Here is a 57,671-nt window from a genome sequence, read left to right as displayed (position 1 = left end):
GTGGACTTCACCCTGATCCGCAACCCGCTGGCCAACCCTGAGGTGATCGATGCCCTCACCCAGTCGATTGTCGGCCGGACCATTAACAGGCAAACCTAACTCTCTTCGGGCCCGATTTCCAGCATTTAGGGGAGATAGGGGGCCCGTGTCCATTGATAGGGGAACTGGCTTAACCTATGCTGGTTTTCCAAGGTCAAGCAGCAGGCCAGTTCACCGAAACAAGCGCGTATCCGCATGCCGGAAAAGCGCTGGGGACAGGCAGCCAATGACGACAGCCAGGAACATCCATCTCGATTCTGCGCACGCACGCCAGCACTCCACTGCACGGCCGACCACGCGCCAGAACACCCTCGGAACCGGACGCGCCTCCGTAGACTCCGGATACGTGGGAAAGCCCACCTGCGACAAATGCCGAACAGACGAGTTCGTCTATCTTGAGTCGTATATTCCGCCTACGTACCGACGTGACGGAAGTGTGGCCACGCTCGGCGAAGTGGCCTACACCTGCACCCGCTGCGAGGATTTCTCAGCCCACAACGTCCCGGTCACCTGGACGCCGCCCGGCTGGTATCTGGGCTAGCGGACACGCAAAAGGTCCGGTGGTTGAGCTTGTGGAAACAAGCCAACCACCGGACCTTTTTGTGTCTGCCGGTGCTAGATCAGCGCGTCCGAAAGATGGTTCGGGGTGCCGAAGCGGTGGGCGGTGATGCTGACCGCCTGCTCGTGCAGGAACGGCAGCAGTTCCACGCGGCCGGCCTCGGTGACGGGGTGGGCGTAGATGGCCACATCGGGGCGCCCGCCGGTCGCCTCAGCCAGCGCGGAGGCGTCGCCGCCGATCAGCCGGATCCGGGCGTTGGACAGCTTGCCTGCCGATGCGAGGCGTTCCGCCGAAGCCAGCCAGCCGGCGTCGGACTCCACCGTCACCTCGATGTCCTGCGCGGTGAGCACGGAGCGCAGCTGGGCGGGAAGTTCGACGGCGGTGGACACGGTCAGCGCCGAGCCCGCCAGCACGCCGGCGGCCACAGTCCGGACTAGGTGGGCCAGCGGCGCGCCTTCCGCAAGGCGGACGGTAACCGGCAGGCTGCGGTAGCGGAAGATGTTGCGTTCCGCACTCAGGCCGGAGACGTCCTTGGCGGTGCCGAATTCGTCAGTCCAGGCCTGGGCGTCGGACGCCAAGGCGCGCTGGACCGACTCAAGCTCGGCCGGGGCCAGGGCGGGGCCGGCTGCGTCGAGGATGCGGCGGACACCCCGGTGGCTGACGGCTGCCGTGGCGGTGCTGGTTGCGGGGATCCAGTCGCCCAGGCCGGCCAGGTAGTTGGGGCCACCGGCCTTGGTACCGGCGCCGACCGCTGACTTCTTCCAGCCACCGAACGGCTGGCGCTGCACGATTGCTCCCGTGATGCCGCGGTTGACGTAGAGGTTGCCGGCCTGGATGGAGTCCAGCCAGATACCGAGCTCCTCGGAGTTGAGGGAGTGCAGTCCGGCGGTGAGGCCGTACTCGATCTGGTTCTGGATGGCAATGGCTTCTTCGAGGGTCTCGGCTGTCATGACGCCCAGCACGGGGCCGAAGAACTCGGTCAGGTGGAAGTAGGAACCACGCTTGACGCCGTAGCGCACACCCGGGCTCCAAAGCCGCCCGGTCTCATCAAGCTTCTTCGGTTCCACGGCCCAGTCTTCCCCCTCGCCCAGCGTGGTGAGGGCGTTGAGGAGCTTGCCGTTGGCCGGCTCGATGATGGGACCCATCTGGCTGGTGGGATCCTGCGGGTAGCCCACCTTGAGGGAGGTCACTGCGTCGATCAGCTGGTTGTGGAACCGCTTGGACTTGGCCACGGAGCCCACCAGGATCACCAGTGAGGCAGCGGAGCACTTCTGGCCGGCGTGGCCGAACGCGGAGTAGGCAACGTCCTTGGCCGCGAGGTCCAGGTCGGCGCTGGGGGTGACGATGATGGCGTTCTTGCCGCTGGTCTCGGCCAGCAGCGGCAGGTCCTTCCGGAAGGAGCGGAACAGCTCGGCGGTCTCGTAGCCGCCGGTGAGGATGACGCGGTCCACGGACGGGTGGCTGATGAGCTGCGTTCCCAGCTCGCGCTCCCCCAGCTGGACCATGGTCAGCACGCCCTTGGGCACGCCGGCTTCCCAGAGTGCTTCCACCATGACGGCGCCGCTGCGGGCGGCCTGCTTGGCGGGCTTGATGACGACGGCGGAGCCGGCGGCGAGTGCCGCAAGGGTGGACCCTGCCGGGATGGCGACGGGGAAGTTCCACGGCGGGGTGACGACGGTGAGCTTGGCAGGGACGAACGTGGCGCCGTCGACCGTGTCCAGCCTGCGCGCCGACTCGGCGTAGTAGTGCGCGAAGTCCACGGCCTCACTGACCTCGGGGTCGCCTTGGTCGATGGTCTTGCCGGTCTCGCTGGCCATGACCTCGAGCAGGTCGGCGCGGCGCGCTTCCAGGATCTCGCCGGCGCGGTGCAGGATTTCGGCGCGCTCGTTGCCGGAGAGCCCGCCCCAGGCCTTGCCCTTGTCCAGCGCGTTGCCGATGGCGGCGTTGAGCTTGGTTTCGTCATCGATGAAGGCGGCCTTCACGGCGGCGCTGCCCAGGGTGGAGGACGGCACGCGCTCCAGGATGGCCCGGCCCCAGTCGCGGTTGGCGGGCAGGGACGGGTCGGTGTCCGGCGTGTTGTCGAAGCCCTCGTGCGGCCTCGGAACCGGCGGCAGGCTGCGGTCCTGGCGGCGGTTCGGCAGCGGGACCGTGTTGTCCAGGGCCTCCAGCGAAGCGAGGAAGCGCTGCTTTTCGCGTTCGAACAGGCCCTCGTTTTCGCTCAGCTCAAAGACGGCGGACATGAAGTTGTCCTGGCTGGCGCCCTCTTCGAGGCGGCGGATCAAGTAGGCAATGGCGACGTCGAACTCGGACGGGTGGACCACCGGCGTGTACAGCAGGAGGGAGCCCACGTCCTTCTTGACGGCCTCGGCCTGGCCCTGTGCCATGCCCAGCAGCATTTCGAACTCGATGCCGGACTCCACGCCGCGCTGCTTGGCCAGGAGCCAGGCGAAGGCGATGTCGAACAGGTTGTGGCCGGCGACGCCGATCCGGATGTTCCTGATCCGCTCCGGGTGCAGGGCGTAGTTGATGACGCTCTTGTAGCTGGTGTCGGAGTCCTGCTTGGAGCCCCAGGTGGCCAGCGGCCAGTCGTGCAGGGAGGCTTCCACCTGTTCCATGGGCAGGTTGGCGCCCTTGACCACGCGGACCTTGATGCCCGCGCCCCCGTTGGCGCGGCGGGCAGCGGCCCAGTCCTGCAGGCGGATCATGGCGGACAGGGCGTCCGGGAGGTAGGCCTGGAGGACGATGCCGGCTTCGAGGTTCTTGAACTCGGGCTTGTCCAGGATCCGGGTGAAGACCGCGATGGTCATGTCCAGGTCCTTGTACTCCTCCATGTCCAGGTTGATGAACTTGGCCTTCTTGCCGGGGCCGGCGAAGGAGGCCGCGCGCTGGAACAGCGGGGTGAGCTTGTCGACGACGTGCTCCACGGCCTCGTCGAAGGCCCAGGCCGAGTGCGGGGCCACGGTGGAGGAGACCTTGATGGAGACGTAGTCGACGTCGGGGCGGGCCAGCAGCGTGTGCGTGCCCTCGAGCCGGCGGGAGGCCTCGTGCTCGCCGAGGACAGCCTCGCCCAGGAGGTTGACGTTGAGCTTGATGCCGTCCTTCCTGATCTTGGCGATGGCAGGACCCAGCTTGGCGTCGGTGGCGTCAACGATCAGGTGGCCCACCATCTCGCGCAGGACCTTGCGGGCGACGGGGATGACCACCTGGGGCAGGACGGGGGCCATGGTGCCGCCCAGCGCCACGGCGCTGCGCATGTACCAGGGCAGGAAGGCCGGAACCTTCGGCGCCAGCTTGGCGAGGTTGCGCGCGGCAACATTCAGGTCTTCGGGGCGGACCACGCCGTCCACGAACCCAACGGTGAATTCCAGGCCGTTGGGGTCCTTCAGGACGCCGGCGAGCTGCTGCGCCGAGGCGTCAACGGGAACCTTTGAGGCCTCCGTCAGCCAGCGGCGGACAAGGGCGACCGCTTCATCGGCGAGGGCCTTTGCCTGGGGGACGTCGACGTCGACCGTCTGCGGGGTGGCCGCTTTGGCGACTGCCGGTTCCATTGCAACGTGGGTCATGGTTTTCCCGATCTTTCTTAGTGTGGGAGGGGTCTTTCCACCAGTATGAGCTTCTCCTCACATAAGATAAAGCGATCTTTTCCAACCTATACAGGTTAGAAAAACCAATGCTTTTCGCATCTTGAAACGCCCCACCACCTGATGCCCCCAAACCACCAATGCGCCACCACCTGATACCCCCAAACCACCAACGCCCCACCACCCTTTATGGAAAGCAGCGAACCCTCCCCCACGGAATGTGGGAGAGGGTTCGGCAGGACGCTTCACCTGATAACGCGTTGGGGGAAAACGCGCAGTAGGTGATGGGGCGTTGGAAGAGAACGCGCAGTAGGGGATGGCGCGTCGGGTGTGGGATTAGGTGAGCGGGCCGTGGAGGTCCGCGAGTTCCTGGTGGCGCGGGCTGTTGGGGTTCATCAGGGAGTGCTTCCGGCCATAGCCGAAGTAGATCACCAGGCCGATGATCAGCCACACCACGAACCGCAGCCACGTTTCCCAGTGCAGCTGGAGCATCAGGAAGGCCGAGGCCAGAACGCCGAAGGCAGGGATCACGGGCATCAGGGGCAGGCGGAACGTGCGGGGCGCATCCGGCCGCTTGTAACGGAAGATGATCACGGACAGGCAGACGACGACGAACGCGGCCAGGATGCCGATGTTGGTGAGATCCGCGACCGCCTTGATGGGGAAGACGCCGGCCAGGAAAGCGGAAGCGATGCCGGCGATCCAGGTAACGCGCTGCGGGGTGCCGTGGCGGTCAGTCTTGGCGAACCAGCCGGGGAGCAGGCCGTCGCGGCTCATGGAGAACCACACGCGGGTCACGCCGAGCAGGAAGGTGAGCATCACGGTGAGGATGGACAGCACCGCGAACACCGAAATGATGGTGGCAATGACGGGCAGGCCCACGGAAGTGAACGCGGAAGCGAAGCCGGCCTTGGGATCGATGTCCTTGTAGTTCTGCATGCCCGTGAGGACCAGGGTGGCGGCAACGTAGAGCAGCATGGCGATGATGAGCGAGAGCACGATGGCCTTGGGCATGTGCTTCTTGCCGTCCTTGGCTTCCTCTGCGGCGGTACTCATGGCGTCGTACCCAAAGACCGCGAAGAAGACGGTGGCGGATCCTGCCACGACCGGGCCGAAGCCGCTGGGCATGAACGGGTTGTAGTTGTCGGTGTTGATGTAGAAGACACCCAGCCCGATGATGAAGAGGATCAGCACCACCTTGATGGCCACGGCGACGAGCTCGAACCTGCCGAAGGCCTTGGTGCCGCGGGACAGGATCCAGGTGACCAGGAGGCAGACCAGGATGGCAGGAATATTGACGATGCCGCCCTTGCCTTCGTCAAACGTGGAGGTCATCCAGGCCGGCAGGTGGATGCCAATGCCGGCCAGGAAGGCGTCCAGGTAGCCGGAGATGCCGATGGCCACCACCGCCACAATGGCGATGTATTCCAGCAGCAGGTCCCAGCCAATGAACCAGCCGATCACCTCGCCGAGTGCCACGTAGCCATAGGTGTAGGCAGACCCTGCGCGTGGGATCATGCCCGCGAATTCCGCGTAGGACAGGGCCGCGGCCGCTGAGGCCAGGCCTGCGATCAGGAAGGAGATCAGTACCGCGGGCCCCACTCCCGGGTTGCCTTCGCTGCCGGCGGCCACCAATCCCGCAAGGGAAAAGATGCCGACGCCGATAATGCCGCCAACACCAATGGCGGTGAGCTGCCACAGCCCGAGGGACTTGAACAGCCCGCTGTGCTTGCTCTCTTCTTCGATGTCATCGATCGGCTTGCGCCGCATGATCGACTGGCTCAAATCTTTACTGCTCATCAGGAACTCCTGCTTTGGGGTCTACCCCGCCGCGGCACGCCAAGGAAACTGGCTGTGACGGGGGTAACTCGGTTCCAACAGTATGCGTGCGGGGTTGCGTTAGATAAAGTGACTACTTCTAACCTATATTCATTAGTTTCAGTTAGGAATCCATCATGCTTGACGTCCGCAGGCTCCGGCTGCTCCGCGAGTTAAGCATCCGCGGCACGCTTGCCGAGGTGGCCGAAGCACTGCAGTACAGCCCGTCGTCGGTCTCCCAGCAGCTGGCGCTCCTGGAAAAGGAAGTGGGCGTGGAGCTGCTCCGCAAAACCGGACGGCGGGTGCAGCTGACGCCCCAGGCGGAAGTTCTGGTGGCGCATACGGCGCAGCTGCTGGAAACCATGGAACAGGCCGAAGCGGACCTGGCTGCGTCCCTGACCACGGTGACCGGAACCGTGCGGATCGCCGTTTTCCAGTCCGCCGCCCTGGCGCTGATGCCCGATACCTTGACCAGGATGGCCGCCAGGTATCCGGAGGTGCGGATCGAGATGATCCAGCGTGAGCCGGAAACGGCACTGCATGAGACGTGGGCGCGGGACTTTGACCTGGTGATCGCCGAGCAGTATCCGGGCCACGCGGCCCCGCGCTACCCCGAACTGGACAAGGTGAAGCTGACCACCGATGCCATCCGCCTGGCTGTTCCCCCACCATCCCCGGGCAGGCCGGCCATCCGTTCCCTGGCGGACACGGCGGAGCTGTCCTGGGTCATGGAGCCGCGGGGGGCCGCGTCACGGCATTGGGCCGAACAGGCCTGCCGCAGCGAAGGGTTCGAGCCCGACGTCCGCTTTGAGACGGCCGACCTCCAGGCCCAGGCGCGGCTGATCGAGTCCGGAAACGCGGTGGCCCTGATGCCGGACCTCGTCTGGACCGGCCGCGGGACAACGGCGCAGCTGCTGGAGCTTCCTGGAAAGCCGCACCGCACCATCTTTACCTCGGTCCGCCGCTCCAGCGCCCAGCGGCCGGCGATCCTTGCGGCCCGGGAGACGCTTGCCGCAGCAGCCGCCGCCGTGGCGACGGACGACGCCGGGTGACCGGCCGCCGTCGTACCTGTCCCTGAGTGCGCTGCCAGACAGCACGTCGTTGAGCGCCAGCACCCCTGCGCAACGACGGCACACATCACTGCGCGCGAGCGTCATCCGGAGTCGCCGTGTTTCGTGCGTCACTGCGGTCAGGGGGCCGCAGGTCTAGACTTGAGCCGTTATGAATCGAACAATGTTCAAGTCCAAAATCCACCGGGCCACCGTCACGCACGCCGACCTGCACTACGTAGGATCGGTCACCGTCGACCTGGACCTGCTCGAGGCCGCCGACATCCTCCCCGGCGAACTGGTGTCCATCGTGGACGTCACCAACGGCGCGCGGCTTGAAACGTACACCATCGCCGGTGAACGCGGCTCCGGCGTGATCGGCATCAACGGTGCAGCGGCGCACCTGATGCACGAGAACGACATTGTCATCCTGATTACCTACGCCCAGATGACCACCGAAGAGGCCAAGTCCTTCGAGCCGCGCGTGGTCCACGTGGACGAAAACAACCGGGTCATCCAGCTGGGCAACGACCCCGCCGAGGGCATCACGCCCGGCATGATGCGCCCGCCCTTCGCGCTTAACAACGCCGCCCTGTAACCGGAGCGTGGACTCCGGCAGACACCTGACCCATGCCCGGGGAGGCATCCTTTGCTAGGGGTGCTGGCAGGGTTCTTCGTGGTCTGGTGCATCATCCTGGTGGGATGGTTCGTGGGCCGGCGGCGGATCCTCGGGGATAACGCGCGGCCTGTCCTGAGCGGCCTCACCTTCTTCGTGGCCAGCCCGGCCCTTCTCTTTGAGACGTTAAGCAAGGCCCACCTGCAGGAAGTATTCGCCGAGCCCCTGCTGGTCACCGCCGTCGCGGCCATCACCACGGCCACCATTTTCTTCACCATCGCGCGGTTTTGGCTGCGGCGGGCGCTTCCCGAGGCGCTGATGTCCGCCATGTCCGCTTCCCTTGCCAACTCGGCCAACCTGGGTATTCCGATCGCGGTATATGTCCTGGGCGACGCCAGCTATGTGGCGCCGCTGCTGATCTTCCAGCTGGCATTCTTCACCCCGATGTTCCTCATGATCCTGGACTCGAGCACCAGCACGCACCGCACCACGGTGGTGGGGTTCTTCCTGATGATCCTGCGCAATCCCATGATCGTGGGTTCCGGCCTGGGGTTGCTGGTGGCCGGCACCGGTTTCCAGGTCCCGGCGCTGGTGATGGAGCCGATCCACCTGATCGGCGGGGCGGCGATTCCTGCCATGCTCATCGCGTTCGGGATGAGCCTGAACGGCACCCGGCCGCTGCAGGCCGCTGCAGGCAGACGGGTGGACACCGTGCTGGCGAGCGGTTTCAAGCTCGCCGTCCAGCCGGCCCTTGCCTATGCTTTTGCCCGCTTCGCGCTGGGGATGGACGGCCATGCGCTGTTCGCCGTGGTGGTCACGTCGGCGCTCCCCACCGCGCAGAACGTCTTCGTGGCGGCAAGCCGGTACCAGACGGGACTCACCGTCGCCAAGGACACCGTCCTGATCACCACCGTGGTGGCAGTGCCGGCGATGATTGGCGTGGCACTGCTGCTGGCATAGGCACCGACCAAAGGCATGACCGCAGCTTGGAGGGCTGATGAATACTGTGTTGGACACCGTGGTGATCGGCGGCGGGGCCATGGGCTCTGCGGCTGCCTGGGCCCTGTCTCGACGGGGGCGGCAGGTGACGCTGGTGGAGCAGTTCGGCCCCGCGCACAAGATTGGCGCGTCCCACGGCGCCACCCGGAACCTCAACCCTGGCTACCACCAGCCCGACTACGTGGACATGCTGGCCGAGGGCCTGGCCCTGTGGGAGGAGCTGGAGCAGGAAAGCGGCGAGCAGCTGCTGGCGCGCACGGGCATTGTCACCCATGGCCCGGGCGGGGACCTGCCCAAAGTCTTTGACTCGCTGGCGGCTGCGGGCATCGAGGCCGAGTTCCTGGAGCCGGCGGAGGCCACCGAGCGGTGGCGCGGCATCCGGTTCGACCGGCAGGTCCTGCACATGCCCGACGGCGGCCAGCTGAACCCGGAAGCCGCCCTCCCGGCGTTCCAGCGGCTGGCCATTGCCCGGGGTGCCGAGATCAGGCACCACACCAAGGTAGTGGACTTCAAAGTGTTCGACGACGGCGTGCGGCTCACGCTCGAAGGGGCGGCGGGCACGGAGGTGGTCACCGCAGCCCAGGCCGTCGTGACGGCTGGCGGCTGGACGGAGAAGCTGCTGGCCAAGGTCAGGGGCAACGACGCAGCAGCCTTCCGGATTCCCAGGCTGAGGGTCACCCAGGAGCAGCCGGCGCACTTCCGTGTGGCGGATGCCGGCGCGGTGTGGCCTGGTTTCAACCACTACCCGGGCCCGGATTACCGGGGCTGGTACTCCCCTGTGTACGGGATGCTGACCCCGGGCGAGGGCGTCAAGGCCGGGTGGCACGGCGTGGGGCCCGAGGTGGACCCGGACCACCGCGACTTCCTGCCGGAACCCAGGCAGCTCGTGGCCCTGCAGGACTATGCGCGGCAGTGGCTTCCCGGCGTCGACGCGGATTCCTTCGAGGCCATCAGCTGCACCTACACCACCACCCCGGATGAGGACTTCGTCCTGGACCGCATAGGGCCGGTGGTGATCGGGGCAGGCTTTTCCGGCCACGGCTTCAAGTTCACCCCGGTGATCGGGCGGATCCTGGCAGACCTTGCCACCGGGACCCGGCCCGCACCAGAGATCTTCCGGGCCTCCCGCTAGGGGCACTGCGTCAACCGGCGCTACCCGACCTAGAGAAAGAGAACCAGTGATGACAATCCCAGAAGAAGTCGACACTCCAGAGATCCTGGTCGACCGGGATGTGCTCCAGCGGAATATCGACCGCATGGCCGCTGCCGTCCGCGCGAAAGGCTTGAGCCTCCGACCCCACGTTAAAACCCACAAGGTGCCCGAAATCGCGCAACTGCAGCTGGCGGCCGGTGCAGTCGGCATCACTGTAGCGACCCTCGGGGAGGCTGAAGTCTTTGCAGAACAAGGAGCTACCGACATCTTCATCGCCTACCCCATCTGGGTCGGTCCTCGTCAAGCCGAACGCCTGCGCCGACTTGCTGCCACCACAAAGATCTCAGTAGGACTGGATTCACGGGAGGCCGCCGAAGCTATGGGAGCGTCCTTGGATGACGCAGCCAGCGACTTTGACGTGCTGCTGGAAATCGACAGCGGCCATCACCGAAGCGGAATCGCCCCAGGTGCCGTCGTTGAAGTGGCCCACGCCGCGGCACGCGCCGGTCTGAAGGTCAGAGGCGTCTTCACCTTCCCAGGCCACAGCTACGCCCCCGGGATGCCCCTGAAAGCAACCGAAGAAGAACGGTTGGCCCTCAGACAGGCCTCGGACCTGCTCACACAAGCAGGATTTGAAATCCTGCACCGCAGCGGCGGTTCAACTCCCACCGCCACCCTCACCGGTGAATCCGTAGCCACCGAGGTCCGGCCTGGAGTTTATGTCTTCAATGACGCCCAGCAACTGGAACTGGAACGATGCACCCCTGAAGACATCGCGCTGACCGTCGCAGCAACAGTGGTAAGCCGCCATGAGGGCGACGACGTCATACCGCGAAGGATCGTCCTGGACTCTGGCAGCAAAATCCTGGGCGGCGACCGACCTGCGTGGGCCACCGGCTTTGGACGGCTGCTCGACTATCCCGAAGCACGCATCACCGCGCTCTCGGAACATCACGCGACCGTGGTCTGGCCAGCAGATGCAGAGCTCCCGCCTCTCGGAGAGCGGTTACGGGTCATACCGAACCACGTATGCGTGGCCGTGAATCTCGCTGACGACATCACTGTCGTCAACAGCGGCAAAATCGTGGACCGCTGGCGCGTAGCCGCACGCGGAAAAAACAAATAGCGCTGGGACGAAAACACACATTCGCCCTGAGGGCTTGTCTGTAGGAAACATCTCCGCCGGCGGCAGCCTAGCTGGAGCTGCCTTCCGCCTGGGTGGGAACTGGCTCCGCATCGGGATTGCCGCTGTCTTCGGCCTTGACCGCGGGCATCGCCAGCACGGCCGCGACCGTCAGCAGCCCGGCCACCAGCGCCGCCAGGAACACGGCGCCGGAGGCGCTGATCACCGTGGCGGAAGCGGCATTGCCCCCGTCGCTGCCGCCGTAGATGGCGTTGGCCACGGCGCCGAACACGGCCACGCCCAGGGCGCTGCCGATGGACCGGGCGAACATGTTGGTGCTGGTCACCACGCCGCGTTCATGCCAGGGCACGCTGGACTGGGCGGCGATCAGGGTGGGGGTTGCCAGCAGGCCCAGGCCGAGCCCGACGACGAAGCAGCTGACGGCGATCAGTGCCACGTTGGGCGAGGAGGCGGTCAGGGACAGGATCAGCAGGCCCGCCACCGAGATAGTGATGCCGATCAGGGCGGTGGATTTGAACCCGATCCGGAGGTAGAACTTTCCTGCCTGCGAGGCGCTGAGCGGCCATCCGAGGGTCAGGGCGGCGAGCGCCAGGCCGGCCACCAGCGGCGAGGATGAGAGGGCGCCCTCCAGGAAGGTGGGCACGTAGGAGGTCAGGCCGATCATCACCGTTCCGACGCCGAAGGAGACCAGCGCGGTGGTGGCCAGGAGCCGCCGGGACACTACCCAGGCGGGCAGGATGGGTTCCGCTGCACGCCGTTCCACCAGCAGGAACGCGCCGAGCAGGACTGCTCCCACCACAAACACGCCAATGCTGATGGGGGAGTTCCACGCCCACGCCTGGCCGCCCTGCAGGGCGCCCAGGATGAGCAGGCCGAGCGATCCGGCCAGCAGCACGGCTCCGGCGTAGTCCACCTTGTGGGTGGCGCGTTCCACGTTCTCGTGGAGGGTGCGGATCAGCATCCACCCGGCCAGGAGGCAGAGCGGGACGTTGACCAGGAAGATGCCGCGCCAGATGCCCAGCGCGGAGAAGATGCCGCCCAGGCTGGGGCCGACCACCGAGGAAACAGCCCAGACGCTGGCCAAATAGCCCTGGACCTTGGCCCGCTCCTGCAGGGTGTAGATGTCGCCGGCGATGGTGACGGAGACAGGCAGCACGGCGCCGGCACCCAGTCCCTGCAGGGCGCGGAACGCGATCAGCGAGGGCATGCTCCACGCCATCCCGCACAGCACCGAACCGAGCAGGAACAGGCCAATCCCGGTCAGGATAAGGGGCTTGCGGCCTGCCATGTCGGAGAGTTTGCCGTAGATGGGCACGGACACCGCCTGCGCAAGCAGGTAGGCGGAAAACAGCCAAGGGAAGGACGCGAACCCGCCCACGTCCCGGACGATGGAGGGGACCGCCGTGGCCACGATGGTGGAGTCGATGGCCACGAGGCCCGTGGAGAGCATCAGGGCGATGAGGATGGGCCCGCGTTCGGAGCGGAACCCGACGCCGTCTTTTGCGTTTGCCATGTCAGACCCGTACCAGTCCGGCGGCCTCGGCCAGCAGCTCGACGGAGCGCAGGCGCTCCCTGGTGCCGGGGCTCTGGTGGGCCACGATGAGTTCGTCGGCGTCGGCGTGCTTGCCGAAGCTGTCCAGGTACTCGATGACGGCGTCCGGCGTGCCCACTGCGGAGTAGGTCATCATCTGGGCCATGTGCCGCCCCTGGGGCGAGTCGAGGATCATGTCCGCCTCGTCGTCGGTGAATTCACGGGTACCGCCGCCAAAGAACAGCGAGACGCGGGCGCGCTTGGTGGCCTGCAGCATCTCCTGTGCCTCGGATGCGGAGTCGGCCGCGATCACGTTGACGCCGGCAATGACGTGCGGCGCATCGAGCTGTGCGGAGGGCTTGAATTCGCGGCGGTAGGTGGCCACCGCATCCTGCAGCGCGGCCGGGGCAAAGTGGGAGGCAAAGGCGTAGGGCAGGCCCAGCTGCGCGGCCAGGCGGGCGCCGAACAGGGACGAGCCCAGGATGTACAGCGGGACGTTGGTGCCCTTGCCCGGGGTGGCTTCGACGCCCTGGATCCGGGTGGGCCCGGTCAGGTAGCCCTGCAGCTCCAGCACGTCCTGCGGGAAGCTGTCCGCGGACATGGGGTCGCGGCGTAGGGCGCGCATGGTGTTCTGGTCGCTGCCCGGCGCGCGCCCAAGGCCCAGGTCGATCCGGCCTGGATGCAGGGTTTCCAGGGTGCCGAACTGTTCGGCGATGGTCAGCGGGGAGTGGTTGGGCAGCATGATTCCGCCGGCTCCCAGGCGGATGCTTTCCGTCTGTGCGGCCACGTGCGCGATCAGCACGCTGGTGGCGGAGGACGCGATGGAGGACATGTTGTGGTGCTCGGCGTACCAGATGCGCCGGTAGCCCAGCTTTTCGGCGCTTTGCGCCATGGCCACGCTGCCCGCGAAGCTCTCCGCCGCCGTCTGGCCTTTGCCGATGGTCGCCAGGTCAAGGATGGAAAGGGGAAGAGTCACGTCAGGTGCGGCCTTTCAGGAACGTTTCGTAAGAGTGGCCGGCCGGATCACGGCGGGCACTTGAGGCATAACCACGGCAGGGCCCGGCTTATTTCGTGATTTCCGGAATACTCAGCACACTGATGAGGTTGCCGCCCCTATGAGCCATGATTCAACGAACCAGCTGGAACTGTCCGCAACGATTGACCTCAAGGACCTGGGAACCGTGCACCGGCTCGGTTTCGGTGCCATGCGCATCGTGGGTGACGGCGTCTGGGGCGAGCCCGCAGACCGCCAGGCTGCCGTGGCCGTGGTGCGCCGCGCCGTCGAACTCGGCGTTGACTTCATCGACACCGCCGACTCCTACGGCCCCAACATCAGCGAGGAAATCATCGCCGAGGCCCTGCACCCGTATAAGGAGGGGCTGAAGATCGCCACCAAGGTGGGCTTCACGCGCACCGGGCCCAACAAGTGGATCCCGGTGGGCCGACCGGAATACCTGCGCCAGCAGACGGAGCTGAGCCTGCGCAAGCTGAAGGTGGACACTCTGGACCTGCTGCAGCTGCACCGGATCGATCCGAAAGTGGACGCCGAGGAGCAGTTCGGTGTGCTGCGCGAGCTCCAGGACGAGGGCAAGGTGCGAGCGCTGGGCCTGTCACAGGTGAGCGTGGCGGAGCTCGAAGCGGCCGGAAAGCACTTCACCGTGTCCACCGTGCAGAACCGCTACAACCTGACCGACCGCAGCTCCGAGGACGTGCTGCGCTACTCGGAGGAGAACGGCATCGGTTTCATCCCGTGGGCACCGATTTCCGCCGGTGAGCTCGCGCAGCCGGGTGGCCCGCTGGACGAGGCCGCGAAGCGTCTTGGCGCCACCACCTCCCAGGTGGCACTGGCCTGGCTGCTGCGCCGCTCCCCCGTCATGATGCCCATCCCGGGCACGGGATCCGTGCAGCACCTGGAAGAAAACATGGCCGCCGCCGGCATCACGCTCGACGACGACACGTACGCCGAGCTGGAAGCAGCCGGCAAGTAGCAAGCGGCTTCGGCCACTCACGTCAGCAACGACAGGAGAAACACCATGGCAAACATCCTGATGGTCGTATCGGCCGCAGATTCCCTCACCATGAAGGACGGCAGCGAACACCCCACGGGCTACTGGGCTGAGGAACTGGTGGTGTCGCATCAGTCCCTCACGGAGGCAGGAAACACTGTCCACATCGCCACCCCCGGCGGCAGGAAGCCCACCGTGGACCAGGTGAGCCTTGCCGCAGAGTCGGCCGGCGGCGAGGACCGTGCGCAGGGCTTTAAGGACTACCTGGCCAAGATCGACGCCGAGCTCGCCCACCCGCTGGTCCTGGCCGACGTCGACGTCGCCTCCTACGATGCCGTGGTGATGCCCGGTGGGCATGGCCCCATGGCGGACCTGTACAAGGACGCCGATCTGGGCCGCATCCTGGTGGCAGCCAACAAGGCCGGCAAGATCATTGCCCCGTTCTGCCACGGACCCGCCGGGCTGCTGAGCGCAACGGACGACGACGGCGCGTTCGCCTTCAAGGGCCGGCGCCTCACGGTCTTCACCAACGAGGAAGAGCTGGGCGGCGGCACCGGCGAGAACACGCCATGGCTGGTGGAGGACGCCCTCAAGGAGAAGGGCGCCGTGATCGAAAACGGCGCCGCCTGGTCCTCCAACGTGGTGCGGGACGGCAACCTGATCACCGGCCAGAACCCGCAGTCCAGCGGGGACGTGGCCAAGGAAGTCCTGGCGGCGCTGTCGTAGGCACCCGCGCCGACCCTGACGCGGCAAGAGGGGACCAGTTCAATGCGGACCGGTCCCCTCTTGCCGTCTCCCGGCCTTGTTGCCCTGCCGGGAATATGTCTCCGCCGGTCCTCCGGTGAACCGCCGTTACTCCCTGTATCTCCGGGTTTCGCGGGCCTTTGATTCCTTCGAAGGGGCTGCCGGATAGTTGCTGCAACGCGCACTCCCGCCGCATCTTTCGGCCCTTCCCAGGAGGAACCATGCCCATCACAACCAAGCCGGCCGCCGTCGCAGCCCTTGCCGTCTCAGCACTGCTGGGACTGGCCGCCTGCTCCGATCCCGGCGCCTCGGCGGCGACAGCGCCGTCGTCGTCCGCCACCAACTCGGCCGGCAAAACCTTCAACCTGTCCCCCGAACAGGACCGCTTCAAAGTCTCAACAGACCCTGCCGCGGCGGCCCTGGTGCCTGAGTCCATCAAGGCCGACGGCAAGCTCACTGTGGTGACCACGGGCGGAGCGGCGCCGCTCAGCCTGTTCGCCACGGACAACAAGACCCTGATCGGGAGCGAGGTGGATATCGCCTACGCCGTGGGTGAGTCCCTCGGCCTGCAGGTGGAGGTCCTGCCCGTCGCCTGGGCGGACTGGCCACTGGGCATTGAATCGTCCAAGTACGAGGCGGTGCTGTCCAACGTGACCGTCACCGAGGCGCGCAAGGAAAAGTTCGACTTCGCCACCTACCGCAACGACCTCCTGGGCTTCTACGCCAAGAGCGACTCCAGCATCGGGGAGATCAAGGAAGCCAAGGACGTGGCGGGCAAGAGGATCATCGTGGGCTCCGGCACCAACCAGGAAGCCATCCTGGTGCGCTGGGATGAGGAGAACAGGAAGAACGGCTTGGCGCCGGTCCAGTTCCAGTATTACGACGACGACTCCGCCTCAAGCCTGGCCCTCCAGTCAGGCCGCGCGGACCTGACGTTCGGCCCCAACGCCGCTGCCGCGTACAAGGCGGCGCAGGACGGAAAGACGAAGGAAGTGGGCACGCTGAACGGCGGCTGGCCGCTGACGGCACAGATCGCCTTCACCACCAAGAAGGGCAACGGCCTGGCGGTCGCGGCGCAGGCTGCGCTGAACCACCTGATTGACGACGGCACCTACGCCCGGATCCTGGACCGCTGGGGCCTCTCCTCGGAGGCCATCCAGAAGTCCGAACTGAACCCGGCGGGCCTGCCGAAAACATAGGGGCCACCGACGAAGGAATCCCCGCCGGGCGCATTTCGTTGCCCGGGGGGATTTTTCCTTAGCTTTACCAGGACGGCAGTGCGGGCACCGGGCCTGCCGCTTCAAGCTCCGTGGCGTCGCCACGTGCGAGCCATTTCAGGAGGCCCTCCCGGTCCGACTCAACCCGGAGGGCGCCGTCGCCGATGACCCATTCATCGCGTTCCTCGGTAACCAGCGTCATCCCGGGCGCTCCCTTTGAACGCAGCGCCCGCACCACGGCCTCGATGGCGTTCAACAGCGAATCGGGGTCTGCCTCATCGATGGTCCAGGCGGTTTCCAGGTCGTGGTGGTGCACCACCACCTCGGCGATCCGCAGCGCCACGATGGACGTGGCCGGCAGCTCCCGGCCGGCCACCTTGACTTCCGGCGCCGCAAGCTCCCCGGTCAACCGCTGGGCTTCACCGGCAAAATTGGCGGCAGAGTCCCGAACTTCAGCCAGGAGCTCCTCCCGCGGCAGCGCAGCTATTGCGGCGATGGCCTCCGAGCGTGCTTCAGGGGAAGCGTACAACTGGCGTTCCTCCCCGGAGGTAGCCCAGTCGATCAGACCTACCAGGGCACGTCCGCTGGATGCGACGTGGGCGATGACGTGCGCACGGGTCCATCCTTCGCACAATGAAGGAGCAGCCAGCTCTTCATCGGACAAGGAGGAGACCGTGGCCAGGAACATGTCCGTCTCCCGGCCCAGGCGGGACAGGTCTGAGTGCAGCCGTGCTGGATTGATCATTCCGCCAGCCTAACCGCGGCACCATACCCCCGGCCACGGTTACGGTCCGCCCGGTCCACACCGTCCGCATATGGATGAGCCCCCTCCGTCCCATCGCCGCCGGAATTCCCCTTTAGCCGGGCGCATTAGGCCTGTTCCGGCGGGATCCATCGCAAAGACAGCCCCTTTGATATGCGGAAACGGCACAATGCACCCCCGGCGCGAAACCGGGCATTTCCCTCATATACCGCACGTCACATTGCCTGTCAGGCTGGATTTGCCACGGCACTGGCCAGCACAGCGTGGAACACGCCGGGACCGCGGCCGAGGAGCAGCTAGATTACGTCGGAAAAGTATCTCAGTGGGATCTTTTAGGGCTATTCTATGAATCAATGAGGCCGCATCGCGCCTCACCCGAAAAGTTGGAGAGGTGCGCCTGCAATGGAGATCCGGCAGCTGAACTACTTCATTGCGGTTGCGGAAGAGCGCCACTTTGGCAGGGCGGCCAAGCGCCTGCACATGGCGCAGCCGCCCCTGTCCCAGCAGATCCGCCAGCTGGAGGACCAGCTGGGCGTCCAGCTCCTCAACCGCACCACCCGTCGGGTGGACCTGACGGCGGCGGGCCAGCTCCTGCTGGACCGAGGCCGCCAGATCGTCAACGACGTTGAGACGCTCCGGGCGGATGTCTACCAAGTGGGCAAGGGCGCCACCGGCGTCCTCCGGGTGGGGTTCTCCGGGTCGGCCACCTACGGCGTGATGCCCCGGATCGCGCGGCTCACCAAACAGGTCATTCCCGGCCTGTCGCTGGCGCTGAACGGAGAGATGCTGACGCCGTCCATGGAAGCGGGACTGCGAAACGGGACCCTGGACGCGGCACTGCTGCGTCCCCCCGTTGCGTCCGAGGAGATCGACTACCGCGTCGTCACCCAGGAGCCACTCGTCGTCGCGCTTCCCTCCTTCAGCGCCCTGGCGGTGGACCGGCCCGTGGCCATGCACGAACTGCAGGACCAGGACTTCATCGCCTACGCCCCGGAGTCCGTGCTGAACCGTATTACCTCGGACCTCTGCCGCCAGGCAGGCTTCCAGCCGCGGATCACGCAGGTGGTTGGTGAGACCTCGACAATGCTGGCATTCGTGGCCGCGGGCGGCGGCATTGCCGTCATGCCGTCCGGCGTGCGCGCCTTCCAGCTCGATGGCGTCGCGTACCGGGAAATCGACAACGTTCCCCCGGTGGAACTCGCCGTCGCCTGGTTGCGCGGCCACCGCTCGGCCCTCCTGCAGAACTTCCTGGACGTCGTGGTCACCGCCACGGCCGGCGCGCCGGCGCCTGCCACACCCCCTGCTCCTGTTGATGAAAGGCACCTCCCATCATGAAGATCGCAGCCATCGAGGCGATCCCTTATTCGATCCCGTACCGCCACCCGCTCCATTTCGCGTCCGGCTCCGTGCACGAGGCCGACCACGTCCTGGTCCGCGTCCACACCGACGATGGCGTGGTGGGAACAGCAGATACTCCACCCCGCCCGTACACCTATGGCGAGACGCAGAAGTCCATCGTCGCGGTGGTGCAGGATGTCTTCGCCCCGCAGCTGGTGGGCACCGACGTCTTTGACCGGGAAAAGATCCAGGCCGTCCTGGCCCGGACCATCCATAACCAGACGGCCAAGGGCGCAGTGGACATTGCCGTATGGGACGTCATTGGCAAATCCCTGGGGCAGCCCGTGACCAAACTGCTGGGCGGCTACACCGACTCTCTGCGGGTGTCCCACATGCTCGGGTTCAAACCCGCCCAGGAACTCCTGGCGCTGGCCCTGGAGTTCCGGGAAACGTACGGCATCAACACGTTCAAGCTGAAGACCGGCCGCCGCCCGCTGAAGCTGGACATCGAAGCCGCCAGAGTGCTGCGGGAGGGCCTGGGTGAGGACGCCGAGCTGTACATGGACGCCAACCGCGGCTGGACAGCGAACGAGGCCGCCGAGGTGCTGCGCCGCACCTCCGGCCTCGGCCTGCAGTTCCTTGAGGAGCCGGACGACGCCCGCGAAGTCCTGGGCCGCCGCCGCCTGGTCACCAACTCCCCCATCCCCATTGCCGCCGACGAATCCGCTGCCAACCTGGGCGAAGCCGCCCGCGAAATCCTCACCGGCGGCGCCAACCTCCTGTCCGTCAAGACCGCCCGGTCCGGCTTCACCGAAGCTGCCAAGATCGTTGGCATGGCCGAGGGCATGGGCATTGACGTCTACATCGGCAACCAGATCGACACCCAGGTGGGCACGGTGGCCTCGGTGGTGTTCGGCGCAGCGTTCGCCCACACGGCCAGGCGCGCCGCGGAACTGTCCAACTACCTGGACATGTCCGATGACCTGCTGGCCCAGCCGCTGGCCATCGCGGACGGTCGGATTCGCGTTCCTGAAGGCCCTGGCGTGGGCACTGACGTGGACGACGACAAGCTCGCGCACTACCGCACCGACTGAAAAGCATCCCTTCCATCGAGAGGTCATCCATGAAGTACATGGTCCATATGGACGTCAAACTGCCCGCCGGCATGCCTGCCGCCGAAGCTGCCGAAATCAAGGCACGGGAGAAGGCTTATTCCCAGGAACTGCAGCGCTCCGGCAAGTGGCCCGAGATCTGGCGCGTGGTGGGCGAATACGCCAACTACTCCATTTTCGACGTCGAATCCAACGACGAACTGCACGGGATCCTGCAGGACCTTCCACTGTTCCCTTACATGGACATCACTGTTGTTCCGCTCGCCAAGCACCCCTCGGACGTGAAGTAGCAGCCGGTCGCCGGGTCAGTCCTTGGCCCGGAACGCGGCCGCGAGTTCACTGCGGGACCGGATTCCCATTTTCCGGTACAGCCGCGTCAGGTGGTACTGCACCGTCTTTTCGGCCAGGAACAGGGCCCGGGCCGCCTCCTTGTTGGTTGCCCCGGCAGCCACCAGCTCGGCCACGGCCTGTTCCTGGGCCGTGAGCTGTTGATGGTGGCCGCCCACCGAAGAAAGCACCGGGTCCGCCGGGTCCGGCAGGTACCCCACATCCAGGCCTGTTGCCTTCAGCTCGCGGTCGCACCGTTCCACATACGTGGCCGCGCCGAGGGTGTCATACAGGTCCCGCGCAGCACGCAGCACTGACGACGCCAGGCGTCGCTTTCCCGCCCGGCGCATGCTTTGCCCGAACGCGAAACTGATCCGTGCCCGCAGATAGGGGCGGTTGAGCCCGCCCAGGTGCCCCAGCGCCGCCTCGAAGTACTCCCTTGCCGTGTCCGGGTCCCCCTGCGCGGCCAGCAGCCGCCCCCGTGCCCACGCCATGCGGGCCAGGTCCGAAGGGACTTCCCGCTCGCGGTGCACTCCTTCGAACGCGGTAAGGAACGTCTCTGCGGCATCGAGCTTGTCGGTCATCACCAGCGCGTTGACGTAGGTGTCCTGCCACGGCCAGAAGGACACCCGTTGATCAGTCCAGGGGTCCAGTTCCGCCAGCGGCTGCAGGGCAGCAAGGGCACTTTCGTAGTCCGCCCGTGCCTCGTGGAAACGGGCGCGCGCCAGGCCGGCAGGGACCTGCATGGCGCGGTAGGTTCCCGGCTGCACCGCGGCCTGTGACACGTAGTAGCGTGCCCGGTCCCAGTCGCCCCGCATGGACCACAGCTCGGCGGCCGTCCAGTACAGCAGCGGCCGGATCAGCGGCATCCGCGAGGTCTCCAGCCGGACGCTTGCCCGGGAGATGGTGGCGGCGGCGGCATCCCAGTTGCCCAGCACAAGGTGGGTGCGGGCCAGCCAGGCCTCGGCCCACAGGGAGATCCGCAGCGATCCCCCGCGGTAATCGGTCGGAGCGGCCGACTCAAAATTCACCAGCGCGGACTCGGCGTTGTCCAGGCGCAGAGCCAGCCAGCCGGCGCCCATCTGCACCCGCTGCTTCTGGGCATTCTCGGCCGCCTGCTCGGAGGCCCGCTGGTAGGAGGCCTCGGCGTCCGATATGCGGCCCTGGGCATAGAGGCCCAGGCCGTAGATGGCTTCCGACTCGATGTGCGCCGGTGTTCCGGGCTCCGTGAGTGACATGGCGCGCTCAGCCCACCGCGTAATCATTGGACCGTCCCAGGAGGCCACCCCGTGGAGGACGAACCGCTGGGCCACCTGTGCTGCTGCGGCGGGGTCATGCTGCGGATTGCTGGTGCGCCAGGCCATCTCCAGCTGGCTTTGGGCGCTGTCATTCTGGCCAGACACGGTGGACAAATACCCCAGCACCGAGGAGCGCAGGGGCGACGGCTGCAGGGCATCCACGGCCCCGGCCCAAGCCTGCGCCTGGGCCACGTTGCCGGAGCCCACCAGGGCGTCGACGGCTTTCAGGAGCCGGAGGTTGCGGGCGCGGATATCCGGGGACAGCCGCGAAGCGGAGAACAGCGCGGTGGAGGCATCCTGCCACGCCCCAACCCTGGCCTGCCGCCGCGCGAACTCTTCCAGTTCCGCGGCCAGGGTTTCGTCTGCGGCCGGGGTGGCTGCAACGCGGTGGCCCAGCTGTTCACCCTCGGACTGAACAACCTCGGCGGCCTTCCGGTGCAGGGCAATGCGCCGGCTGGGGACGATCTGTTCGTAAACGGCTTCCGCGGAGCCGGGTTCTAGAAAGGCGACGGCGGAGCGTGACTGGTCCACGGACAGTCCCAGCAGCCCGGCGCGGTGTCCCTCATCGAGCGCCGGCATGACGGATTCCAGGCCGCCCACCCTGGCCACCTCAGCCAGGCCCGCGCCGGGACCGAGCACCGCTGCGGCTTCCGCTGCGGCGACTAGGGTGGGGGACGCGGCTGCCAGGACGCTGCGGACCCTAGCGCGCACCCGGGAGGTGGGCGGCAGGGAAGGGAACCACGACTGCCAGGTCTCCGGGGGCAGTTCACGGAGCAGCTCCACGATGGACTGGGCTATCCCGCCGGTGTGCGCCACCAGGCCGTGGGCCGCCGTCGCGCTGAGGTCCAGGCCGAACAGGCTCCGGGCCACATCCTGGACCTGCTGCGGCGAGAGGGGTTCCAGCGGAATCCGGGCCACCTGGTGGCCGGTGAGGAAGTCGAGCACGCCGGCGGGGACGCGGGGCGCGTCACCAGGGTCAAGGGTCAGCAGGAACAGGACCCGCTTGTCGTGCAGCCGGCGCATGACAAAGGTGAGGATGCGCAGGCTCTCCTCATCGAGCTTGTGGACGTCGTCGACGGCGACCACCACGCTGCCGTGCGTCTGCAGCCCTTCGAGATGGGTGCTGAGGGTGGCGGCGTAGTTGACCACCTGGCCGGGCGTCAGGGAGGCGACGGGCCCGGGCGCCAGGGCCTGGCCGCCGTCGTAATCCTTTGGCGTACGGAGCGGGAGGGTACGCATGAGCTGGGAGTAGCCCGCAAGGGCGAACTGTGCCTCCCAGTCGTCCCCCATGGCGGACAGCACGCGGACGCCGCGGGCCGCGGTCCGGCAGTGGTCCAGGAAGAGTTCCAGAAGCGCGGTTTTGCCGGACCCGGGCGGACCGGACAGGACAACGGTTCCCACCTTGCCCTTGCGCACCGTGCGGAGGATTTCCAGCAGCTGCTCGAACGCCGCGGCCCGGCCCGCCAGCGGGAAGTCCTCCGCCTTCTCGCCCTGGGTGGAGCCCGCTGTCATGGCCGCAATCCTACCGGAGCGGCCCGCACGCCCCTGGTGCCGCGCGTCCAGCACTGGCCCCTACCCCAGGTCACCGCCGGCCACCGGGAGGATGCTGCCGGTCAGGTAGGACGCCTCGTCCGAGGCAAGGAACACGATGGGCGCCGCCTGCTCGTCCAGGGTGCCGTATCGCTTCATGAACGAGGACTCCACCGTCTGGTCAACGATGACCTGGTACCAGTCCTTCTCGGTGGCGGACACGGCTTCCGGCCCGCGCTTGACCTTCCGCGGCGGGGCTTCAGTGCCGCCCGGGGCGGTGGCCACCACGCGGATGCCGTGCCCGGCTGCCTCCATGGCCAGCGACTGCGTGAGGGCGTTGACGCCGCCTTTCGCCGCGGCATAGGGCACCCGGTGCATTCCCCTGGTGGCTACCGAGGAGACGTTCACGATCGTGCCGGAGCCCTGTTCCATCATGGCCGGCAGGACTGCACGGCAGGTCCAAAGTGTGGGAAAGAGCGAGCGGCGGATTTCCTTCTCGATCTTGTCCTCGTCGTACTCCTGGTAGGGACGGGCCCAGATGGTGCCGCCGACGTTGTTGACCAGGACGTCCACGCGCCCGTGGGCCGCGAGCGCGGCCTTGACGGCCTGGGTGGCGCCGGCGAATGTCTCCAGGTCTGCGGTGACGGAGGTGGCCGAGCCGCCCGAGCCCGAGGCCTTGGCGGCCTCGTCGATGCCGCGGGCAACGTCGTGGACCAGGTCCGCGCGGTCCACCAGGACCACGGCGCCGCCTTCGGCGCCGATGCGCTCGGCCACCTTCCGGCCTATCCCCTGGGCGGCGCCGGTGACGACGGCGACCTTGCCGCCGAACCTGCCCGGGGTCACGTATTGCCCGGCGTACGGCGCAGCCATCAGAGCGCGGCCTTGGCGTCGATGGCACCGGCCATGGTGTCCTTCGCGTCCTGGGCATGGGCGGTGATGACGGCCCGGAGGTGGTCCTTGTCCCCGCGTTCGAAGGCGTTCACGATCTCAAGGTGGTCCTGGGTGACGCGCTCGAAGATCGGCGTGCCGGCTTGAAAGGCCGCGGCCATCTGGGCATGGACGTCTAGGCGCCGGTAGGACTCCAGGAGCATGGGGTTGTCGCAGACCGTGAAGAGGTACTCGTGGAATTCCTCGTTGGTGCGCGCGAACTCCTCGGGATCGGTGATGTTCCCTGCCTGCACCGAGCCGGTAGTAGCTTCGGCAAGCCGGCGGAACTGGCGCAGCTGTTTGTCGCTGAGCCTTCCCAGCAGCAGTTCGCTGACGGCAAGCTCCAGGCCCATGCGGGCATCGAGCTGGGCGAAGCTGTCCTCCTTGCGGAAGTCCAGCCGGCCGGTCTGCAGCGAGGACACGGCCTCACCGCGGCTCATGGTGTCGCCTTCGGCCTGGATCTTCGCGGCCGGTGCCGGGGCGCCCGTTTCCGCGTCGCCTCCGGTGGTCTCCTTCGGCGCGAAACGTTCGAAGTAGAAGTTGGCGGGCTTGATGCCTTCGGTGTCCAGCCACTTGGAGACGGCGTTAACCATAGGCGGCGGGCCGCAGAGGTAGATGTCCACGTCGCCGTCGTTCAGGTGCTTCGGTTCGATGATCTGCGTGACGTAGCCGGTGTGCGGGGCGGAGGTGCCGGGTTCGGAGGCGATGTAGTCCCAGGTGAAGCCCGGCAGCTTCGCCTCATAGGCGCGCAGCCAGTCCAGGCCAACGATGTCGGCCTCGCGGGTGAGCCCGTAAACCAGGTGGACCGGGCTGGACGGCGGGTTGTCGGAGAGCTTTTCCAGGATGGACAGCAGCGGGGCGAGTCCGGTGCCGCCGGCCAGGAGCAGCAGGGGCCGTTTGGGCTCGCGCAGGAAGAAGGATCCGTAGGGGCCGGTGAATTCGATGGTGTCGCCTACGGCGGCGCGGTCGCGCAGGTATTCGGACATGGCGCCCTGGGGAGTCACGCGCACCATGAAGGACGCGTCCTGGACCTCGGGACCGCTGCTGAAGGAGTAGGAGCGCTCGGCGTCGGTGCCCGGAACCTTGAGGTTGACGTACTGTCCGGGGAGGAAGGCCAGCGCATCCCGGTTGTCCACCTCCAGGGTGAAGGACACCGTGGTGTCCGTGTGCCGGTTGAGCTCTTTGATGGTGGAGCTGAAGGTAGCCGCCGCCGTCTTGGCCGACTCTGACGTGGCCGGGATCTGGATGGCCAGGTCGGATTCCGGAACGGCCTGGCATGTGAGCAGGTAGCCCTTTTCGAGTTCCTCCTCCGTCATGGCGTCGTCGATGTAATCACCCGGGTCGAAGGATCCGGAATCGCAGAACGCCTTGCACGTACCGCAGGCGCCGTCGCGGCAGTCCGACGGGATGTTGATGCGTGCCTTGTAGGCGGCATCCATGACGGTCTCATAGTCGCCGACCTTGATGACTTTGGTGACGCCGTCCTCGAAGCTGAGGGCTACTTTGTGGCCCATGGGGTCCTCCTGACTGGGCGGGCGCGCCATCGCGGCCCGGAAAAGTTGTGGCGTGCCCGGCGGGCACAGCGGTGGAAGCTGCCCTGCGGCGCCAGTACGTCCCGGGCGCCGGCTGCGGGCAGGTCAGATCATGTAGACATCCACCACGTGGTGGATGTAGTCGTTCTTCAGGACCACTTTCTTCTTCAGGACCACCGGCTGCGGACCGGAAAGGTCCAGCGTGTAGTAGCTGGTACCGAAGTAGGTGTCCGTCGTGTTGTAGCGGAAGTAGAGGGTGAACCAGTTGAAGCGCACCTCCACCTTGCCGCCGTCGTTCGCCAAAACCTCGACGTCCGTGATGTTGTGGCCCGTGCGCGGCTCCGGAAGGGAAGTGGCCGAAGACCTGTCGGTCTTGATCCGGAACACCCGGTCCTCGATGCCGCCGCGGTTGTCGTAGTAGATCAGGGAGATCTCGTTCTGGGGATCCTGGGTCAACTGGTCGTCCACGTCCCAGGCCGGCATCCAGAATTCGGAGTCCGGGTGGTAGCACTCCAGCCATTCATCGAACTGGCGGTCATCCAGCAGGCGGGCCTCCCGGTAGAGGAACGCCCGGACGGTTTCGAGGGTCGCAATGTCCTCTGCGGTCTTCAGGACCGGGGCGGTGTGGGTCAGGTTGGTCATGAGTTCTGCGCTCTCTGTGGTTCCGGTGGGCTCTGTCAGGCGGTGAGGGGGACGGATTCCAGCGCGGAACGCTCCTCTTCCTCCGCCAGGGCCCGGTCCATGACTTCTTTCCAGTACCCGTGCTGGATGGGGTAGAGCCCCTCGTCTTCGGTGCGCATGCCGGAGGCGATCACCCTGGTCATGCCCAGGGCCTGCGCCTGCCCGTCCGGGCCCGCGATCTCGTGCGCCGAGCCACGGGTCATGTCATTCCACGGGGCACTGGTGGCCCAGTAGGTCTTGTTGCAGGAGCGGAATTCCTCCAAGTCGTCCGGGGTGGCCATGCCCGTGGCGTTGAAGAAGTCCTCGTACTGGCGGATCCGCTTGGAACGGTTCTCCTGGGACTCCCCCTTGGGGGCGATGCAGTAGATCGTCACCTCGGTCTGGTCAGCGGAAATGGGCCGGAAGTGGCGGATCTGGGAGGAGAACTGGTCCATGATGTAGACGTTCGGATAGAGGCACAGGTTGCGCGAGATATTGATCATGAAGTTCGCCATCTCTTCGCCGTACTTAGCCACGAGTTCGTCGCGGCGGTCCCAGAGCGGGCGGTCCTGGGGATTGGTCCATTCCTGCCACAGCAGCAGGTGCCCGTGGTCGTACGAGTAGAAGCCACCCTTGACCTTGCCCCATTTGCCGGCATCCATGGCCTTGGTGGTGTTGGCGGAGTCACCGGCGCTGCGGCGGGCCGTGGTGGCGGCGTAGTTCCAGTGCACTGCCGTGACGTGGTAGCCGTCGGCCCCGTTCTCGGCCTGAACCTTCCAGTTGCCGTCATAGGTGTAGGTGGAGGACCCGCGCAGCACTTCCAGGCCTTCGGGCGACTGGTCAACGATCGAGTCGATGACCTTGGTGGCGTCGCCCAGGTGCTCCTCGAGCGGAAGCACGTCGGCCTTCAGCGAGCCGAACAGGAAGCCGCGGTAGGACTCGAAGCGGGCCACCTTGGTGAGGTCGTGTGAGCCTTCCTTGTTGAAGGTCTCGGGGTAGCCGGCGTTCCGGGAGTCCTTGACCTTCAGCAGCTCGCCGGAGTTCTTGAAGGTCCAGCCGTGGAACGGGCAGGTGAAGGTGGTGCGGTTGTCCGTCTTGCGCCGGCACAGCATGGCGCCGCGGTGCGAACAGGCATTGACGAGGCAGTTCAGCTGCCCGTCCTTGTCCCGGCTGATCATCACGGGGGTGCGGCCGATGTAGGTGGTGAAGTAGTCGCCCACGTTGGGGATCTGCGACTCGTGGGCGAGGTAGACCCAGTTGCCCTCGAAGATGTGCTTCATCTCGAGTTCAAAAATCTCCTGGTCGGTGAAGATCTCGCGCTTGGCCCGGATGACCCCGTTCTCACGGTCGTCGATCACGGCGTCGGCAAGGACCTCGCGGACATGGATCAGGTTCTCGGTCATGGCGTGCTCCTTCATTGGAGATTGCTGGACGAATGGGCGGGAGGTCCAGCCGGGAGGAAAACTCCGTCAGCGGACGTTGTCCTGCAATTCTTCCCGCTGGTGACTCTCCTCACATCAGGTAAATACCTAGCGTCAACCAAGGGTGTTTTTATGTACGCATAATGACAAAAAAGACGCCCAGTTGATATTTGTAGCGTCCTTATCAGCGTGCCTAGGATGAGACCGACATCACGCGGTGGTGTGCAGGGCAGGTCAAGCTGACCGCGTCGGGCGCAGGAGCCCTTCCTGTCCCATTCAACGAAGAGGTGGACATCGTCATGACCCAAACCCCAACCGACATCCGCACGGAGAACGAGGGCACCGCCGTCGAAGCGGGCTCCAAGGCAACCGAACGGTTCGCCGCGTCAGGCAAGCTCTCCCGGGTGGATGTATCCAAGGAACGAGTGAGCCTGCTGGCCGGCGCACTGATCAAGGCCGCCAACGACATCGTCGTCGAGCACCAGGTCACCTACGAGGAGTACAACGCCCTCAAAGCCTGGCTGATCAAGGTGGGCACGGACGGTGAATGGCCGCTGTTCCTCGACGTCTGGCTTGAACACACCGTTGAGGACGTGAACTCCCAGGACCGTCCCGGCACCGTCGGCACCATCGAGGGTCCCTACTACGTTCCCGGCTCCCCGGAACTCCAGACGCCCGCCACCGTGGAAATGCGCGACGGCGAAGAGGGCACCCCGCTGCGGTTCACCGGCCAGTTCACCGACACCGATGGCAACCCCATCCAGGGTGCCCAGGTGGAGATCTGGCACGCGGACGCCGCCGGTTTCTACTCCCAGTACGCGCCCGGCATGCCCGAGTGGCTCTTCCGGGCCACCGTCAAGGCCTCGGACGACGGCCGGTTCGAGATCAACACGATGCGTCCGGCGCCCTACCAAATCCCCACGGACGGCGCCTGCGGGCAGCTGATCAGCGCCGCCGGCTGGCACGCCTGGCGTCCGGCGCACATCCACATCAAGGTGTCCGCACCGGGCTACGAGCCGGTAACCCAGCAGCTGTACTTCCCGGGCGACCCCCACAACGCTGATGACATCGCCTCGGCAGTCAAGCCTGAACTGATGCTGGACCCCCGTCCGCGTACCGATGGAGCCGGCGAGGAAGTAGTTTATGACTACGTCCTGGCAAAGCAGGGCCAGAAGAAGTAGCACGCAAACCGGGAGACACCCCCGAACGGAGGCGCTCCGGAGCTATGCTTCGGAGCGCCTCCGGCTTTCCGCGCCAGCCAGGAGTTCCAATGAGCCACCCCCGCCCCGACCCGCCAGCCACATCCGTCGGGTCGGCCCCGCCCGCGCCCGCGCGGGAACCCCTGCTGGAACGCCCGGGGGTCAGGCCCGCGGGCCCGCGCACGATTCTTCGCGACCTGGGCCTCTCCTATGTTTCCAACGGGACAATCGGACTCATTTTCGCGGCCTCCGGACCCATAGCCGTCACCCTGGCCGTAGGGACGGCGGGCGGCCTGACCCAGGGCCAGCTGTCGTCCTGGGTTTTTGGCATTCTCTTTTCCGGCGGGGCGGCCACGCTCCTGATGTCGCTCCTTTACCGGCAGCCCCTGGGCTTCGCCTGGTCCATCCCCGGAACGGTTCTCCTGGGACCGTCCCTGCAGCACCTGTCCTTCCCCGAAGTCGTCGGGGCCTTCTTCACCTCCGGCGTGCTGATCCTCGCCCTGGGCGCCACCGGGGTGGTGCGCCGGGCTATGGCGTTAGTGCCCATGCCACTCGTGATGGCCATGGTGGCCGCGGTGTTCCTGAAGTTCGGCACAGACATCGTTGCCTCCACCCAGGACAACCCGGCCGTGGCTGCTCCGATGGTGGCCGCATTCCTGGTGCTCACCGCAGTCCCCAGGCTGGGCAGGTTCCTGCCGCCGGTCCTGGGCACCCTGGTGGCAGGCTGCATTGCCGTGGCGGCCAGCGGCCAGTTCAACCTCCCGGCAGGCGGCCCACTCCTGGCCACCCCGGTTTTCACCGCCCCTGAGTTCACTTGGGCCGCCCAGCTTGAGCTGGTGGTTCCCCTGGCCCTGACAGTGTTGTTCGTGCAAAACGGCCAGGGCATCGCCGTCCTCCGCGCCGCCGGCCATCGCCCGCCCGTGAATGCCTTCGCCATCGCCTCCGGGGCGTTTTCTGTGCTGAACGCCGGCTTCGGCGCCGTCTCGGCGTGCGTGACCGGTCCCACCAACGCCCTCTTGACGTCGTCGGGAAGCCGGCAGCGCCAATACACGGCTGCCGTGGCTTACGGCCTGCTGGCCCTGGTGTTCGCGCTGTTTGCCCCCACGCTGACCCGGCTGATGCTGGCCGCGCCCAAGGAGTTTGTGCTGGCACTGGGCGGCATAGCGATGTTGCGGGCCCTCCAGCAAGCCTTCGTCACTGCCTTCGCAACCAGCTTCACCCTTGGATCGCTGGTGACGTTCGTGGTGACCATTTCCGGCATGAACCTCTTCAATATCCATGCGGCCTTCTGGGGCCTGGTCATTGGGTACGCGGTGTCCCGCCTGCTTGAACGTGCGGACCACGCCCAGTCCTGACGGACCGGGCCCCCAACAGGGCCGTCGGAGCCCGGCAAAGTGCGCTCCGGGCTGGTTAGGCAATAGTGTGGCGGCATGGGGACCAGTGCCGTGAACTCCGGCGAACAATCCGACAGGCAATCCCGCATCCTCGAGGCGGCGATGGACCTGCTCTCCCGTCATGGCATTTCAGGGGTGAGCATGCGCTCCGTGGCGCGCGAGGCCGGCGTGGCTCTGGGCCTGGTCAACTACTACTACGACGACAAGGCCACGCTGATCAGGGCCGCCCTGGGCCGGGTTGATGAGCACGACCTCCGGCTCGTTGCCCCGGACCCGTCGCTGGCCCCGGATGAACAGCTGCGCAGGGCCCTCCGCCGGGTGGCGGCCGCTGACCTGCTGACCACCCGCTACCTGTCCCTGCGCCTGCACCTGTGGGCCCTCGCCCAGGCCGACGAGGACTACGCCCAGATCAACGCCGCCGCGTTCGACCGGTACATCGACGGTGTCGCAGCGCTGGTGTCCAGCGCCAAGCCGGAGCTGCCGTGGGAGGTGTGCAGGGAGCGGGCGTCGGACATTGTGGTGATCCAGAACGGCGTGTGGCTCACCGCGTTGCTCGGCGTCGACAAGGCGTCAATCGAGCGAAGCATCGAGCGGACGGAGCAGATCGCGTTCGCGCCGCTGGATGGCACAGCCGGCCAGGACCAGGAACCCGGCCAGCCCTAATCCTGCAGCAAGGAAACAACAGTCACCCTTGCGTAGCATTGAACAACTGTTCAAGAAAAGTATTGAACAGTTGTTCAATCTCCATTACTGTGCTCGGTATGACTTACGCCACACCCGACGGGGACGCCGCCGCACGCGCCCTCCCCGAGACGCCCCGCACCCTGTTCATCAACGGCCGCTGGGAACCGGCAGCCTCCGGCGCCGCCCGGGAGATCCGCAATCCCGCCGACGGCGAAGTAGTCGCCATGGTGTCCGAAGGCGGCCGTGAGGACGCCGAACGCGCCATTGCCGCGGCCCGGGCAGCCTTCGACTCCGGAGTCTGGTCTTCCGTCCCGGCCCCCGAGCGCGGCACGTTCCTGCTCAAGGTCGCCGCCGGCCTGCGGGAGCACCGGGAAAAGTTTGCCCGCGCCGAATCGCTGGACACTGGTAAGCGCATCGTGGAAAGCCGCATCGACATCGATGACATCGCCGCCTGCTTCGAGTACTTCGGCAGGCTCGCGGGCCAACAGCCGGGCCGTGTGGTGGACGCCGGGAATCCGGACGTCGTCAGCCGGATTGTCTATGAACCGGTCGGCGTCTGCGGCCTCATCACACCGTGGAACTACCCCCTCCTCCAGGCCGCCTGGAAGATCGCACCCGCCCTGGCAGCCGGCTGCACCTTCGTCCTCAAGCCGGCCGAATTAACCCCGTCCACCAGCATCCTGTGCATGCAGCTCATGCAGGACCTGGGCCTGCCCGACGGCGTCGCGAACCTTCTCACCGGGCCTGGCACCAAGGTTGGGGCACCGCTGTCCGAACACCCCGACGTCGACCTCATCTCGTTCACCGGCGGGCTGGAAACCGGCAAGCGCATCGCGGCCACCGCTGCCGCCACCGTCAAGAAAATTGCGCTTGAACTGGGCGGCAAGAATCCGAACGTCATCTTCGCGGACGCCGACTTCGATGCCGCAGTGGACAACGCGCTCAACGGTGCCTTCGTCCACTCCGGCCAGGTCTGCTCCGCGGGCGCCCGACTGGTGGTCGAGGAATCCATCGCCGAACGCTTCGTGGATGAACTGGTGCGCCGCGCTGAAGGCATCCGCCTGGGCGGCCCCTTCGACGACGACGCCGAGACCGGCCCGCTGATCTCGGCAGGACACCGCGACAGTGTCCACGAGTACGTCCAGCGCGGCATCGCCGAAGGCGCCCGGCTGAGGACTGGCGGCTCGGCGCCTTCCGGGGAGAAGTACGACGCCGGGTTCTACTACCTGCCCACCATCCTGGACCAGGTGCAGCGCGGCATGTCCGTGGTCACCGACGAGGCGTTCGGCCCGGTGGTCACGGTGGAAACTTTCCGCACCGAGGACGAGGCCGTGGCGATCGCCAACGACACCATCTACGGGCTGGCCGGGGCCGTCTGGACGCAGGACGCCGGGAAGGCCCAGCGGGTGGCGGGCAGGCTTCGGCACGGCACCATCTGGATCAACGACTACCACCCCTACCTCCCGCAGGCCGAGTGGGGCGGCTTTGGCCAGTCCGGCGTCGGCCGCGAGCTGGGCCCCACCGGCCTGGCCGAATACCAGGAAGCCAAGCACATCTACCAGAACACCAGGCCGCAGGTCACCGGCTGGTTCGCTGACCACAGCAAGGAGAACTAGATGCACTACGACAACATTGAGGACGTGAGCGACCGCGGGTTCGACTACGTCGTGATCGGCGGCGGGTCCGCCGGCGCCGCCGTGGCCGCACGGCTCAGCGAGGACCCGGAGGTCACCGTCGCCCTCGTCGAAGCGGGCCCGGACGACCGCAACATCCCTGAAATCCTGCAGCTGGACCGCTGGATGGAACTGCTGGAATCCGGCTACGACTGGGACTACCCCATCGAGCCGCAGGAGAACGGCAACTCCTTCATGCGGCACGCCCGCGCCAAGGTGATGGGCGGCTGCTCCAGCCACAATTCCTGCATCGCCTTCTGGGCTCCGCGCGAGGACCTGGACGAGTGGGAGTCCAAGTACGGCGCCACCGGCTGGAACGCGGACGCCGCGTGGCCGCTGTACAAGCGCCTGGAAACCAACGAGGACGCCGGACCTGACGCACCCCACCACGGGGGCTCAGGCCCCGTGCACCTGATGAACGTGCCCCCGGCGGACCCTGCCGGCGTCGCCCTCCTCGATGCCTGCGAGCAGGCAGGCATCCCACGCGCCAGGTTCAACACCGGCACCACCGTGGTCAACGGCGCCAACTTCTTCCAGATCAACCGGCAGGCGGACGGCACCCGCGCCTCCAGCTCGGTCTCCTACATCCACCCCATCGTGGACCGCCCCAACTTCACCCTGCTGACCGGGCTGCGTGCCCGCCAGCTGGTGTTCGACGCGGACAAGCGCTGCACCGGCGTGGACGTGGTGGACGGAGCCTTCGGCCGCACCCACCGGCTCACCGCCCACCGGGAAGTCATCGTGTCCACCGGCGCCATCGACTCCCCCAAGCTGCTCATGCTCTCCGGCATCGGCCCGGCTGAACACCTCGCCGCGCACGGCATCGAGGTGCTGGTGGACTCCCCCGGCGTGGGCGAGCATCTGCAGGACCACCCCGAAGGCGTGGTGCAGTTCGAGGCGAAGCAGCCCATGGTGCAGACCTCCACGCAGTGGTGGGAAATCGGCATCTTCACCCCCACCGAGGACGGCCTGGACCGCCCCGACCTGATGATGCACTACGGGTCCGTCCCGTTCGACATGAACACGCTGCGGCACGGCTACCCCACCACCGAGAACGGCTTCAGCCTGACCCCGAACGTCACCCACGCCCGCTCCCGCGGCACCGTCCGGCTGCGCAGCCGCGACTTCCGCGACAAGCCCATGGTGGACCCGCGCTACTTCACCGATCCGGAGGGCCATGACATGCGCGTCATGGTGGCCGGCATCCGCAAGGCCCGCGAGATCGCCACCCAGCCCGCCATGGCGGAATGGACCGGCCGCGAACTCTCGCCCGGCATCGAGGCGCAGACGGATGAGGAACTGCAGGACTACATCTGCAAGACCCACAACACCGTGTACCACCCCGTCGGGACCGTCCGCCTGGGCCCGGCCGACGACGACATGTCGCCGCTGGACCCCGAGCTGCGGGTCAAGGGCGTCACCGGGCTCCGGGTGGCGGATGCGTCCGTCATGCCCGAACACGTCACCGTGAACCCCAACATCACCGTCATGATGATCGGCGAGCGCTGTGCCGACCTGATCCGAGCCGGACGCACCGGCGTCGATGGAACGAACGAGTTGGAGCTGACGTCAGCCCTCGCCTGAGCGGCAGGCCTTAGGGCCCGCATTCCCGACAGCCACGGCCCCAAGCGTTAATCCGCCGCACCCCAGGGCGGCCTGTCCCATCGTGCTTTCTGATCCAGGAGTCCAATTTGGAACCCAGCAAGAGTATTGATTCAAGCGGCATGGACGAATTCGGCTACACCCAGACCTTGGACCGAAGCATCGGCAAGTTTGCCAGCTTCGCCGCAGGTGTCAGCTACATATCCATCCTCACCGGTGTTTTCCAACTGTTTTACTTTGGCTTTTCCATGGCCGGTCCGGCGTATGCCTGGTCCTGGCCCATCGTGTTCGTCGGCCAGCTGATGGTGGCCCTGTGCTTCGCCGAACTGGCCGGCCGCTACCCGGTAGCCGGCTCCGTCTACAACTGGGCCAAGCGGCTGGCGTCCGGGACCTCGTCCTGGCTCGCCGGCTGGCTGCTGCTGCTGTCCTCCATCATGGCGCTGGGCTCCGTGGCCCTGGCGCTGCAGATCACCCTGCCGCAGCTCTGGTCCGGCTTCCAGTTCATCGGTGACGGCACCGGCCCCTACGACTTCGCCATGAACGGGGTGGTGCTGGCCACCATCATGATCACCATCTCCACCCTCATCAACGCGTTCGGCGTGAAGCTGATGACCAGGATCAACAGCATCGGCGTCTTCGTTGAACTCATCGCTGCCGTGCTGCTGATCCTCGCCCTGGGCTGGCACGTGGTCCGCGGGCCGGAGGTGTTCTTCCAGACCAACGGCTTCGGCGAGGGCAAGGACCTGGGCTTCTTCGGCGTCTTCCTGATCGGCGCCATGGCCTCCGGCTACGTCATGTACGGCTTCGACACGGCCAGCTCCCTGGGCGAGGAAACCAAGGACCCCAAGCGCACGGCGCCCAAGGCCATCCTCCGCGCCGTCACGGCGTCGTTCCTGCTGGGCGGGGGAATCCTGCTGTTCGGCATCCTGGCGGCACCGGACCTCACGGACCCGCAGATCGGCTCCCCCGACGGCGGCCTGCAGCACATTGTGCTCTCCGTCCTGGGCGGACCCTTCGGCAAGGCCTTCCTGGCCTGCATCGTGGTGGCCGTGGTGGTCTGCACCCTGGCTGTCCACGCCGCCGCGATCCGGATGATGTTCGCCATGGCCCGGGACAACAACCTGCCCTTCAGCCGGCAGCTCAGCAAGGTGGATCCCGTCCGCCGCACCCCCACGGTGGCCGCCATCGTGATCGGCGTCCTGGCCATCCTGCCGCTGCTGGTCAACGTCACCCAGCCGGCCATCTTCACCATCCTCTCCAGCATCAGCATTGTGCTGATCTACCTCTCCTACCTCCTGGTCACGGTTCCCCTGCTCCGCAAACGGCTGGCCAGGAAGTGGCCCCTCGTCGGGGACGGTTCCGAGCCCGGATTCCGCATGGGCAAGTGGGGACTTCCGGTGAACATCCTCGCGGTCCTTTGGGGCGCCGCCATGACCATCAACCTCGTTTGGCCCCGCCCCGAGATCTACAACTCGGTGCCGCCCTTTGAGTGGTACCTGCAGTGGGGCGGCGTGATGTTCGTGGCCGCAGTGATCATTGGCGGGACGCTGCTCTACCGGCTCAAGATCCGGCACCAGACCGGAGTGCTGGCCGAGCACGCGGCAGCAGTGGCAGCCCACCCGTCGTCCCACGCCGGCCAGGGGGAACGGCTCGGGTCGGCCCACGAGGCGGTGCCGGTCAACGCCGCCATGGCAACCGAAAGCTAGGAAAGCAAGGCCAACGGGGCCGACGGCGGCACTTGCCAAAAAGTGCCGCCGTCGGCCCTTTTTGGTGCCACCAGCCCGGCGGATGTGGAGCGGGAACGTCATACAAGGAGACCGCCTCTGGATCCTCGCGCACAACGCCCTACCCTTGACACGTGACTTTGACTAAAACCCGCACCGCCGCCGCGAGTTCCCTCGCCGCCGCAGGCCTCCTGCTTACCCTCGCCGCCTGCTCCACGCCGGCCGCCAACCAGCCCAGCTCCTCCGCTCCCGCCTCAACAGCATCCGCCTCAGCCAGCGCCTCCGGGTCCTGCAGCAACGGCGTGCAGGTCGTGGTCGATTCCGGTGCCCTGAAGCAGGCCGCGGCCGACACGTCCGTATGCGTGCCCGTGACTGGACCCACCGCAGCCACCAAGGTGCTGGAAGAGGCAAAGGTGAAGACCGAGGGCACCACGCAGTACCCCAACGAAGTGGTGTGCCGGGTGAACGGCGTGCCCGCCGCCGATTTCGACATCAAGCACAAGGACGGCACCTACCGCGAGGACTGCAGCAAGATGCCTGCGGCTTTTGCCTACTGGGGCCTTTGGGTCAAGCCGGTCTCCGGTGACTGGGCCTTCGCGCAGGAGGGCCTGGCCACCCTGCAGCTGAAGCCGGGAGAAAGCTTCGAGCTGCTCTTCACGGTGGACGACCAGCCGGCCTCACCCGCGGCATGATTTTCCGGCCCGCGCCGTTACGCGCAGCGGCGGCCCTCGCCGCCGTGTTCGTTGCGGCGCGGGTCCTCTACCGCGCCCTCTTCAATGGAGCGGGCACCGGCACCCCGGTCCTGCTCAACCTGCCGCCGCTGCGGCTTCCCGCCCCGTACGCCCACGTGGTGTTCCTCGGCCCGGTGTCAGCTCCCGGGCTCTGGGAGGCGGTGCTGTCCGCCCTCCCGATCGCCGGATTGATCCTCGCGTTCGGCCTGCTCAACGCCTGGGTGGACGTGTCCCGCGGCTTCGTGAAGCTGGCCCGAGGCGGCCCCCTGCAGGGCATCGCCCGCATGCTCGTGGTGGCGTGGGCGGCGCTCCCCGCACTGTCCGACGCCGCGGCCTCCGTGCGCCTGGCGTTCCGGCTCCGGGGCGAGCGGTTCGGACCCCGCGCCCTGGTCCCGATCCTGGAGCGCACCCTCGAACATGCCGCCCGGGTGGCTGCTGCCCTGGAGCTGCGCGGCTTCGGCGGCCGGGGCGGCGACGGAAAGGGGCCCGACGGCGGCACCCCACTTGTGGTCCGCGGCGCAGAGTTCCGCGTGGCGGACACGTGCATCAGGGTTGACGGCTTTGCGCCGCCCCGTGGCTCGGTCGCGGTGGTGACCGGCTCCACAGGCTCCGGCAAGTCCACCGTCCTGCGCGGCCTCGCCGGGCTTCTGTCGCACGTTGACGGCGGGGACATCTCCGGCACCGTGCAGGTCGGTGGGCTGGACCGTGCCGCCGCCCCGCCGCGGGAGACCGCCCGGCTGGTCGGCGTCGTCCTGCAGAACCCGCGGGCCGGTTTCGCCACCAGCCGGGTCCGGGACGAGATCGCCCTGGCACTCGAGCTGCGCGGCATGGCGCCCGCCGGCGCCAAGGACCGGGTGCTGGACGTCGCGGAACGTATCGGGGTCACGGCACTGCTGGACCGGGCCGTGACTACCCTCTCGGCGGGTGAGGCCACGCTCGTGGCCATCGCGGCCGCCGTCGTGGATCATCCGCAGCTGCTCCTGGTGGATGAGCCCCTGGCCGACCTCGACGCAACCGCACGCACCCGCGTCGTCGGCGTCCTGGATGCTCTCGCCCATGCGGAGGGCGTCTGCGTGGTCGTGGCCGAACACCGGGCGCACACGCTGGTACCCGTGGCTGATTCCTGGTGGACCATCGATGGCGCCTTCCTGGTGCCGGGTGCTGCGCCGTCCGCTCCCGCCCACGAGGCTGTGGGAGCGGCGGCCCTTGCCGTCCCCGACCATCCGGCCGTCCTGACCGCAACGAACCTTTCTGTGCACCGCGACGGCAAACCGCTGGTGCGTGACGCTTCCCTGGCCCTGCACCGCGGGGAGATCGTTGCCCTGGTGGGGCCGAACGGAGCCGGGAAGTCGTCCCTCCTGGTGGCCCTCGCCCTGGGCACAGAGCGCGGGCGCAGTGCAGGCACCGACGGCGGCACGGTCGACGGCGGCCGGGTCACCCTGGTGCCGGATGCCTCGGACGACCTCTTTACCCGGGACACGGTGGCAGGAGAACTGCAGGCGGCGGAACGGCGGCTGCAGCGCCGCAGGAACGGTGCGCGGTTCGAGTCCGGTTCCGCAGCGGCACGCCTGACCCGGCTGCGCGGGGCCGCCGGGATGCCCATCGGCCACGAGCATCCCCGGGACATGTCCGCCGGGGAGCGCAGGATCCTTGCCATCGCCCTGCAGACCATGGACGCCCCTGACGTTCTCCTGATTGATGAGCCCACGCGGGGGCTGGATCCTTCGGCCCGGGCGGCGGTCTCGTCAGCCCTGTGCGCGGCGGCGGAGGATGGCGCGGCCGTCCTGATCGCCACGCACGACCTTGATTTCGTCCATGGCCTGGGCGCCCGGATCCTCCCCATGCGGGATGGTGTGGCGCCTTCAACGGAGGCGCCTCCTGTCCCCGAGCCGTTCGTCCCGTTCCCCCGCGCTGCTTCAGCCCCTCCCTCACCTGTTGTCAGGGAACCGTCCGGGACTGGGGGTGGGCAGAAGCAGCGCCGGCCCCGGATGCACCGGGCCGCGGAGCTCACGGTGCTGGCAGCGGCCAACCTGATCGCCCTGGCCGCGTTCTGCTGGCCGCTGCTCGCCGCGGCCCTCCCCCAGGACGCCACCGCTGCCCTCCCGTACGCGGCGCTGGCCATCGCGCCCGTGGCCGCGGTCGCCGTCGTGGTGTCCCTTGACGGCTCCGTCCGCTCCGCGCACACCGTGGCGTTGCTCGGCGTGCTTGCTGCCGTCGGTTCCGCCGTCCGGGTGGCGAGCACCGGCGTCGGCGGCGTGGAGGCCGTTTTCATCCTGCTGATCCTGGCCGGCCGCGCATTCGGTCCCCGGTTCGGCCTGCTCCTGGGCGCCGCCACCATCGCCCTCTCCAGCACGCTGTGGGGCGGCATCGGCCCGTGGACGCCGTTCCAGATCTTCGCCTGCGGGTGGGTGGGCGCGGGGGCCGGACTGCTCCCCCGCCGGGTGCACGGCAGGGCGGAGCTGTGGATGCTGGCGGGCTACGGCATCGTCTCGTCGTACCTGTTCGGGCTGCTGCTGAACTTGTGGTTCTGGCCCTTCGCGGTGGGCGCCGGCACGGGCATCTCGTACGTTCCGGGCGCGCCGCTGGGCACCAACCTCAGCAGCTTCCTGCTGTATTCACTGCTGACGTCGACGGCGGGCTGGGACACGCTGCGGGCCGTCACCACGGTGATCGGCATCGCCGTGGTGGGGCGCGCCGTCCTGGCCTCGCTGCGGCGGGTGAAGCCGGTGTCCGGCAGCGTTCCGGGACCTGGCGGCCAGGCCGGACACTCCGTTTGGGCCCATGCCCCCTCCGCGTCGGCCAGGAAGCGGCGCCAGCTCACACCTTGAAGTACTTGGCCTCCGGGTGGTGGAACACGAACGCGTCGGTGGACTGCTCGGGGTGCAGCATGAGCTCATCGCTCAGGACCACGCCCATGCGCTCGGGCTTGAGCAGTTCGGTGACCTTGCGGCGGTCCTCCATGTCCGGGCAGGCGGGGTAGCCGAGCGAGAAGCGGGCACCGCGGTAGTCCAGCTTGAACAGGCCGGCCTTGTCCTTGGGCTCCTCGGCCGCGAAGCCGAGCTCCTTGCGGATCCGGGAGTGCCAGAACTCGGCGAGCGCCTCGGTGAGCTGCATGACCAGGCCGTTGAGCTCGTAGTAGTCGCGGTACTGGTTGGCCGCGAACATCTTGGAGGTGAACTCTTCGATCTTGGAACCGGCGGTGACCAGCTGCACGGGGAGCACGTCGATCTGCCCTGACTCGCGGGACTTTACGAAGTCGGCCAGGCAGAGGTGCCGGTCGCGGCGCTGGCGCGGGAAATCGAACCGGAGGCGGTCGGTGCCGATGGGGCCGCCTGAACCACCGTCGGGGGCGAGCAGGCCCGCCTTGCCCAGGACGCCGTCGGGATCCTCGCCGTGGTGCAGCACCACCACCTGTTCGCCTTCGGAGACCACGGGGAAGTAGCCGTAGGCCACGGAGGCGTCCAGCATCCCTTCGCCCAGGATGCGGTCCAGCCAGTAGCGCAGGCGCGGGCGGCCTTCGCGTTCCACAAGTTCCTCGTAGGAGGCCCCGTCTTCTCCGCGGCCGGGCTTGAGGCCCCATTGCCCCATGAAGGTGGCGCGTTCGTCGAGGAAGGCGGAGTAGTCGTGGAGCGAGACGCCGCGGACGATGCGGGTGCCCCAGAACGGCGGCACGGGGACAGGGTTGTCGGTGGCGACGTCGGACCGGCCGGGCATCGCTTCGGGTTCGGTCACCGTGAACTTTGCGCCACCCTTGTGGATGCGCTTCTTCAGCGGCGGCAGACCGACGTCGTCCGGCGATTCGCCGCGGGCAACGCGCACCAGCGGCTCCATGAGGGACAGGCCCTCGAAGGCGTCCTTGGCGTAGCGGACCACGCCGTCAAACTGCTCGGCCAGGTCCTGCTCCACGTAGGCGCGGGTGAGGGCTGCGCCGCCCAGGATGACCGGCCACTTCTTGGCCAGGCCGCGGGACTGCAGCTCGGCGAGGTTTTCCTTCATCACCACGGTGGACTTCACCAGCAGCCCGGACATGCCGATCACGTCGGCGTTGTGCTCCTCCGCCGCGGCGATGATCTCGGCGATGCCCTGCTTGATGCCGATGTTGACCACTTTGTAGCCGTTGTTGGTGAGGATGATGTCCACCAGGTTCTTACCGATATCGTGCACGTCGCCGCGCACGGTGGCGATCACCATGGTGCCCTTGCCGGAGGAGTCCGACTTTTCCATGTGCGGCTCCAGCAGGGCCACGGCGTTCTTCATGACCTCGGCGGACTGCAGCACGAAGGGCAGTTGCATTTCGCCGGCGCCGAAGCGTTCGCCCACCACCTTCATGCCTTCGAGCAGGTGGTCGTTGATGATGCCGAGCGGGGTCATGCCCTCGCTGCGGGCCAGGTCCAGGTCCTCCTCGAGGCCCTTGCCTTCGCCGTCGATGATGCGGCGTTCCAGACGGGCGCCGGTGGGCAGGGCCGCGAGTTCGGCGGCGCGCTGGTCCTTGAGCGCCGCGGTGTCGACGCCGGCGAACATGTCCAGCATGCTGGCCAGGGGGTCGTAGGTGGTGTTGCCGTCGGCGTCGTATTCGCGGCGGTCCCAGACCAGGTCCAGGGCCACCTTGCGCTGCTCCTCGGGGAGGGAGGCGAGCGGGACGATCTTGGCGGCGTCGATGATGCCGCTGGTCAGGCCGGCCTGGACGGCTTCGTGCAGGAATACGGAGTTCAGCACGATGCGGGCGGCCGGGTTGAGGCCGAAGGAGACGTTGGAGACGCCGAGGGTGGTGTTGATGCCCGGGTATTTCGCGGTGATCTGGCGGATGGCCTCGATGGTTTCGATGCCGTCGCGGCGGGTTTCCTCCTGGCCGGTGGCGACGGGGAAGGTGAGGCAGTCCACGATGATGTCCTCGACCCGCATGCCCCATTCGCCCACCAGGGCGTCGACGAGGCGGGAGGCGATGGCCACCTTGCCGTCGGTGGTGCGGGCCTGGCCCTGTTCGTCGATGGTCAGGGCGATGACGGCCGTGCCGTGTTCCTTGACCAGCGGCATGATGCGGGCGAAGCGGCTGTCCGGGCCGTCCCCGTCCTCATAGTTGACGGAGTTGACCACGGGGCGGCCGCCGATGAGTTCCAGGCCGGCCCGCAGCACGGGCGGTTCGGTGGAGTCGATGACCAGCGGGAGGGTGGAGGCGGAGGCGAAGCGGCTCACCACCTCCTTGATGTCGGCGACGCCGTCGCGGCCCACGTAGTCGATGCAGACGTCCAGCAGGTGGGCGCCGACGCGGATCTGTTCGCGGGCGATGTCCACGCAGTCGTCCCAGCGCTCTTCGAGCATGGCCAGGCGGAAGGCTTTGGAGCCGTTGGCGTTGGTGCGCTCACCGATGGCCAGGTAGGCGGACTCCTGGTCGAAGTTCACGTGCTGGTAGAGGGAGGCGACGCCGGCCTCGCGCTCTTCGGGGATTCTTGCCGGCTTTCCGCTGTCGGTGGCCACGGCTTTGGCACGGAAGGGCGCAAGACGTTCGACGACGGCGGCCATGTGTTCCGGCGTCGTACCGCAGCAGCCACCCACCAGGCCCAGGCCGAATTCGCGGACGAACTGTTCGTGCGCGGTGGCGAGTTCGGCGGGGGTGAGCGGGTAGTGCGCTCCGTTGGCGCCGAGGACGGGCAGGCCGGCGTTGGGCATGCAGGCGATGGCGACGGAGGACTGCTTTGAGAGGTGGCGGAGGTGCTCGCTCATCTCATCCGGACCCGTGGCGCAGTTGAGGCCGATGGCGTCGACGCCGAGCGGTTCCAGGGCGGTGAGTGCGGCGCCGATTTCCGAGCCCATGAGCATGGTGCCGGTGGTCTCCACCGTGACCTCGACGAAGATGGGGAGGCGGATGCCCTTGGAGACGATGGCCTGCTTGCAGCCGTTGACGGCGGCCTTGGTCTGCAGGAGGTCCTGGCTGGTTTCGATGAGGAACGCATCCGCGCCGCCGTCGATGAGGCCTTCCGCCTGGAGGGCGAAGGTCTGCTTGAGCCAGTCGTAGCTGGTGTGGCCGAGGCTGGGGAGCTTGGTGCCCGGGCCCATGGAGCCGAGGACCCAGCGCATGCGCCCGTCTGTTTCTTCTGCCGCTTCGGCGCGTTCGCGGGCGATCTTTGCGCCCTTGAGCGCGAGCTCTTCGATGCGGTCATCGATGCCGTAGTCGGAGAGGTTGGACCAGTTGGCACCGAAGGTGTTGGTTTCCACGGCGTCGATGCCGGTGGCGAAGTAGGCGTCGTGGATGTCGGCGATGACATCCGGCCGGGTGTCGTTGAGGATCTCGTTGCAGCCCTCGAGGTTCTGGAAGTCCGTGTCGAGCTGCAGGTCACGGCCCTGGAGCATGGTGCCCATGGCGCCGTCGGCGATGACCACCCGGTGGTTCACGGCGTCCAGGAGTTCCTGCGAACGGGCGGGACGGGGGACGGACTCGATGTCCAGTGCGAAACGAGGCATTTAAACAGGTTACGGGCGGGGGCGCCTGCGTTGCGCTGTGTGTCTGGATGCTACGAACGGCAGCCTCCCATCTCCCGGCGCCTTCTCCCGTCCCTCGAGTCAGTCTTCGAGGACGGCGCGAGCGGCTGCCACGTCGTGGAGATCCGGCGAGTGCCTTTCCTCTTCTTCGATCTTACGGCGGTAAAAATCCTGGGCTGCTTGCTTTGTGATCCCCAACGCCTCACCGATCTGTTCCCACGTGGCGCCTCCCTCACGGGCAGACTTCATGACGTACCAGCGTCTGGCAGTGAGCAGCCCGACTGCCCTGGCATTTGCCCGCAGCGCCTCCAGCGCGGCGACTTCCGATACCTCTGACAAAAAATGTGCTGCAGCTTCCAGCGCACGATCGTTGCCGGCGGGGGAAATGCCAGGCGATGCCTCGCCCCGGTTGAAGTCTTCCCACACTTTGAGCAACTCGTGGACGTCACCGCTGTTGAGTGCCTGCTCCACTGACGCGTGATCCATGGCGTCAAGTTAGTTTGACGCCATGCGCAGGTCAAGACGAAATACCCTCTTGACCGAGGTCCATCTTCGGAGCGGCAGATAATGCCCCGTTGATTTGGGGGCCAAGAGCGGCACTGGCAAGAACTGCCTCCGCGACGTTGGATCTTAGGCCCGATTTGGATAACTGAGATGTCAATATCCCTCGTCTCTGCGCAAGTCCCGCGACGGAACGCCGATAACGGATCTTATGTAAAGCTGCGGCTGAGAGGGGCTTCCCGAAGGCCTTCTGGCGTCCATCGTGGCGTGCGGTACAAGGACTGAACTAACCGCGGCAGCTTTCATCTCGTGGCGCGGCTGCAGCCTTTGCCGGCGCCGGCAATTGGCGAAGCTCCAGTCAAATAGCGGTTGACCGGAGCTTCGGTTCATTATGTGCGCCCGCAGCTGGGAATTCCCTGCGAAACCGGGCAAGCCGGGACTGATAGCCGACGTTACGTCAACCTGGTCGTGAGAAGAGGGCCGGAAAGCCCTCCCCCGATCCTCATGAAAGGTTGTGCAGTGCCCCGGCCCCAGCGCGGACCGGAGTCCGCCCTGCGGACCGCCCGGGCGCGGGTGTGGAAGTCGATCTTCGGACCCCTTAGGGATTCGGCGGATTGACCCGCAGGCCCGTCGTGGGTCCGCGGTTGTGTTGCAGTGACGGCCGTGCAGGAGTCGGTAATCAGGCCCATACCGGCGTACTCGCGGACGGCGGTGATCCCTTGCACGGCGTCGGTCTTGGTGGTGAAGGGCCTGGACACTGCCATTACGGTGCCGTCCGGTGCTGTCAGGCGGAACCTGAAGGCTGATTCTGCGTCGATGAACAGTTCGAACATTCCTGCCATTGCGATCCTTTCGGTCTGCGGGATCCCTGGGATGGCGCCGTCGCCGCCCGTGCGTGGCATCGTTGCCTGCGCTTTCGTGGTGTTCCCGCTCCAAATTTCCATCAATTCAGCGCGCGTTCCCCGAGTCTTTCGCAGGAACTCCTGCCGGCGCAATGGTTCGCCGGGCAAACGGGTGAAGTGATGCCCTCCTCTCGTTCCGCCGAGCTGCGCAGAAAGAATAGTAGCCGGGCACGTGCGGGTGTGCCGGACTGGAATGCGGCATTACATCCGTGGGTGGGATCGAAGCAAGAGTCTTGCATTTGACGCTCGCATCTGTCACTGCAGTCCGGCTGGAGCAGGATGCTGAACGAACCCTTGCGACCAAGAGCCTCTCGGGCCGTTAGTTTTCAGGCGGCCGTACTTAAGGTCTTCCGGACATGTTGAAAGACCCCCGCGTCCTTGTCTCGATCCGCGAGGGTCTCTCCTTCAGCTGCTCCACACGTTGGGGGAAACGTGCGCTTTGGCCAACAATAAAAGTAGTACGCGGAATGCTGGTTTTCCAAATTCGTGCCCTTCGGGGCTATCCATCGGGGTTAAAAGCATGGGAAGGGGCCGATCTTCACCGGGGCCCGTGACAGGCAACGCCGGCTTTGTCACGGCGGTAGAAATCCGTAGTCCAATCTTGAGGGAATCTTGACTGGCAACAAGCGCCCGCTTGATCCTCTTCCGGAAAAGTGTCCTTGTCAGGTCAAGCAGAGCGCCTGTCCCTTGACGGTTTGGGGTCCGTTGGCAGCGCTCATCATTCACGAGGATTCCTTTGAGGACCACCGTCAACATATCTTGCGCAGAACGACCCGCAGCTGCGGAGGCGCTGGAACCGGCAGGGGCTCAATGGGCCCCTTCAACCCCTTCCTCGTCGGGCGTCAGCGGGGATAATCCACTGCTCGAACTGCAAAGCCTGCTGGACATCGCCGACGACACCGGGGGCCATGCTTTGGCCCTCCAGTTCCTTAACGACTTCTTCAGCTTGCAGCAGGTTCGGCTGTCCCGGCTCCTCGCGGCTCTGGCTGACGAGGAGCCGGCGGCGTCGGTTGATGCCGTACTAAGCCTGCAGACAGCGTCCTCCATGGCAGGGGCAACGGACATCGCCCAGCACTGCGCCACAATCCTTCCGCTTGTCGTGGCCCGGAACTTTGCGCTTGCGCGGCTACAGGCCGCGGCCCTGCAACATAGCGTCGACGTCCTGACTGCCGCCTCACCCATCCTGCTCGAGCACGCCGAGGCCCAACTTCGCGCGAGGACGGCTCGTTATGTCGGCCACGGGAGGTGCCCGGGAAGGGGGTGAATCCCGCTGGGCACTTCAGCCGCAGGCATTGGCTGCTGATCCCTGGCTCCTGATTCAGGGTTGAATGATGAGCCGCACCCAGAAGCATCCCTGTCCAGCTACGAGGGCGGGGTCCGATAGGCCCAGCACTGGTGTCGCGTTCACTGACCGGTCACCGTGCCGTTCCGCATCTGGGAGTCGCAGTCTTCGGAGCTCTAATCGCCGATCGAGCCGACTTCGTCCAAGGAATGCAGCTCATTTTCACCATCGCGGCGTCCCTGCTCACCCTCACCGCCGTTGCAGCATTCCTCATCCTTCGACCGGAACCTAAACTCAATACCCCGTGACCCTGTGCAGGCCTCCGATCACGGTTGGAGTGACATATTTGTCGTCCAGATACTCGGCAGAGGAGCTTCATGGCGGTTGAACTGCACCCAACCCGAAACCGCCGCAGTCAGTGTCTTGACTTCCTTGTAGGACGAGCCTAGAACTCAATCTCACAGGCACGCGGGTTGGAGGTTACGGTGGGCGGACAGCGGATTGGGTACGTGCGGGTAAGCACGCTGGAGCAAAATGAGAAGCGTCAGCTCGACGGCCAGGTTCTTGACCGGGTCTTCACGGACAAGGCCTCTGGCAGGGACACCGCCAGACCACAGCTCGCCGAACTGCTGCGTTTCGCCCGCGATGGAGACACCGTGGTGGTGCGCAGCATGGACCGGCTCGCCCGGAACCTTGATGACCTGCGTGCTCTCGTCCAGGGCCTCACGCGCAAAGGGGCCCGCGTCGAGTTCGTAAAGGAAAGCCTGGTCTTCACCGGCGAGGACTCCCCCATGGCCAATCTGATGCTCTCAGTTATGGGTGCCTTCGCCGAGTTCGAGCGTTCCCTGATCAGGGAACGGCAGCGCGAAGGCATTGCCCTGGCGAAGCAGCGCGGAGCCTACAAGGGGCGGAAGAAGACCCTGACCCCCGAACGGGCAGCCGAACTCGTCCATCGTGCGGAGAACGGTGTTCCGAAAGCCGTGCTGGCCAACGACTACGGCATCAGCCGTGAAACGGTTTATCAGTACCTTCGCCAGGCCAAGGCCATCTAGAACTCCAGGCAGGCAGGCCCACACACGCTCCTAAGGCTGTGCCAATACAGCCCGCTTCCGCGCCTCGGCGGGCTGACAGAGTCTTCATTATCGGCTTGTTGTTTTGCCAGGCTACATGCGCGGGAAGAACAGGCTTTCAGAGCCTTGAGCAAACCCTGTGCTCGTCATCGGCTGCCGTTTAGGAACCGGTCCTGCTGTCGACGACATGGACCCCGCCGCTGGGGCGGGGTTTTAAGAATGGGACCGAGGCTGGCGGTAAGGCATCCAGGAGACCGTGGATGCCGCTCCCAAACCGCCGCCAGCCCAACCCCAGCTACCCCTCTCCGCAGGCGGGAACCGCCACAGCAGACTTCCCGAGAGCAGAAATCGGGCCGAACTAGGGGGCGACTCTGAACGCGAGCCTTTTGGCGGTGTTACCGGTTGCCCTGCTGCGGGGTCTGGTCATGGATGCGCGCCAGTGTTCGTGGAGCAGGGGGTGCCCGGGCCTGCGGCTTGGGCGGCAGGCCCGGGGGTTTTAGGGGTTGAGGCGGACAGGTTCGGGCAGGTAAACCTTGCCACCGGCTTCGCGGAACTCTGCGCTCTTGGCGTTCATGCCCGCGATTACTTCCTGCTCGGACGCTCCACCGAACTGGTCCCGGATGTCCTGACTGATCCGCATGGAACAGAACTTCGGCCCGCACATTGAACAGAAATGCGCCGTCTTGGCCGGCTCCGCGGGCAGCGTCTCGTCGTGGAACTCCTCCGCCGTGACCGGGTCCAGGGACAGCGCGAATTGGTCGCGCCAGCGGAATTCGAACCGGGCCTTCGAGAGGGCGTTGTCGCGTTCGTGGGCGCCGGGGTGGCCTTTGGCGAGGTCCGCGGCGTGGGCTGCGATCTTATAGGTGATCACTCCGGTCTTCACGTCATCCTTGTTCGGCAACCCGAGGTGCTCCTTGGGCGTGACGTAGCACAGCATGGCGGTGCCGTACCGGGCGATCTCCGTCGCTCCGATGGCTGAGGTGATGTGGTCATACCCCGGTGCAACGTCCGTGACCAACGGCCCCAGGGTGTAAAAGGGTGCGCCGTCGCAGAGTTCCTGCTGGCGTTCGACGTTTTCACGGACCAGGTGGAACGGGATGTGACCGGGTCCTTCGACCATGACCTGCACATCGTACGTCCAGGCGCGCTTTGTCAGTTCGGCCAGGGTGTCCAGTTCGGCGAACTGGGCCGCGTCGTTGGCATCCGCCGTGGAACCCGGGCGCAGACCGTCACCGAGGGAGAACGCGACGTCGTACTTCGCGAAAATCTCGCAGAGCTCGTCGAAGTGCGTGTACAGGAAGTTCTCCTGATGGTGGGCCAGGCACCAACCCGCCATGATTGACCCGCCACGGGACACGATCCCCGTCACCCGGTTTGCGGTCAGGGGTACGTAGCGCAGCAGCACGCCGGCGTGGACGGTCATGTAGTCCACGCCCTGCTCGCACTGTTCGATCACGGTGTCGCGGTAGATCTCCCACGTCAACTCGTTGGCTTGCCCATTGACTTTTTCCAGCGCTTGGTAGATCGGCACGGTGCCGATCGGGACGGGTGAGTTGCGGATGATCCATTCACGGGTGGTGTGGATGTCATCCCCGGTTGAGAGGTCCATCACGGTGTCGGCGCCCCATTGGGCCGCCCACTGCAGTTTGTCTACCTCCTCGGCAATGGAGGACGTCACGGCGGAGTTGCCGATGTTGGCGTTGATCTTCACCAGGAACGCTTTGCCGATGATCATCGGCTCGGACTCGGGGTGGTTGATGTTGTTCGGGATGATCGCCCGGCCGGCGGCGACTTCGGAGCGGACCAGTTCAACGTCGCAGTTCTCCCGTACCGCCACGAAGCGCATCTCCGGGGTGATGATGCCCTGGCGGGCGTAGTGCATCTGGGTGACGGTCCGGCCGTCTACGGCACGCCGGGGAACAGGCTGGGCACCCTTCCACTCGGCCGAAGCAGCACCGCGCCGCACCGCGGACTTGCCGTCATCAAGCAGGTTCCGTTCCCGGCCACCGTAAGGCTCGGTATCGGCCCGCAGTTCGATCCATTCGGACCGGAACGGCTCCAGGCCGATCACCGGATCACTGCCCGGCCCAGCTGTCCGGTAGACCGTGAAGGGGGGATTCTTCATCCCGTTCGGCGAATCCTCCAAGGCGATCTCCGTGACAGGGACGCTAATGCCGTGCTCCGGGTCGTGGGCATAGGCGAGCGAATGCGAATTCATGGCGTTCATGAGTGATTTCCTACTTCCTTCGCCGGCATGACCCGGACAGGTTCAACGGTCACGGACTGCATCAGCCCGATCTCAGCCCCTGCACCAGGGCCCCCGTGTGGATGTGACCAAGCTTACAGAGACCGTGGGCTGGGGGAAAATATGTCGGAGTAGCCGCGAGTACCGCGCCGCGCTCCGCCGGGGCCGGATTGGATACGGGCGCGTGAGCACGCGGGCCCAGAATGGTAAATGCCAGCTCGAAGGCCAGGTCCTGGATAGGATCTTCACGGACAAGGCCTCCGGCAGGGACACAGCCGGCCGCAACTCACGGAACTGCTGCAGTTCGCCCGCGACGGCACCGTGGTGGTGCACAGCATGGGCCGGCTCGCCCGGAGCTTGGACGATCTGCGGGCTCTGGTCCAAGGCCTTACCCGCAAAGGCGTGCGCGTGAAGTTCGTCGAAGAGAGCCTTCTTCACCGGTGAGGACTCCTCCATGCCCATCTCATGCTCTCCGTTATGGATGCCATCGCCGAATTCGAACGCTCCCTCATTAGGCAACGCCAAAAGGAAGGCATCCCCCTGGCTAATCAGTGCCGCGCCTACAAAGGACGGGAAAATACCCGCACACCGGAACGCGCAGCCGAACTGGTCCAGCGCGCCGGCAGCGGTGTACCAAAAGCCTTACTTGCCCGTGACTACGGGATCTGCCGCGAGACCCGTCTACCAGTACCTGCGCCACGCCAAGCTCGAGTAAACCGCTCCCTTGCCGGCGCCGCCGATGTGCCGAATCCTCCGCATCCTTAGCTCGACGGAATCTTCATTTTCGGCTTTTTACGTCTCGCAGGGGAGTAGCCATCGCGATTCGCAGCCGCACGGTACGGTCGGGGGCCATCGATGTTGCTGATTTTCTCGGCCGGGGTCTCGCGCCTTGCCGTTTCGTCATAAAAGGTAGGTAGCCGTTAGAGAAGAAATCTGCGACGACAAGCGAGTAAATCTGACAGTCTTTCGGAACTTCGTCTTGCGGGGACGAAGGGTTTGGCGGTCAGCCGAACAAGGGGATAGCAGAATTTACTGAGCTCGGCCGCTTCTGAGCCGACTGGAGCTATCAGCCTCAAACAGGGCAGCCTTCAGTCCTGCCATCCTTTTAGGTGAAAGCGTTTGAAGGACGTTGTCTTGAGTTCGGAGGGTCAAGCGCATGATGAGCTCGCTCAGCGTATCCAGGATTGTTTGACTGTTCCATAGGTCGGTCTCATCCCGGATTTTTAGAAGTTCTTGGCGGCATTGGTCTGCCAGGCGGCGTTCCCTGTCTTCTGAGATCTCTCCGTTGATCTGGGCGATCCGGATGAGCGCGGCCAAGAGGGCGGCGGCTTCGTTCGGAGTGAAGGACTCTTTTGAATCATCCGATAGCGACATCTTCGAAGACCCCGGGGGTTCTAACAGGCGGAGTGTCGTCTTGTTAATCCAGCCGGTACAACCTTGCGTAGCGGCGATGACTCGACGCCTCATCCCAAACGGGGTGTGGAAAGTATCCATATGAGCAAGTCGCATTTCATTCCATCCTTCGACTGATTCGAAGCTTGGCGGCCCGTATCTTGCTGACCTCTGGCCGGTAAGCAGCGAATTTACGCGTGTGGACTTTTTGGGTTCACCCGCACCTTCACTGCCCGGCAACGAGTTACTGAGCAGTGATGACTTGCGGGGATTCGGCTGCCTAGACAAAGACAATCGGATCCTCGCAGCATCGCGTGATGGACATCATACTGCGGGAGCCCGTGTTTGCACAAGAAAGCGCTGAATACTCACATATGTGCGCTTGGTTCTATTGGAGTGAGAGGAGGGCGGCTGCGAGAGCTGAGTCGATAATGAGGACATCGATAAACCCTCCGAGGATGGCGCCCCGCACGCCCGAAGCCTTGTTCGCCCCCGTCGCGACGCCCACAACCCGTTTGATGTTGCGCAGCGCGTGTAGGTCAATGCTGACCACCCGACCATCGGCCGGAGAGTCGACGGGCGCTCCGTGCTCGTCAAAGAACCTGGTGCAACAGTCGCCGACTGCCCCTGATGCGAGGAACTGCTCCAGCTCGGCCGGGGTGAATTGCATCGCGTCAATGATGGATGCAGACGCACCGCTCCCGACCGACCCTATGCCCACCAAGGCGAACTCTGCCTTACAGGCGGCGTCCAGGACGTTGCGGATTGAGGGTTCTCGGAGGAAGGTGTCTCGGCTCTCTTGCGAACCAACGACGGCGGGCGCATGCAACCGTGCGTCATCGGCACCAAGCTTAAGGGCAAGGGAGCGGACCAGGACATTACCGTCCGCGGCGGCATCAACGATTGAGAGGCCGCCGATCAGCGGAAGAACTTGCAGTCCAGTGTGGATGGGCTCCGCTTCAACACTGTCAACGACAGCCTGCACCGACGACCCCCACGATAGGGCTATGGAGCCGGCGTCGGGGAGGTTCTCCTTGACCCACGAGGCTCCCAGGCCGCCGACCTGCAGCAGCGGCGATTGGAAATCATTCCGCGAAGCTACACGGCATTCCAGCAGCCCGAAGGCCCTCTGCAATTCCTGTTCAAGCTGTGGATCGCGGTCAAAGGAGTCATTGATTCGGATTTCGACTATCCCCTGTTCACGCGCCGCGGCGAGAACTCGGGAGACGTTGGACCGGGACACCCCGATCGCAGTTGCAACTTCAGCCTGCGACCGACCCTCTACGTAGTAGAGACGCGCTGCGCGGGCGAGGAGTGCAGGTTCCCGGGGGGAGGGCATCAGTTGTGCCCGGGTGACAGGGGGGCCGTCTCCGGCATCACCGAAGCGCGGGCCTCCAGGGTCGGCAGGCAATCAATGGGCAGATCCATCAGTCCTTCTCTCCCGGATGGTGATTCCCGCCACAATAGCAACGCCAAGGGACTTGTGCATGCCACGTGTGTCGGCTTCAATTAGTCTACACGTGGTTGAGCATGGTTTGCACAAATATGCACACGGTTAATGGGAACACCTTTCCTTCAGCTTAGAGACAGATAGGAGGATTGCCGATGGGCGTGAGTGTCCGTTTCCTTCAAATCAGCGACCTCCACACTATGAACCCAAACGCACTCCTTCACGCCAAGGGAAACATCAGCCTCCGGTTGGCCACGGTCATGGACATGATGATGACGGTGGAGCCAGCTCCGGACATTATCCTTTTGACCGGCGACCTCGTCGACAGAACTTCCGGCTGGGACTACGACGAGGTATTGCAGTTCAGTGAACTCCTTGAGGAGGCCCTCCGCCGTCCGGTGGTAGCAATGATGGGTAATCATGACGACCGGGAAAAGTTCGAAGCCCTATTTGGAGTCATTCCGTCAAGTGCTGTGAGGCGCCCGGGAGACACCCATGACCACATGAGGATGGTTGGCGGCGCCAGGCTCCTGATAGTCGATTCTTCCGTCCCCGGTCGATCATACGGAGAGCTGAGTGCCGAACAGCTGAACTGGATCGCTTCCATGTCCTCCGAATCTGCGCCCCTGGGCACTGTCCTAAGCATGCATCATCCTCCCATTTCCTCCCCCATGCCTCAGCTGCGGTTTGCCGGACTACGCAATTCTGCCGATCTAGCCAAGGCGCTAGAAGGCAGTGACGTAAGGGGCATCGTGGCTGGCCACTACCATCACCCCTGCTCAGCGGTGTGGCACGGGATGCTGGTTTGGTGTGGCCCTTCCCTTGCCTACAGCCAGGATGTTTTGGCCGAGAACGCCCACATCCGAGGGTGGAACCATGGTGCTTTTTCCCTTATTGACATTCGTGCGGACGGAATGACTGCCTCGGTCGTTGACATCCCGGGAGAACTTGAAGCCCCGCTCCTTGACTTCGAATTGGACGTGGATACCAAGGAACTCCAGTGGCAGGAAGTAGTGCAGAAAAAGTCGGCGACTTCATACGTTGGAGTGAACACGGACGAGCAAATTATGCGTCAGGGCAAGCGGCGAAAGAGAGGGGCAGGATGACAGACGTCGCCGCCGTTATTTTCGATTACGGAGGAGTTCTGGCGGATGTTCAGAAACCTCGTGACGGGTTTACAGTGATGGGACATCTTGTCCACCAGCTGATTCCTGACTCCGCTCTCAGTGCCGCCGCAATCGGCGAAGACATTGAAGGTGCATGGGCTGCGTATGACGGGTGGAAGCGTCTCCAGAACCGGCAGCGGATACCCCTCGAGATGCCCCAGGGCATGTTCTGGGAACTGGTGACTTATAGGTGGCCCGACTCCACTAGGGATGTGGTTATTGCCCATGCCGCCCGCCTTACCCGTGAGCTCGAACTACAAGTAATTTCTCGGCCGGCTAATGCGGGAGTGGCTGAGGTCCTGCAGTCTCTCAGAAGGGCCGGCAAGAAACTCATACTGGCCAGTAATTGCCTCTCGGGAGAAGCAGCGCGTGCTCAGCTTCATCACGACGGTTTACTGGAATTGTTTGATGCCACGTTATTTTCCAACGAGGTCGGCTACAGGAAGCCCGGACGTCAGCTCCTCGACGCGGCCCTTGCCGCAGTCCAGGTTCCAGCGCGGGAAGCCTGCTTTGTTGGCGACCGGATCGACCGCGACGTCTTCGCAGGCCGCAGGGCTGGCCTTGGCCTTTGTGTGCTTAGGGAAGCCCCTTCCGGACCTGGGCGTCCCGTCCAGGGAGTTGTACCGGACTACATAGTCAGAGATCTTGCGGAACTTTTGCTGTTACCAGGCATGGGCTGCAAAGCCGCCTCTGAATGAGCTTCCTCCCGGACAGAAAGTGACCCGGCGAGATAACCACTTGAGCAACAACCCACTATCCGGTCGCGTCTGCGGCCAAAGCGGAAAGGAAAACCATGATTGAACGCACAGCTACCATAGCCAGCAGGGTCGGCTTGCACGCACGACCGGCAGCGATCTTCGCAGCAGCGGTGTCGGAGCTTGACCTGGATGTGACAATCGCCCACAACGGCGAACCCGCCAGCGATGCCATGGATGCTGCCAGTATCCTCTCCTTGATGAGTCTTGGTGCCTCACACGGTGACGTAGTGGTGCTTCGCGCTGAAGATGACGGCGCAGCGGATGCACTTGACCGACTGGTTCAGGTTCTGGAAACAGACCACGATGAATAGGAGTTGTCAGTCCCTGTCATGTCGGCGGGACCGGGTATAGCTGGCTGCCGGAAACAGAAGAATCGATGGGGTGTATCGGCGCGGTCTGTGCCAATACACCCCATCTGGGCGTGATCTGTTATACCTCCATCTCCCCCAGCTTGGACCAGCCGTCCACCTTTACGTTCACTATGTCCAGGGTCCTCGAAAGGTAAGCGCGGTTGACTATGGCAGTTTGATTCAGGACCGGTGTGACGGTTTGAATCAGGACCACCCACGACTCGCCGGTTGCTTGTGACGGTTTGAGTCAGGACCACCCCAGTGTTGCTTTCATCTGTTGAAAGCGAACATTTGGAGGTTCCGGATGAGGGTGCGCATGGAGCTGTTTGCCGAGATCCGCCGAGACGCCCGTGTGGAGGGCACGTCGATCCGCGGGCTGGCAAAGCGTTATCAGATCGGCAGAGATACCGTCCGCCAGGCCTTGTCGGATCCTTTCCCGCCGACCAGAAAGACACCGGTGAGGTCATCCCCGAGGCTGGATCCGTTCAAACCTGCCATCGACGCCATGCTGACTACAGATACGACCGCGCCGAGGAAGCAGCGCCATACCGCGCGGAGGGTCTTGGCCCGGTTGATCGAAGAGCACGGAGCGGAAGAACTGTCGTATTCAACGGTGCGCGATTACGTGCGGGTCCGCCGGGCGCAGATCGACGTGGAAGCGGGCCGCCGGGTTGAAGTGTTCGTGCCCCAGGAACATGAGCCAGGCGCCGAGGCTGAGGTGGATTTTGGAGAGCTCTGGGTGGTGCTCAATGGTGTCAAGACGAAGTGCCACATGTTTGTGCTCCGGCTCTCCCATTCCGGCAAGGCCATCCACCGTGTCTATCCCACCCAGGCGCAGGAGGCTTTCCTAGAAGGCCATATTGAGGCATTCAACGAGATCGAGGGCGTGCCGGTCCGGCACATCCGCTACGACAATCTCACCAGCGCGGTCACCGCCGTGGTGTTCGGGCAAGGCCGGCAGCGGCAGGAGAACGACCGGTGGGTGTTGTTCCGGTCGTTCTACGGCTTTGATGCCTTCTACTGCCAGCCCGGTATCGGCGGGGCGCACGAAAAGGGCGGGGTTGAGGGCGAGGTGGGCTGGTTCCGCCGCAACCGGCTCTCCCCGATGCTGGTAGTTGAGTCGCTGAAAGAACTCAACGACCGCATCCGTGTGTGGGAAGTCGGGGACGAGCGCCGGCGGATCATGGACAGAATCCACACGATCGGCCAGGACTTCGCCAACGAACAGGCCTCCTTGGCACCGTTGCCAACGGAGGAATTCGATCCCGGCCTGGTGCTCAACCCAACCGTGGACAGGTCTTCGCTGGTCACAGTGCGGATGGTGAAGTATTCCGTTCCGGCGCGGTTCATCGGCCGGAAAGTCCGAGTGTCCTTGCGGGCATCCGAGGTTGTGGTGTTCGACGGCCGCGCCGTGGTCGCGCGACATCAGCGTATGGCGGCCCGGTCAGGGCAATCGGTCCAGCTGGACCACTACCTTGAGGTCCTCAAAACCAAACCCGGGGCCCTGCCAGGTTCCACCGCGCTGGCCCGGGCCCGGCAGTCCGGGGCGTTCACCAGTGCCCACGAGGCCTTCTGGGCAGCCTCCCGTCGCGTCAATGGCGACGCTGAGGGGACCCGGGAACTCATCGACGTCCTGCTGCTCCACCGTTCCATGGACGACGGAGACATCCAGGCGGGAATCACCGCAGCGCTGGGCGTGGGAGCTGTCAGTGCCGATGTTGTCGCAGTGGAGGCCCGCAGACACGCAGGGGCATCTACCTGCGGTGGGTCCGGTTCAGACCGTCATCCGGGTGCTCTTGCTGAAGTGAATGTGCAACGGGTTGTCAGCCTTACTCAGCGCCGGCTCATGGACCCGGCAGCGGTCATCGCGGGGCTCCCGCTCGACACGCGCCCGCTTCCGTCGATCGGCGCCTACGACGAGCTGCTGTTCAAACGCACCGAGCACTCTGCAGGAACACCGTCGAAGGAGAACATCTCATGAGCCCCACCGCGCCGGCCACCACCATCACTCCAACCCTGCGCCGACGCCGCGGCCTGACCGAACAAGCGGCGGTCGCAGCCGTGGACCAGGCCTGCCGTCGACTGCGGCTGCCCACCGTCCGGGCGGTCCTGGACGAAGCACTAAGCGTCGCCGGGAAAGAGCAACTGTCCTATCAGGGGTTCCTGGCCGAGCTGCTGCTGGCCGAATGCGACGACCGTGACCGGCGCTCCTCGATCCGTCGTGTGAAGGCTGCCAACTTTCCCCGGGACAAGTGGATCGGGGACTTCGATTTCGATGCGAACCCGAACATCAACCCCGCGACCATCCACACCCTGGCCACCGGTGACTGGATCCGCAAAGGCGCACCTCTGTGCCTCATCGGAGACTCAGGCACCGGTAAGTCCCACCTGCTCATCGGTCTCGGCACAACCGCCGCGGAGAAAGGGTTCAGGGTCAAATACACCCTCGCCACCCGGCTCGTGAACGAACTCGTCGAGGCGGCCGACGAAAAAATGCTGGCCAAGACCATCGCCCGTTATGGCCGCGTCGACCTGCTGTACATTGATGAGCTTGGCTACATGGAACTGGACCGGCGCGGCGCCGAACTCCTCTTTCAGGTCCTGACCGAGCGGGAGGAGAAAAACTCCATCGCGATCGCCTCCAACGAATCCTTCTCCGGCTGGACCAAGACCTTCACCGACCCACGCCTGTGCGCCGCGATTGTGGACCGCCTCACCTTCAACGGCACCATTATCGAAACCGGTACAGACTCCTACCGCCTCGCACACACCATCGCCCAACGAAACGCTTAGGCTAAACGGCGGCGAGGCGTCCCAGCCGGCAGCTCGCCGAACAGCCACCGCCAGCGCACGGGGTCACTCGGCGGCATTAGGGGAGATCCTGAAAGTACTCTGCCACGTCATAGTTGCCGATCAGTCTGGCCAGTCCTACAGGGGTCTGACCTGACATGTTTGCCAGAAGCGGATCGGCACCACGCGAACGCAGCAGATTGATCATCGCCGGTCGTCCGCGGGAGTTAAAGACGGCGACGAACAGCGGTGTATTACCGTATGAGTTCATTGCGTCGACCGCAGCACCGGCCTTGATCAGCGCGGCAGCGGCGTTCAGGGCATACTCCTGAGACGCAAGGTGAAGTGGGGTAAACCCCTGACTATCCGCGGAGTCGGGTGACTCGCCTGCAGCAATCAGCCGAGTCACCTCTGCTGCAGCATCGGTAAGTGCTGCGTAGTGCAGCGGCGAACGACCGGCGGGATCCACGGATACCTCAACTTCTGGACGGTAGGGGCAAACTGCCACGATAGACGATCCGTCACTAGGCGGGTGCGCCTTCCTTGCGATGAGCAGCCTCGACGGACTACCAACCAATCAACGCTTCGTGCGCCGCCTCCACAATCTTGTTGCAAATATCCTCCCGGCTTTGCGGCATGTCGTCCCAGTCGTCCCTGAGGACAACCAAATAATTCAACTCCGTGGGCTGACCTAGTTCGTGCCAAGCATGGCCCAGAATGAGATTTGTCCCAATGTACGGGTCGAGGACGCCGTCAACGATTTGTTGGAGCCAGTGCCGAACCAACGCGCGCCGAGCGTCGCCGTCGTCCTCATAGTGCCTGTGGTTGGGCCCCCGTTAGCAGTCCAGTGTCTATGCGATAGCTAATTGGTTTTGCTCGGTCCAGTTGTCCCAGTAGCGTTTCGGCGTCATGCCGTC

45 protein-coding genes, 1 pseudogene and 1 riboswitch (1 of these 47 running past the window's edge) are annotated in these 57,671 nt (G+C 65.6%); of the genes and pseudogenes, 29 read left to right on the top strand and 17 right to left on the bottom strand.

From position 1 onward, the window contains the following. Nucleotides 1-99: the 3' portion of a LysR substrate-binding domain-containing protein gene (locus AB0313_RS14965; protein WP_141945308.1), read on the top strand. The gene continues 756 nt to the left of window position 1, outside the view; only the last 99 of its 855 coding nucleotides appear in the window; its start codon lies off the left edge, out of view; its stop codon occupies nt 97-99. 166 nt (nt 100-265) lie between these two features. Continuing rightward, a complete protein-coding gene (locus tag AB0313_RS14960) occupies nt 266-580 on the top strand; it encodes a hypothetical protein (protein ID WP_141945306.1) in 315 nt (104 codons plus the stop codon). A 74-nt stretch (nt 581-654) separates the two neighbouring features. Here AB0313_RS14960 and AB0313_RS14955 read toward each other — a convergent pair whose 3' ends face one another. Then, entirely contained in the window at nt 655-4,161 is a 3,507-nt protein-coding gene (locus tag AB0313_RS14955) for a bifunctional proline dehydrogenase/L-glutamate gamma-semialdehyde dehydrogenase (protein WP_366306439.1), read from the bottom strand. Nucleotides 4,162-4,515: 354 nt separating this feature from the next. Beyond that, complete coding sequence (locus tag AB0313_RS14950; protein ID WP_307303751.1) at nt 4,516-5,979, bottom strand: amino acid permease; 1,464 nt, start codon at nt 5,977-5,979, stop codon at nt 4,516-4,518. 155 nt (nt 5,980-6,134) lie between these two features. On the opposite strand from AB0313_RS14950, the gene AB0313_RS14945 reads away from it, so the two are divergent. The 5 genes from AB0313_RS14945 (at nt 6,135) to AB0313_RS14925 (ending at nt 10,940) form a co-directional block, all read left to right on the top strand. After that, on the top strand, nt 6,135-7,049 hold the full coding sequence (locus AB0313_RS14945) for a LysR substrate-binding domain-containing protein (protein ID WP_307303749.1): 915 nt from the start codon (nt 6,135-6,137) through the stop codon (nt 7,047-7,049). A 169-nt stretch (nt 7,050-7,218) separates the two neighbouring features. Beyond that, nucleotides 7,219-7,644 carry an aspartate 1-decarboxylase gene (panD, locus tag AB0313_RS14940; protein ID WP_174237563.1) on the top strand — a complete coding sequence of 142 codons (426 nt, stop codon included), beginning with the start codon at nt 7,219-7,221 and terminating at the stop codon, nt 7,642-7,644. 51 nt (nt 7,645-7,695) lie between these two features. After that, entirely contained in the window at nt 7,696-8,622 is a 927-nt protein-coding gene (locus tag AB0313_RS14935) for an AEC family transporter (RefSeq protein ID WP_141945296.1), read from the top strand. A gap of 37 nt (nt 8,623-8,659) precedes the next feature. Beyond that, nucleotides 8,660-9,793 carry an FAD-dependent oxidoreductase gene (locus AB0313_RS14930; RefSeq protein ID WP_366306436.1) on the top strand — a complete coding sequence of 378 codons (1,134 nt, stop codon included), beginning with the start codon at nt 8,660-8,662 and terminating at the stop codon, nt 9,791-9,793. A 46-nt stretch (nt 9,794-9,839) separates the two neighbouring features. Next, nucleotides 9,840-10,940: a D-TA family PLP-dependent enzyme gene (locus tag AB0313_RS14925; protein WP_366306434.1), complete on the top strand. Its 1,101-nt coding sequence runs from the start codon at nt 9,840-9,842 to the stop codon at nt 10,938-10,940. A gap of 67 nt (nt 10,941-11,007) precedes the next feature. Here the strand turns inward: AB0313_RS14925 and AB0313_RS14920 are convergent, their stop codons facing one another. Beyond that, entirely contained in the window at nt 11,008-12,471 is a 1,464-nt protein-coding gene (locus AB0313_RS14920; protein ID WP_366306432.1) for an MFS transporter, read from the bottom strand. A 1-nt stretch (nt 12,472) separates the two neighbouring features. Then, nucleotides 12,473-13,465 (bottom strand): LLM class flavin-dependent oxidoreductase, encoded by a 993-nt coding sequence (locus AB0313_RS14915; protein ID WP_366306430.1) that lies wholly within the window; start codon nt 13,463-13,465, stop codon nt 12,473-12,475. Between the two features lie 139 nt (nt 13,466-13,604). On the opposite strand from AB0313_RS14915, the gene AB0313_RS14910 reads away from it, so the two are divergent. The 3 genes from AB0313_RS14910 (at nt 13,605) to AB0313_RS14900 (ending at nt 16,438) form a co-directional block, all read left to right on the top strand. After that, nucleotides 13,605-14,477, top strand: coding sequence for an aldo/keto reductase (locus tag AB0313_RS14910; protein ID WP_366306428.1), 873 nt, complete (start codon nt 13,605-13,607; stop codon nt 14,475-14,477). A gap of 45 nt (nt 14,478-14,522) precedes the next feature. Further along, nucleotides 14,523-15,221 (top strand): type 1 glutamine amidotransferase domain-containing protein, encoded by a 699-nt coding sequence (locus tag AB0313_RS14905; protein WP_366306426.1) that lies wholly within the window; start codon nt 14,523-14,525, stop codon nt 15,219-15,221. 239 nt (nt 15,222-15,460) lie between these two features. Then, entirely contained in the window at nt 15,461-16,438 is a 978-nt protein-coding gene (locus AB0313_RS14900) for an ABC transporter substrate-binding protein (RefSeq protein WP_366306424.1), read from the top strand. Between the two features lie 64 nt (nt 16,439-16,502). Here the strand turns inward: AB0313_RS14900 and AB0313_RS14895 are convergent, their stop codons facing one another. After that, a complete protein-coding gene (locus AB0313_RS14895; protein WP_366306422.1) occupies nt 16,503-17,201 on the bottom strand; it encodes a maleylpyruvate isomerase family mycothiol-dependent enzyme in 699 nt (232 codons plus the stop codon). A gap of 420 nt (nt 17,202-17,621) precedes the next feature. Between AB0313_RS14895 and AB0313_RS14890 the strand changes: the two genes are divergently transcribed. Genes AB0313_RS14890 through catC form a run of 3 tightly spaced genes read left to right on the top strand, consistent with a single transcriptional unit; the run spans nt 17,622 to nt 19,959 of the window. Further along, nucleotides 17,622-18,554: a LysR substrate-binding domain-containing protein gene (locus AB0313_RS14890; RefSeq protein WP_141945271.1), complete on the top strand. Its 933-nt coding sequence runs from the start codon at nt 17,622-17,624 to the stop codon at nt 18,552-18,554. Next, on the top strand, nt 18,551-19,651 hold the full coding sequence (locus AB0313_RS14885) for an enolase C-terminal domain-like protein (protein ID WP_141945267.1): 1,101 nt from the start codon (nt 18,551-18,553) through the stop codon (nt 19,649-19,651). Before AB0313_RS14890 ends, AB0313_RS14885 begins: the two co-directional genes overlap by 4 nt. A 29-nt stretch (nt 19,652-19,680) precedes the next feature. Further along, nucleotides 19,681-19,959: a muconolactone Delta-isomerase gene (catC, locus tag AB0313_RS14880; RefSeq protein WP_366306420.1), complete on the top strand. Its 279-nt coding sequence runs from the start codon at nt 19,681-19,683 to the stop codon at nt 19,957-19,959. Nucleotides 19,960-19,974: 15 nt separating this feature from the next. On the opposite strand, the gene AB0313_RS14875 is transcribed toward catC, so the two are convergent. From AB0313_RS14875 to benA, 5 genes are all read right to left on the bottom strand, one after another. After that, on the bottom strand, nt 19,975-22,806 hold the full coding sequence (locus tag AB0313_RS14875) for an AAA family ATPase (protein WP_366306418.1): 2,832 nt from the start codon (nt 22,804-22,806) through the stop codon (nt 19,975-19,977). 60 nt (nt 22,807-22,866) lie between these two features. Beyond that, nucleotides 22,867-23,694 carry a 1,6-dihydroxycyclohexa-2,4-diene-1-carboxylate dehydrogenase gene (locus AB0313_RS14870; RefSeq protein ID WP_366306416.1) on the bottom strand — a complete coding sequence of 276 codons (828 nt, stop codon included), beginning with the start codon at nt 23,692-23,694 and terminating at the stop codon, nt 22,867-22,869. Continuing rightward, nucleotides 23,694-25,265 carry a benzoate 1,2-dioxygenase electron transfer component BenC gene (gene benC / locus AB0313_RS14865; protein ID WP_366306414.1) on the bottom strand — a complete coding sequence of 524 codons (1,572 nt, stop codon included), beginning with the start codon at nt 25,263-25,265 and terminating at the stop codon, nt 23,694-23,696. The genes AB0313_RS14870 and benC overlap by 1 nt, the downstream gene beginning before the upstream one ends. Before the next feature lie 123 nt (nt 25,266-25,388). Next, on the bottom strand, nt 25,389-25,925 hold the full coding sequence (gene benB / locus AB0313_RS14860) for a benzoate 1,2-dioxygenase small subunit (RefSeq protein WP_141945254.1): 537 nt from the start codon (nt 25,923-25,925) through the stop codon (nt 25,389-25,391). Between the two features lie 35 nt (nt 25,926-25,960). Continuing rightward, entirely contained in the window at nt 25,961-27,346 is a 1,386-nt protein-coding gene (benA, locus tag AB0313_RS14855) for a benzoate 1,2-dioxygenase large subunit (RefSeq protein WP_366306412.1), read from the bottom strand. 317 nt (nt 27,347-27,663) lie between these two features. On the opposite strand from benA, the gene catA reads away from it, so the two are divergent. From catA to AB0313_RS14815, 8 genes are all read left to right on the top strand, one after another. Next, entirely contained in the window at nt 27,664-28,545 is an 882-nt protein-coding gene (gene catA / locus AB0313_RS14850; RefSeq protein WP_366306410.1) for a catechol 1,2-dioxygenase, read from the top strand. A gap of 89 nt (nt 28,546-28,634) precedes the next feature. After that, a complete protein-coding gene (locus AB0313_RS14845; RefSeq protein WP_366306408.1) occupies nt 28,635-29,918 on the top strand; it encodes a benzoate/H(+) symporter BenE family transporter in 1,284 nt (427 codons plus the stop codon). A gap of 75 nt (nt 29,919-29,993) precedes the next feature. Beyond that, complete coding sequence (locus AB0313_RS14840) at nt 29,994-30,620, top strand: TetR/AcrR family transcriptional regulator (protein ID WP_307303734.1); 627 nt, start codon at nt 29,994-29,996, stop codon at nt 30,618-30,620. Nucleotides 30,621-30,718: 98 nt separating this feature from the next. Next, nucleotides 30,719-32,257, top strand: coding sequence for an aldehyde dehydrogenase family protein (locus tag AB0313_RS14835; RefSeq protein ID WP_307303732.1), 1,539 nt, complete (start codon nt 30,719-30,721; stop codon nt 32,255-32,257). Beyond that, entirely contained in the window at nt 32,258-33,898 is a 1,641-nt protein-coding gene (locus AB0313_RS14830) for a GMC oxidoreductase (protein ID WP_366306405.1), read from the top strand. A 140-nt stretch (nt 33,899-34,038) separates the two neighbouring features. Beyond that, the gene (locus tag AB0313_RS14825; RefSeq protein ID WP_366306495.1) at nt 34,039-35,622 is read left to right on the top strand and encodes an APC family permease; all 1,584 of its coding nucleotides are present in this window, start codon (nt 34,039-34,041) and stop codon (nt 35,620-35,622) included. Between the two features lie 152 nt (nt 35,623-35,774). Next, nucleotides 35,775-36,332: a hypothetical protein gene (locus AB0313_RS14820; RefSeq protein ID WP_366306403.1), complete on the top strand. Its 558-nt coding sequence runs from the start codon at nt 35,775-35,777 to the stop codon at nt 36,330-36,332. After that, complete coding sequence (locus AB0313_RS14815; RefSeq protein WP_366306401.1) at nt 36,329-39,199, top strand: ATP-binding cassette domain-containing protein; 2,871 nt, start codon at nt 36,329-36,331, stop codon at nt 39,197-39,199. The genes AB0313_RS14820 and AB0313_RS14815 overlap by 4 nt, the downstream gene beginning before the upstream one ends. On the opposite strand, the gene metH is transcribed toward AB0313_RS14815, so the two are convergent. From metH to AB0313_RS14800, 3 genes are all read right to left on the bottom strand, one after another. Then, nucleotides 39,189-42,830, bottom strand: coding sequence for a methionine synthase (gene metH, locus AB0313_RS14810; protein ID WP_366306399.1), 3,642 nt, complete (start codon nt 42,828-42,830; stop codon nt 39,189-39,191). The genes AB0313_RS14815 and metH overlap by 11 nt on opposite strands. Nucleotides 42,831-42,929: 99 nt before the next feature. Continuing rightward, a complete protein-coding gene (locus AB0313_RS14805; protein ID WP_366306397.1) occupies nt 42,930-43,334 on the bottom strand; it encodes a hypothetical protein in 405 nt (134 codons plus the stop codon). A gap of 467 nt (nt 43,335-43,801) precedes the next feature. Beyond that, a complete protein-coding gene (locus tag AB0313_RS14800; RefSeq protein ID WP_366306395.1) occupies nt 43,802-44,191 on the bottom strand; it encodes a DUF1508 domain-containing protein in 390 nt (129 codons plus the stop codon). Between the two features lie 796 nt (nt 44,192-44,987). Between AB0313_RS14800 and AB0313_RS14795 the strand changes: the two genes are divergently transcribed. Next, nucleotides 44,988-45,515: an Hpt domain-containing protein gene (locus AB0313_RS14795; protein ID WP_366306393.1), complete on the top strand. Its 528-nt coding sequence runs from the start codon at nt 44,988-44,990 to the stop codon at nt 45,513-45,515. A gap of 503 nt (nt 45,516-46,018) precedes the next feature. Continuing rightward, entirely contained in the window at nt 46,019-46,585 is a 567-nt protein-coding gene (locus tag AB0313_RS14790; RefSeq protein ID WP_366306391.1) for a recombinase family protein, read from the top strand. A gap of 514 nt (nt 46,586-47,099) precedes the next feature. Here the strand turns inward: AB0313_RS14790 and thiC are convergent. Next, nucleotides 47,100-48,830 carry a phosphomethylpyrimidine synthase ThiC gene (gene thiC / locus AB0313_RS14785; RefSeq protein ID WP_366306389.1) on the bottom strand — a complete coding sequence of 577 codons (1,731 nt, stop codon included), beginning with the start codon at nt 48,828-48,830 and terminating at the stop codon, nt 47,100-47,102. Next, a riboswitch (TPP riboswitch) is annotated at nt 48,828-48,937 on the bottom strand. (Overlaps the previous gene by 3 nt.) Nucleotides 48,938-48,969: 32 nt before the next feature. Here thiC and AB0313_RS14780 point away from each other — a divergent pair. Next, nucleotides 48,970-49,563, top strand: a pseudogene (locus AB0313_RS14780) (recombinase family protein). Between the two features lie 314 nt (nt 49,564-49,877). Here AB0313_RS14780 and AB0313_RS14775 read toward each other — a convergent pair. Together AB0313_RS14775 and AB0313_RS14770 are read right to left on the bottom strand one after the other, a co-directional pair. Further along, nucleotides 49,878-50,357, bottom strand: coding sequence for a hypothetical protein (locus tag AB0313_RS14775; protein ID WP_366306387.1), 480 nt, complete (start codon nt 50,355-50,357; stop codon nt 49,878-49,880). Between the two features lie 271 nt (nt 50,358-50,628). After that, on the bottom strand, nt 50,629-51,579 hold the full coding sequence (locus tag AB0313_RS14770; RefSeq protein WP_366306385.1) for a sugar-binding transcriptional regulator: 951 nt from the start codon (nt 51,577-51,579) through the stop codon (nt 50,629-50,631). Between the two features lie 266 nt (nt 51,580-51,845). On the opposite strand from AB0313_RS14770, the gene AB0313_RS14765 reads away from it, so the two are divergent. From AB0313_RS14765 to istB, 5 genes are all read left to right on the top strand, one after another. Further along, nucleotides 51,846-52,796 (top strand): metallophosphoesterase, encoded by a 951-nt coding sequence (locus AB0313_RS14765; protein WP_366306383.1) that lies wholly within the window; start codon nt 51,846-51,848, stop codon nt 52,794-52,796. After that, nucleotides 52,793-53,554 carry an HAD family hydrolase gene (locus AB0313_RS14760; RefSeq protein ID WP_366306381.1) on the top strand — a complete coding sequence of 254 codons (762 nt, stop codon included), beginning with the start codon at nt 52,793-52,795 and terminating at the stop codon, nt 53,552-53,554. The genes AB0313_RS14765 and AB0313_RS14760 overlap by 4 nt, the downstream gene beginning before the upstream one ends. A 95-nt stretch (nt 53,555-53,649) precedes the next feature. Next, entirely contained in the window at nt 53,650-53,925 is a 276-nt protein-coding gene (locus AB0313_RS14755; protein WP_366306379.1) for an HPr family phosphocarrier protein, read from the top strand. A gap of 343 nt (nt 53,926-54,268) precedes the next feature. Continuing rightward, nucleotides 54,269-55,945, top strand: coding sequence for an IS21 family transposase (gene istA / locus AB0313_RS14750; RefSeq protein ID WP_366306377.1), 1,677 nt, complete (start codon nt 54,269-54,271; stop codon nt 55,943-55,945). Further along, on the top strand, nt 55,942-56,757 hold the full coding sequence (gene istB / locus AB0313_RS14745; RefSeq protein WP_366306375.1) for an IS21-like element helper ATPase IstB: 816 nt from the start codon (nt 55,942-55,944) through the stop codon (nt 56,755-56,757). The genes istA and istB overlap by 4 nt, the downstream gene beginning before the upstream one ends. Before the next feature lie 76 nt (nt 56,758-56,833). On the opposite strand, the gene AB0313_RS14740 is transcribed toward istB, so the two are convergent. Further along, nucleotides 56,834-57,223 (bottom strand): ankyrin repeat domain-containing protein, encoded by a 390-nt coding sequence (locus AB0313_RS14740; protein WP_366306373.1) that lies wholly within the window; start codon nt 57,221-57,223, stop codon nt 56,834-56,836. Nucleotides 57,224-57,671: the final 448 nt, after the last annotated feature.

This window comes from Pseudarthrobacter sp. NPDC080039, assembly GCF_040702335.1.
In the GTDB taxonomy this organism is placed as follows: domain Bacteria; phylum Actinomycetota; class Actinomycetes; order Actinomycetales; family Micrococcaceae; genus Arthrobacter; species Arthrobacter enclensis_A.
Note: the sequence above shows the minus strand (reverse complement) of the source record. Positions and strands in the feature narration are given on the sequence as shown.

Coding starts and splice junctions, on each gene's coding strand:
- AB0313_RS14765 (WP_366306383.1), top strand. CDS start 51,846: ATGGGCGTGAGTGTCCGTTTCCTTCAAATCAGCGACCTCCACACTATG.
- AB0313_RS14895 (WP_366306422.1), bottom strand. CDS start 17,201: ATGATCAATCCAGCACGGCTGCACTCAGACCTGTCCCGCCTGGGCCGG.
- AB0313_RS14875 (WP_366306418.1), bottom strand. CDS start 22,806: ATGACAGCGGGCTCCACCCAGGGCGAGAAGGCGGAGGACTTCCCGCTG.
- AB0313_RS14950 (WP_307303751.1), bottom strand. CDS start 5,979: ATGAGCAGTAAAGATTTGAGCCAGTCGATCATGCGGCGCAAGCCGATC.
- AB0313_RS14920 (WP_366306432.1), bottom strand. CDS start 12,471: ATGGCAAACGCAAAAGACGGCGTCGGGTTCCGCTCCGAACGCGGGCCC.
- AB0313_RS14835 (WP_307303732.1), top strand. CDS start 30,719: ATGACTTACGCCACACCCGACGGGGACGCCGCCGCACGCGCCCTCCCC.
- benA (WP_366306412.1), bottom strand. CDS start 27,346: ATGACCGAGAACCTGATCCATGTCCGCGAGGTCCTTGCCGACGCCGTG.
- AB0313_RS14840 (WP_307303734.1), top strand. CDS start 29,994: ATGGGGACCAGTGCCGTGAACTCCGGCGAACAATCCGACAGGCAATCC.
- AB0313_RS14815 (WP_366306401.1), top strand. CDS start 36,329: ATGATTTTCCGGCCCGCGCCGTTACGCGCAGCGGCGGCCCTCGCCGCC.
- AB0313_RS14955 (WP_366306439.1), bottom strand. CDS start 4,161: ATGACCCACGTTGCAATGGAACCGGCAGTCGCCAAAGCGGCCACCCCG.
- AB0313_RS14755 (WP_366306379.1), top strand. CDS start 53,650: ATGATTGAACGCACAGCTACCATAGCCAGCAGGGTCGGCTTGCACGCA.
- thiC (WP_366306389.1), bottom strand. CDS start 48,830: ATGAACGCCATGAATTCGCATTCGCTCGCCTATGCCCACGACCCGGAG.
- AB0313_RS14825 (WP_366306495.1), top strand. CDS start 34,039: ATGGACGAATTCGGCTACACCCAGACCTTGGACCGAAGCATCGGCAAG.
- metH (WP_366306399.1), bottom strand. CDS start 42,830: ATGCCTCGTTTCGCACTGGACATCGAGTCCGTCCCCCGTCCCGCCCGT.
- istB (WP_366306375.1), top strand. CDS start 55,942: ATGAGCCCCACCGCGCCGGCCACCACCATCACTCCAACCCTGCGCCGA.
- AB0313_RS14805 (WP_366306397.1), bottom strand. CDS start 43,334: ATGGATCACGCGTCAGTGGAGCAGGCACTCAACAGCGGTGACGTCCAC.
- AB0313_RS14900 (WP_366306424.1), top strand. CDS start 15,461: ATGCCCATCACAACCAAGCCGGCCGCCGTCGCAGCCCTTGCCGTCTCA.
- catC (WP_366306420.1), top strand. CDS start 19,681: ATGAAGTACATGGTCCATATGGACGTCAAACTGCCCGCCGGCATGCCT.
- AB0313_RS14760 (WP_366306381.1), top strand. CDS start 52,793: ATGACAGACGTCGCCGCCGTTATTTTCGATTACGGAGGAGTTCTGGCG.
- AB0313_RS14960 (WP_141945306.1), top strand. CDS start 266: ATGACGACAGCCAGGAACATCCATCTCGATTCTGCGCACGCACGCCAG.
- AB0313_RS14945 (WP_307303749.1), top strand. CDS start 6,135: ATGCTTGACGTCCGCAGGCTCCGGCTGCTCCGCGAGTTAAGCATCCGC.
- catA (WP_366306410.1), top strand. CDS start 27,664: ATGACCCAAACCCCAACCGACATCCGCACGGAGAACGAGGGCACCGCC.
- AB0313_RS14930 (WP_366306436.1), top strand. CDS start 8,660: ATGAATACTGTGTTGGACACCGTGGTGATCGGCGGCGGGGCCATGGGC.
- istA (WP_366306377.1), top strand. CDS start 54,269: ATGAGGGTGCGCATGGAGCTGTTTGCCGAGATCCGCCGAGACGCCCGT.
- AB0313_RS14830 (WP_366306405.1), top strand. CDS start 32,258: ATGCACTACGACAACATTGAGGACGTGAGCGACCGCGGGTTCGACTAC.
- AB0313_RS14870 (WP_366306416.1), bottom strand. CDS start 23,694: ATGGCTGCGCCGTACGCCGGGCAATACGTGACCCCGGGCAGGTTCGGC.
- AB0313_RS14800 (WP_366306395.1), bottom strand. CDS start 44,191: ATGGCAGGAATGTTCGAACTGTTCATCGACGCAGAATCAGCCTTCAGG.
- AB0313_RS14775 (WP_366306387.1), bottom strand. CDS start 50,357: ATGCGACTTGCTCATATGGATACTTTCCACACCCCGTTTGGGATGAGG.
- AB0313_RS14890 (WP_141945271.1), top strand. CDS start 17,622: ATGGAGATCCGGCAGCTGAACTACTTCATTGCGGTTGCGGAAGAGCGC.
- AB0313_RS14770 (WP_366306385.1), bottom strand. CDS start 51,579: ATGCCCTCCCCCCGGGAACCTGCACTCCTCGCCCGCGCAGCGCGTCTC.
- AB0313_RS14885 (WP_141945267.1), top strand. CDS start 18,551: ATGAAGATCGCAGCCATCGAGGCGATCCCTTATTCGATCCCGTACCGC.
- benB (WP_141945254.1), bottom strand. CDS start 25,925: ATGACCAACCTGACCCACACCGCCCCGGTCCTGAAGACCGCAGAGGAC.
- benC (WP_366306414.1), bottom strand. CDS start 25,265: ATGGGCCACAAAGTAGCCCTCAGCTTCGAGGACGGCGTCACCAAAGTC.
- AB0313_RS14905 (WP_366306426.1), top strand. CDS start 14,523: ATGGCAAACATCCTGATGGTCGTATCGGCCGCAGATTCCCTCACCATG.
- AB0313_RS14845 (WP_366306408.1), top strand. CDS start 28,635: ATGAGCCACCCCCGCCCCGACCCGCCAGCCACATCCGTCGGGTCGGCC.
- AB0313_RS14910 (WP_366306428.1), top strand. CDS start 13,605: ATGAGCCATGATTCAACGAACCAGCTGGAACTGTCCGCAACGATTGAC.
- panD (WP_174237563.1), top strand. CDS start 7,219: ATGAATCGAACAATGTTCAAGTCCAAAATCCACCGGGCCACCGTCACG.